This is a genomic window from Viridibacterium curvum (genome assembly GCF_039544165.1).
GTDB classification, from domain to species: domain Bacteria; phylum Pseudomonadota; class Gammaproteobacteria; order Burkholderiales; family Rhodocyclaceae; genus Viridibacterium; species Viridibacterium curvum.
Genome location: NZ_BAABLD010000002.1, coordinates 278663 through 334838 on the forward strand (window position 1 = coordinate 278663; position 56176 = coordinate 334838).

52 protein-coding genes and 3 tRNA genes (2 of these 55 cut by a window edge) are annotated in these 56176 nt (G+C 61.1%); 29 read left to right on the plus strand and 26 right to left on the minus strand.

Annotated elements, in window-relative coordinates; translation table 11 throughout:
* Both ABEA02_RS02500 and ABEA02_RS02505 read right to left on the minus strand, forming a co-directional pair.
* Positions 1–131, minus strand: partial view of a YeaH/YhbH family protein gene (locus tag ABEA02_RS02500; RefSeq protein ID WP_345531243.1) — the 5' end (the start) only. It extends 1138 nt beyond the left edge of the window; only the first 131 of its 1269 coding nucleotides appear in the window; its start codon is at positions 129–131; its stop codon lies beyond the left edge, outside the window.
* Positions 132–201: 70 nt separating this feature from the next.
* On the minus strand, positions 202–2124 hold the full coding sequence (locus tag ABEA02_RS02505) for a PrkA family serine protein kinase (RefSeq protein ID WP_345531244.1): 1923 nt from the start codon (positions 2122–2124) through the stop codon (positions 202–204).
* A 419-nt stretch (positions 2125–2543) separates the two neighbouring features.
* On the opposite strand from ABEA02_RS02505, the gene tig reads away from it, so the two are divergent.
* The 8 genes from tig (at position 2544) to ABEA02_RS02545 (ending at position 11053) form a co-directional block, all read left to right on the plus strand.
* Positions 2544–3854, plus strand: a complete 1311-nt coding sequence (gene tig, locus ABEA02_RS02510) for a trigger factor (RefSeq protein WP_345531245.1) — start codon at positions 2544–2546, stop codon at positions 3852–3854.
* A gap of 77 nt (positions 3855–3931) precedes the next feature.
* Positions 3932–4564: an ATP-dependent Clp endopeptidase proteolytic subunit ClpP gene (clpP, locus tag ABEA02_RS02515; protein WP_345531586.1), complete on the plus strand. Its 633-nt coding sequence runs from the start codon at positions 3932–3934 to the stop codon at positions 4562–4564.
* Positions 4565–4604: 40 nt separating this feature from the next.
* On the plus strand, positions 4605–5873 hold the full coding sequence (clpX, locus tag ABEA02_RS02520) for an ATP-dependent Clp protease ATP-binding subunit ClpX (RefSeq protein WP_345531246.1): 1269 nt from the start codon (positions 4605–4607) through the stop codon (positions 5871–5873).
* Positions 5874–5950: 77 nt separating this feature from the next.
* Positions 5951–8365 (plus strand): endopeptidase La, encoded by a 2415-nt coding sequence (lon, locus tag ABEA02_RS02525; RefSeq protein WP_345531247.1) that lies wholly within the window; start codon positions 5951–5953, stop codon positions 8363–8365.
* 201 nt (positions 8366–8566) lie between these two features.
* A complete protein-coding gene (locus tag ABEA02_RS02530; protein WP_345531248.1) occupies positions 8567–8839 on the plus strand; it encodes an HU family DNA-binding protein in 273 nt (90 codons plus the stop codon).
* Positions 8840–8876: 37 nt separating this feature from the next.
* Positions 8877–8952: transfer RNA gene (locus tag ABEA02_RS02535), tRNA-Val, on the plus strand.
* A 39-nt stretch (positions 8953–8991) separates the two neighbouring features.
* A tRNA-Asp gene (locus ABEA02_RS02540) sits at positions 8992–9068 on the plus strand.
* Positions 9069–9169: 101 nt separating this feature from the next.
* A complete protein-coding gene (locus tag ABEA02_RS02545) occupies positions 9170–11053 on the plus strand; it encodes a peptidyl-prolyl cis-trans isomerase (protein ID WP_345531249.1) in 1884 nt (627 codons plus the stop codon).
* A 69-nt stretch (positions 11054–11122) separates the two neighbouring features.
* Here the strand turns inward: ABEA02_RS02545 and ABEA02_RS02550 are convergent, their stop codons facing one another.
* From ABEA02_RS02550 to ompR, 6 genes are all read right to left on the minus strand, one after another.
* Entirely contained in the window at positions 11123–11914 is a 792-nt protein-coding gene (locus ABEA02_RS02550; RefSeq protein WP_345531250.1) for an enoyl-ACP reductase FabI, read from the minus strand.
* Between the two features lie 125 nt (positions 11915–12039).
* The gene (locus ABEA02_RS02555; protein ID WP_345531251.1) at positions 12040–12864 is read right to left on the minus strand and encodes a peptidylprolyl isomerase; all 825 of its coding nucleotides are present in this window, start codon (positions 12862–12864) and stop codon (positions 12040–12042) included.
* Positions 12865–12910: 46 nt separating this feature from the next.
* A complete protein-coding gene (locus ABEA02_RS02560; RefSeq protein ID WP_345531252.1) occupies positions 12911–13192 on the minus strand; it encodes a BolA family protein in 282 nt (93 codons plus the stop codon).
* Entirely contained in the window at positions 13189–13722 is a 534-nt protein-coding gene (locus ABEA02_RS02565; protein ID WP_345531253.1) for a septation protein A, read from the minus strand. Before ABEA02_RS02565 ends, ABEA02_RS02560 begins: the two co-directional genes overlap by 4 nt.
* 27 nt (positions 13723–13749) lie before the next feature.
* Positions 13750–15138 carry an ATP-binding protein gene (locus tag ABEA02_RS02570; protein WP_345531254.1) on the minus strand — a complete coding sequence of 463 codons (1389 nt, stop codon included), beginning with the start codon at positions 15136–15138 and terminating at the stop codon, positions 13750–13752.
* Positions 15139–15870 carry an osmolarity response regulator transcription factor OmpR gene (gene ompR, locus ABEA02_RS02575; RefSeq protein ID WP_345531255.1) on the minus strand — a complete coding sequence of 244 codons (732 nt, stop codon included), beginning with the start codon at positions 15868–15870 and terminating at the stop codon, positions 15139–15141.
* Positions 15871–16021: 151 nt separating this feature from the next.
* Here ompR and ABEA02_RS02580 point away from each other — a divergent pair, with 151 nt between their 5' ends.
* Genes ABEA02_RS02580 through ABEA02_RS02590 form a run of 3 tightly spaced genes read left to right on the plus strand, consistent with a single transcriptional unit; the run spans position 16022 to position 19190 of the window.
* Positions 16022–16477 carry a hypothetical protein gene (locus ABEA02_RS02580; RefSeq protein ID WP_345531256.1) on the plus strand — a complete coding sequence of 152 codons (456 nt, stop codon included), beginning with the start codon at positions 16022–16024 and terminating at the stop codon, positions 16475–16477.
* Positions 16478–16502: 25 nt separating this feature from the next.
* Entirely contained in the window at positions 16503–18035 is a 1533-nt protein-coding gene (locus ABEA02_RS02585) for a DUF1800 domain-containing protein (protein WP_345531257.1), read from the plus strand.
* Between the two features lie 9 nt (positions 18036–18044).
* Positions 18045–19190 carry a DUF1501 domain-containing protein gene (locus tag ABEA02_RS02590; protein WP_345531258.1) on the plus strand — a complete coding sequence of 382 codons (1146 nt, stop codon included), beginning with the start codon at positions 18045–18047 and terminating at the stop codon, positions 19188–19190.
* A 5-nt stretch (positions 19191–19195) separates the two neighbouring features.
* Here the strand turns inward: ABEA02_RS02590 and pflA are convergent, their stop codons facing one another.
* The 3 genes from pflA to trxA form a co-directional block, all read right to left on the minus strand.
* Positions 19196–20032 (minus strand): pyruvate formate-lyase-activating protein, encoded by an 837-nt coding sequence (gene pflA / locus ABEA02_RS02595; RefSeq protein ID WP_345531259.1) that lies wholly within the window; start codon positions 20030–20032, stop codon positions 19196–19198.
* A gap of 100 nt (positions 20033–20132) precedes the next feature.
* Positions 20133–22394: a formate C-acetyltransferase gene (gene pflB / locus ABEA02_RS02600; RefSeq protein WP_345531260.1), complete on the minus strand. Its 2262-nt coding sequence runs from the start codon at positions 22392–22394 to the stop codon at positions 20133–20135.
* Between the two features lie 314 nt (positions 22395–22708).
* Positions 22709–23086 carry a thioredoxin gene (gene trxA, locus ABEA02_RS02605; RefSeq protein WP_345531262.1) on the minus strand — a complete coding sequence of 126 codons (378 nt, stop codon included), beginning with the start codon at positions 23084–23086 and terminating at the stop codon, positions 22709–22711.
* A 121-nt stretch (positions 23087–23207) separates the two neighbouring features.
* Here trxA and ABEA02_RS02610 point away from each other — a divergent pair, with 121 nt between their 5' ends.
* Positions 23208–23753, plus strand: coding sequence for a DUF924 family protein (locus tag ABEA02_RS02610; RefSeq protein ID WP_345531263.1), 546 nt, complete (start codon positions 23208–23210; stop codon positions 23751–23753).
* 68 nt (positions 23754–23821) lie between these two features.
* Here the strand turns inward: ABEA02_RS02610 and ABEA02_RS02615 are convergent, their stop codons facing one another.
* The 5 genes from ABEA02_RS02615 to uxuA form a co-directional block, all read right to left on the minus strand.
* Positions 23822–25099, minus strand: coding sequence for a type II toxin-antitoxin system HipA family toxin (locus ABEA02_RS02615; RefSeq protein WP_345531264.1), 1278 nt, complete (start codon positions 25097–25099; stop codon positions 23822–23824).
* Entirely contained in the window at positions 25099–25434 is a 336-nt protein-coding gene (locus ABEA02_RS02620) for a helix-turn-helix domain-containing protein (RefSeq protein WP_345531265.1), read from the minus strand. The genes ABEA02_RS02615 and ABEA02_RS02620 overlap by 1 nt, the downstream gene beginning before the upstream one ends.
* Positions 25435–25656: 222 nt before the next feature.
* Complete coding sequence (gene uxaC / locus ABEA02_RS02625; RefSeq protein ID WP_345531266.1) at positions 25657–27060, minus strand: glucuronate isomerase; 1404 nt, start codon at positions 27058–27060, stop codon at positions 25657–25659.
* Between the two features lie 37 nt (positions 27061–27097).
* On the minus strand, positions 27098–27937 hold the full coding sequence (locus ABEA02_RS02630) for an SDR family oxidoreductase (protein WP_345531267.1): 840 nt from the start codon (positions 27935–27937) through the stop codon (positions 27098–27100).
* A complete protein-coding gene (gene uxuA / locus ABEA02_RS02635) occupies positions 27934–28995 on the minus strand; it encodes a mannonate dehydratase (RefSeq protein ID WP_345531268.1) in 1062 nt (353 codons plus the stop codon). Before uxuA ends, ABEA02_RS02630 begins: the two co-directional genes overlap by 4 nt.
* A 76-nt stretch (positions 28996–29071) precedes the next feature.
* Between uxuA and ABEA02_RS02640 the strand changes: the two genes are divergently transcribed.
* Positions 29072–29743 carry a GntR family transcriptional regulator gene (locus tag ABEA02_RS02640; RefSeq protein ID WP_345531269.1) on the plus strand — a complete coding sequence of 224 codons (672 nt, stop codon included), beginning with the start codon at positions 29072–29074 and terminating at the stop codon, positions 29741–29743.
* A gap of 72 nt (positions 29744–29815) precedes the next feature.
* Here the strand turns inward: ABEA02_RS02640 and ABEA02_RS02645 are convergent, their stop codons facing one another.
* Positions 29816–30649, minus strand: a complete 834-nt coding sequence (locus tag ABEA02_RS02645; RefSeq protein ID WP_345531270.1) for a flagellin N-terminal helical domain-containing protein — start codon at positions 30647–30649, stop codon at positions 29816–29818.
* A gap of 82 nt (positions 30650–30731) precedes the next feature.
* Here ABEA02_RS02645 and ABEA02_RS02650 point away from each other — a divergent pair, with 82 nt between their 5' ends.
* A complete protein-coding gene (locus ABEA02_RS02650) occupies positions 30732–31118 on the plus strand; it encodes a hypothetical protein (RefSeq protein ID WP_345531271.1) in 387 nt (128 codons plus the stop codon).
* Between the two features lie 28 nt (positions 31119–31146).
* Here the strand turns inward: ABEA02_RS02650 and ABEA02_RS02655 are convergent, their stop codons facing one another.
* Positions 31147–31974 (minus strand): flagellin N-terminal helical domain-containing protein, encoded by an 828-nt coding sequence (locus tag ABEA02_RS02655; protein WP_345531272.1) that lies wholly within the window; start codon positions 31972–31974, stop codon positions 31147–31149.
* 337 nt (positions 31975–32311) lie between these two features.
* On the opposite strand from ABEA02_RS02655, the gene ABEA02_RS02660 reads away from it, so the two are divergent.
* The 8 genes from ABEA02_RS02660 to pseG are packed head-to-tail and all read left to right on the plus strand — an operon-like array spanning position 32312 to position 41271.
* Positions 32312–34423: a motility associated factor glycosyltransferase family protein gene (locus ABEA02_RS02660; RefSeq protein WP_345531273.1), complete on the plus strand. Its 2112-nt coding sequence runs from the start codon at positions 32312–32314 to the stop codon at positions 34421–34423.
* A complete protein-coding gene (gene pseB / locus ABEA02_RS02665; protein WP_345531274.1) occupies positions 34420–35433 on the plus strand; it encodes a UDP-N-acetylglucosamine 4,6-dehydratase (inverting) in 1014 nt (337 codons plus the stop codon). Before ABEA02_RS02660 ends, pseB begins: the two co-directional genes overlap by 4 nt.
* Positions 35433–36611, plus strand: a complete 1179-nt coding sequence (gene pseC / locus ABEA02_RS02670; protein ID WP_345531275.1) for a UDP-4-amino-4,6-dideoxy-N-acetyl-beta-L-altrosamine transaminase — start codon at positions 35433–35435, stop codon at positions 36609–36611. The genes pseB and pseC overlap by 1 nt, the downstream gene beginning before the upstream one ends.
* Before the next feature lies 1 nt (position 36612).
* Complete coding sequence (locus tag ABEA02_RS02675; protein ID WP_345531276.1) at positions 36613–37515, plus strand: aldo/keto reductase; 903 nt, start codon at positions 36613–36615, stop codon at positions 37513–37515.
* A gap of 1 nt (position 37516) precedes the next feature.
* Positions 37517–38200, plus strand: coding sequence for a class I SAM-dependent methyltransferase (locus ABEA02_RS02680; protein WP_345531277.1), 684 nt, complete (start codon positions 37517–37519; stop codon positions 38198–38200).
* Between the two features lies 1 nt (position 38201).
* Positions 38202–38978, plus strand: a complete 777-nt coding sequence (locus ABEA02_RS02685) for a cytidylyltransferase domain-containing protein (RefSeq protein WP_345531278.1) — start codon at positions 38202–38204, stop codon at positions 38976–38978.
* Positions 38979–38982: 4 nt separating this feature from the next.
* Entirely contained in the window at positions 38983–40272 is a 1290-nt protein-coding gene (locus tag ABEA02_RS02690) for an aminotransferase class III-fold pyridoxal phosphate-dependent enzyme (protein ID WP_345531279.1), read from the plus strand.
* Between the two features lie 12 nt (positions 40273–40284).
* A complete protein-coding gene (gene pseG, locus ABEA02_RS02695; RefSeq protein WP_345531280.1) occupies positions 40285–41271 on the plus strand; it encodes a UDP-2,4-diacetamido-2,4,6-trideoxy-beta-L-altropyranose hydrolase in 987 nt (328 codons plus the stop codon).
* Between the two features lie 798 nt (positions 41272–42069).
* Here the strand turns inward: pseG and ABEA02_RS02700 are convergent.
* From ABEA02_RS02700 to ABEA02_RS02710, 3 genes are all read right to left on the minus strand, one after another.
* Positions 42070–42909: a class I SAM-dependent methyltransferase gene (locus ABEA02_RS02700; protein ID WP_345531281.1), complete on the minus strand. Its 840-nt coding sequence runs from the start codon at positions 42907–42909 to the stop codon at positions 42070–42072.
* 87 nt (positions 42910–42996) lie between these two features.
* Entirely contained in the window at positions 42997–43728 is a 732-nt protein-coding gene (locus ABEA02_RS02705; protein ID WP_345531282.1) for a queuosine precursor transporter, read from the minus strand.
* 267 nt (positions 43729–43995) lie between these two features.
* Positions 43996–44071 (minus strand) — tRNA-Val (locus ABEA02_RS02710).
* Between the two features lie 111 nt (positions 44072–44182).
* Between ABEA02_RS02710 and gltX the strand changes: the two genes are divergently transcribed.
* From gltX to ABEA02_RS02725, 3 genes are all read left to right on the plus strand, one after another.
* Positions 44183–45568, plus strand: coding sequence for a glutamate--tRNA ligase (gltX, locus tag ABEA02_RS02715; protein ID WP_345531283.1), 1386 nt, complete (start codon positions 44183–44185; stop codon positions 45566–45568).
* A gap of 12 nt (positions 45569–45580) precedes the next feature.
* Positions 45581–46033, plus strand: coding sequence for a YaiI/YqxD family protein (locus ABEA02_RS02720; RefSeq protein ID WP_345531284.1), 453 nt, complete (start codon positions 45581–45583; stop codon positions 46031–46033).
* Positions 46034–46143: 110 nt separating this feature from the next.
* A complete protein-coding gene (locus tag ABEA02_RS02725; protein WP_345531285.1) occupies positions 46144–46716 on the plus strand; it encodes a hypothetical protein in 573 nt (190 codons plus the stop codon).
* A 59-nt stretch (positions 46717–46775) separates the two neighbouring features.
* On the opposite strand, the gene ABEA02_RS02730 is transcribed toward ABEA02_RS02725, so the two are convergent.
* Together ABEA02_RS02730 and ABEA02_RS02735 are read right to left on the minus strand one after the other, a co-directional pair.
* Positions 46776–48839, minus strand: a complete 2064-nt coding sequence (locus ABEA02_RS02730; RefSeq protein WP_345531286.1) for a sodium-translocating pyrophosphatase — start codon at positions 48837–48839, stop codon at positions 46776–46778.
* 180 nt (positions 48840–49019) lie between these two features.
* On the minus strand, positions 49020–50174 hold the full coding sequence (locus tag ABEA02_RS02735) for a GNAT family N-acetyltransferase (RefSeq protein WP_345531287.1): 1155 nt from the start codon (positions 50172–50174) through the stop codon (positions 49020–49022).
* A gap of 82 nt (positions 50175–50256) precedes the next feature.
* Between ABEA02_RS02735 and ABEA02_RS02740 the strand changes: the two genes are divergently transcribed.
* Together ABEA02_RS02740 and ABEA02_RS02745 are read left to right on the plus strand one after the other, a co-directional pair.
* Positions 50257–51864, plus strand: coding sequence for an NAD+ synthase (locus tag ABEA02_RS02740; protein WP_345531288.1), 1608 nt, complete (start codon positions 50257–50259; stop codon positions 51862–51864).
* Between the two features lie 52 nt (positions 51865–51916).
* On the plus strand, positions 51917–52255 hold the full coding sequence (locus ABEA02_RS02745; RefSeq protein ID WP_345531289.1) for a P-II family nitrogen regulator: 339 nt from the start codon (positions 51917–51919) through the stop codon (positions 52253–52255).
* Between the two features lie 80 nt (positions 52256–52335).
* Here the strand turns inward: ABEA02_RS02745 and ABEA02_RS02750 are convergent, their stop codons facing one another.
* Positions 52336–53319 (minus strand): glycoside hydrolase family 5 protein, encoded by a 984-nt coding sequence (locus tag ABEA02_RS02750; protein WP_345531290.1) that lies wholly within the window; start codon positions 53317–53319, stop codon positions 52336–52338.
* Position 53320: 1 nt separating this feature from the next.
* On the opposite strand from ABEA02_RS02750, the gene ABEA02_RS02755 reads away from it, so the two are divergent.
* Positions 53321–53734 (plus strand): hypothetical protein, encoded by a 414-nt coding sequence (locus tag ABEA02_RS02755; RefSeq protein WP_345531291.1) that lies wholly within the window; start codon positions 53321–53323, stop codon positions 53732–53734.
* A 41-nt stretch (positions 53735–53775) separates the two neighbouring features.
* Here ABEA02_RS02755 and ABEA02_RS02760 read toward each other — a convergent pair whose 3' ends face one another.
* Together ABEA02_RS02760 and trxB are read right to left on the minus strand one after the other, a co-directional pair.
* Complete coding sequence (locus ABEA02_RS02760; protein ID WP_345531292.1) at positions 53776–54603, minus strand: Smr/MutS family protein; 828 nt, start codon at positions 54601–54603, stop codon at positions 53776–53778.
* Positions 54604–54663: 60 nt separating this feature from the next.
* A complete protein-coding gene (gene trxB / locus ABEA02_RS02765) occupies positions 54664–55623 on the minus strand; it encodes a thioredoxin-disulfide reductase (protein WP_345531293.1) in 960 nt (319 codons plus the stop codon).
* A gap of 239 nt (positions 55624–55862) precedes the next feature.
* Between trxB and ABEA02_RS02770 the strand changes: the two genes are divergently transcribed.
* Positions 55863–56176, plus strand: the 5' portion of a protein-coding gene (locus ABEA02_RS02770) for a Crp/Fnr family transcriptional regulator (RefSeq protein ID WP_345531294.1). It continues 358 nt past the right edge of the window; only the first 314 of its 672 coding nucleotides appear in the window; it begins with the start codon at positions 55863–55865; its stop codon lies off the right edge, out of view.

The window sequence follows — 56176 nt, forward strand, 5'->3', positions numbered from 1 at the left end:
TTGATCGAACGGCCATCAATGGCGTCGGCGACCGCCTTGCGAATCTGCCCCTTGAAACGGCGCATGAAGCGCTGACGGTTTACTGCGCTTTTATTCCTGCTGTCAAAACGTCTGTCGACTATGCGAACCATGTCTATGCACCAGGATTGATTCAAGTGCGGAGCACTGCGCCATGGCGGGGCATGGCGCAGTGCATGAAGCTTACGAAGACTTGCGGACGCGGAGGTACCAATCGCAGAGCAGGCGGACCTGGTTCTCGGTGTAACCCTTGGTGATCATGCGGTTGACGAAATCCTGGTGCTTTTTCTGCTCGTCTGCACTGGCCTTGGGCGAGAAGGAGATAACGGGCAGCAGGTCTTCGGTATTCGAGAACATCTTCTTCTCGATGACCGAGCGCAGCTTTTCGTACGAAGTCCAGCTCGGATTCTTTCCGCTGTGCTTGGCACGGGCGCGCAGCACGAAATTCACCACCTCGTTACGGAAGTCCTTGGGGTTGCTGATGCCAGCAGGCTTCTCGATCTTTTCCAGCTCGTCGTTCAGCGAGGAGCGGTCAAAGATTTCACCCGTGTTCGGGTCGCGGAATTCCTGGTCCTGGATCCAGAAATCAGCGTACGTCACGTAGCGGTCAAAGATGTTTTGCCCGTACTCGGAGTAGGACTCTAGATAGGCGGTCTGGATTTCCTTGCCGATGAATTCGGCATAGCGCGGCGCCAGGTATTCCTTGATGAAGGCCGTGTATTTCTGATCTATCTCGGGCGGGAATTGCTCCTGCTCGATCTGTTGTTCCAGTACGTACATCAGGTGTACTGGATTGGCGGCAACCTCTCGATGGTCGAAGTTAAAGACCCGCGATAGCACCTTGAACGCGAAGCGTGTCGAAAGCCCGGTCATGCCTTCATCGACACCTGCGTAGTCGCGGTACTCCTGATAGCTTTTGGCCTTGGGATCCGTGTCCTTCAGGTTTTCGCCGTCGTAGACGCGCATCTTGCTGAAAATACTGGAGTTTTCTGGCTCCTTCATGCGCGAGAGAACGGCGAACTGAGCCAGCATCTTGAGCGTGTCTGGCGCGCAGGGCGCTTCCGTCAGCGAGCTATGCTGCAGCAACTTTTCGTAAATCTTCACCTCGTCCGACAGGCGCAGGCAGTAAGGCACCTTGACCGTGAAAATGCGGTCAAGGAATGCCTCGTTGTTCTTGTTGTTCTTGAACTGTTGCCACTCGGATTCGTTTGAGTGCGCGAGGATCACACCGTCGAAGGGGATGGCGCCGAATCCTTCCGTGCCCTTGTAGTTCCCCTCCTGCGTAGCGGTAAGCAAGGGGTGCAGCACCTTGATCGGTGCTTTGAACATTTCGACGAATTCCAGCAAACCGCGGTTGGCAAGGCACAGGCCACCCGAATAGGAGTAGGCGTCGGGATCGTCCTGCGAATACTGTTCGAGCTTGCGAATATCGACCTTGCCGACCAGAGACGAGATGTCCTGGTTGTTCTCGTCGCCGGGCTCGGTCTTCGCGACAGAGATTTGCTGCAGCGCAGAGGGGCGCAGTTTCACTACGCGAAACTTGGTGACATCACCGTTGAACTCATGCAGGCGCTTGACCGCCCACGGGGACATGATGGTATTGAGGTAGCGGCGCGGGATGCCATAGTCATTCTCGAAAATTTGACCGTCCTCCAGCGGATCAAACAGGCCCAGCGGCGATTCATGCACCGGCGAGCCCTTGATGGCGTAAAACGGCACCTTCTCGACGAGCTGTTTGAGCTTTTCAGCCAGCGAGCTCTTGCCGCCACCAACAGGGCCCAGCAGATAGAGAATCTGCTTCTTCTCTTCCAGTCCCTGAGCAGCATGGCGGAAGTAGGCAACGATGTTCTCGATGGCTTCTTCCATGCCGTAAAACTCACGGAACGCCGGATAAATCTTGATGACCTTGTTGGAGAAGATGCGTGAGAGGCGCGGATCAAGCCGCGTGTCCAGCATCTCCGGCTCGCCGATCGCCATCAGCATGCGCTCGGCTGCCGTAGCGTAGGCGCTGCGATCTTTCTTGCAGATCTCGAGGTATTCCTGCAAGGAGAGTTCTTCTTCCTTGCTCACCTCGAACCGGGCCTGGTACGCACTGAAAATACTCATGCAACACCTCCTCGAAGAATCACACCGACGGGAACAACTGTCCGCAATCGAACTATCGTCCAACTGCGTCTGGAACTAAAGCCGGAGCGGGCGGCATTTGGCACGTCTATTCCTCTCAGCCATGGACGGATGCAGCACTATCATGGCTTCCGTCATCAAGACCCCCTGAAGGTGATCGAAGTTCCGTTGTCCTTCAGTCCCTTGCAAGCTGCTCGATGCATGGAACGTGCCAATTGCTGTCAAACAAGTCGTACCCGGGACGGGCGGCCGGTCTGCTGTGGTAAAATCGTGCTACCCGTATTTGTGTTTCGCCCGGACTTGCGCGAGCAGCGCGCAGGCAGTCTTGGCGCCTCTTATGAACGCAGGGCTTTGTGTCTTCGCGCTGAAGCCCGACCCCACATCGACCAAGGATTTTCCTGATGCAAACCAATGAAATGACGCTGGGCGCGCTGGAGCGCCGCATTGACATGTCCATCCCGATGGCTGAAATCGAGCGCGGCGTCGAGGAGCGGCTCAAGCGTCTGGCTCGTACCGTCAAGATGTCCGGCTTCCGCCCGGGCAAGGTGCCGATGAAGATCGTCGAGCAGACCTACGGCCCGCAAGTGCGCTCCGAAGTGCTGGAAGCCGCCGTCGAGCGCAATTTTGGCGAAAAAGTGCGCGAGCAGAATCTGCGTGTTGCCGGTTATCCGCGCATCGAAGCCAAGCAGCCTGCCGCTGACGGCCAGGTTGAGTTCAGCGCCGTGTTCGAAGTATTCCCCGAAGTCAGCATTGGTGATCTGGGCTCTCAAAGCGTCGAACGTCCGGTTGTTGAAGTTGGCGAAGCTGAGGTCGACAAGACACTGGAAGTGCTGCGTAAGCAGCGCGCCGTGTTCGAAGCCGCAACCCGTGCATCCGTTGAAGGTGATCGCGTGGTCATCGACTTCACCGGTCGCAAAGATGGTGAAGTCTTTGAAGGCGGTCAGGCGACCGACTTTCCCGTGACGGTGGGTGGGGGGCAGATGCTGCCCGAGTTCGACGCGCAACTGGTAGGCGTGTCTGTTGGTGAGAGCCGTACCTTCGACCTGACCTTTCCTGAGGGCTACCACGCACAGAATCTTGCCGGCCAGACCGTTCAGTTCGAAATCACCATCAAGAGCGTCGAGGCGCCCCGTTTGCCGGAACTCGACGCTGAATTCGCCAAGTCTCTTGGTGTTGTGGATGGCGATATCACCCGGATGCGCGCAGAAATCCGCGGCAACCTGGAGCGCGAAGTGAAGCGCCGCATCCGAAATCTGGTGCGCGGCAATGTTTTCGACGTACTCGATAAAGCCGTGACGCTGGAAGTGCCCAAGGCTTTGATCGAATCCGAGTCCAAGCGCATGGCCGAGCAGGCTCGCCAGGACATGGCGCAACGCGGCATGGATCCGAAGAACATTCCGGTTGAGCCGGCATGGTTCGTTGAACAAGCGGGCAAGCGGGTCAAGATGAGCCTGATTGTGTCCGAAATTGTCAGCAAGAACGGACTGGGTGCCAAGCCCGAGCAGATTCGCAAGATCATCGAAGACCTCGCGCAAAGCTATGAAAAGCCTGAGGAACTGGTGAAGTGGTACTACTCCAGCCCGGAACGTCTGTCGAACATTGAAGACGTGGTGGTGGAAGACAATGTCGTTGAATGGGTTGGCACGCAGTTGAAAATGGCTGACAAGGCCATCACCTTTGACGAACTGATGAATAGTCAGCAAGCGGCCTGATCTTTGCTTTTGTTGTTTTGAACAGCCATTTTGTTGCGTTTGAAGGGATTTCAGGAATGACTCATTTCGGAACAAGCATGCCCCCCCACAACACGGATGGCTGGGACCCACAAGGTCTGGGCCTCGTGCCCATGGTTGTGGAGCAGAGCGGGCGGGGCGAGCGGGCGTTCGATATCTATTCGCGCCTGCTCAAGGAGCGTGTGATCTTCCTGGTTGGGCCGGTGAATGATGTGACGGCCAATCTGATCGTTGCGCAGTTGTTGTTTCTGGAGTCGGAGAATCCTGACAAGGACATCTACTTCTACATCAACTCGCCCGGCGGCTCGGTCAGCGCAGGCATGGCCATCTTCGACACGATGAAGTTCATCAAGCCCGATGTCAGCACGCTGTGCATCGGGCAAGCAGCCAGCATGGGCGCATTCCTGCTGTCTGCCGGTGCCAAGGGAAAGCGTTTCTGCCTGCCTAATTCACGCGTCATGATTCACCAGCCGCTGGGCGGTTTCCAGGGGCAGGCGTCGGATATCGAGATTCACGCCCGCGAAATCCTTTATCTTCGCGGTCGTCTCAACGAGATGTTGGCGGAACATACGGGACAACCGATCGACAAGATCGAACGTGATACCGACCGTGACAATTTCCTTTCAGCAGCCGATGCTCAGGCGTACGGTTTGATCGACAAGGTTTTGACCAGCCGTAGCGAAGTGGCCTGAACGGGTAGAACCTGCCCAACTGGAATCCGGGGACAGAGAGATGACTGACAAGAAAGCCGGTGGAAACGAGAAGCTGCTCTACTGCTCTTTCTGCGGCAAGAGCCAGCACGAAGTACGCAAGTTGATTGCCGGCCCGTCGGTATTCATCTGCGATGAGTGTATCGAGCTATGCAACGACATTATTCGCGACGAAATCGGCGGTGAAGCTGCTGCGCGTCTGGACAAGGGTGAGTTGCCCACGCCCAAGGAAATCGGCGAGATTCTCGATCAGTATGTGATCGGTCAGCCGGGCGCCAAGCGCAGTCTGGCGGTGGCGGTGTACAACCACTACAAACGCTTGCGGCATCTTTCCAAGACGGATGATGTCGAGCTCTCAAAGAGCAACATCCTCATGATCGGGCCGACGGGCTCGGGCAAGACGCTGCTCGCGCAGACGCTGGCGCGCCTGCTTAACGTCCCCTTCGTGATGGCCGATGCGACTACGCTTACCGAAGCAGGTTATGTGGGTGAGGACGTCGAAAACATCATCCAGAAGCTCTTGCAAAAGTGCGATTACGATGTCGAACGTGCGCAGCAAGGCATCGTGTACATCGACGAGATCGACAAGATCTCGCGCAAGTCCGACAACCCTTCAATCACGCGCGATGTGTCCGGTGAGGGCGTGCAGCAGGCGCTGCTGAAGCTTATAGAGGGAACCATTGCTGCTGTCCCGCCGCAAGGCGGCCGCAAGCATCCGAACCAGGATTTCGTCCAGGTCGACACCACAAACATCCTGTTCATCTGCGGCGGCGCATTTGATGGCCTGGACAAAGTGATCCGCAACCGCACCGAGCAGGTCGGTATCGGCTTCGGTGCCGAAGTGAAGAGCCGTGAGCAGGGTAGCGTCGCCGAGGCGCTGCGTCAGGTCGAGCCAGAAGATCTCATCAAGTACGGTTTGATCCCTGAATTCATCGGGCGTCTGCCAGTCGTGGCAACCCTGCACGAGCTGACGGAAGAGGCTCTGATCCAGATCCTGGTCGAGCCGAAAAACGCACTGGTCAAACAGTTCCAGAAACTGTTTGCGATGGAAGGCGTCGAACTCGAAGTTCGCCAGGCCGCATTGCACGCGATTGCTCGCAAGGCGATCAAGCGCAAGACGGGCGCACGCGGACTCCGATCCATTATCGAAGCCGCACTTCTTGATACGATGTACGAACTGCCGGGGTTGGAATCGGTCAGCAAGGTTGTCATCGAAGAGAACGTCATCGAATCGGGCGCCAAGCCTTTGCTGATTTACGAAGACCAGCCGAAGGTCTCCGGCTCGAATTGAGTTTTTCCGCGCGGGCGGCAGCTTGAACATCAGCTGATCGCCCGCATATCTGCAGGGAGCTCTTAAGAGGAACACTCATGTCCAACAAGCCCGAACTCCCGCCTGAGATCATCGAACTTCCGCTGCTTCCGCTGCGCGATGTCGTGGTCTTTCCCCACATGGTCATCCCGTTGTTCGTCGGGCGCCCCAAATCAATACGGGCGCTTGAGGCTTCCATGGAGTCCGGCAAGAGCATCCTGCTGGTCGCCCAGAAGTCGGCAGCCAAGGACGAGCCATCGACGGAAGATCTCTACGACATTGGCTGCGTGGCCAACATCCTGCAGATGCTCAAGTTGCCTGACGGTACGGTCAAGGTGCTCGTCGAAGGGACCCAGCGCGCGCGTATCGAAGATGTGGAAGATCTGAGTGATGTTTTCATGGCACGTGTTCGTCCGATGCCAAGCGGTGAGACGACGAACCACGAGATCGAGGCGATGCGTCGCGCGATCATCAGCCAGTTCGATCAGTACGTGAAGCTTAACAAGAAGATTCCGCCCGAGATCCTCACCTCGCTGGCTGGTATCGACGAAGCTGGCCGCCTGGCGGATACCATTGCCGCACACCTTCCGCTCAAGCTGGAACAGAAGCAGATGGTGCTTGAGCTGCTGGATATTGCTCAGCGCCTCGAGCGTTTGTTGTCCCAGCTTGAAACCGAACTCGACATCCTGCAGGTCGAAAAGCGGATCCGTGGCCGTGTCAAGCGCCAGATGGAGAAGAGCCAGCGCGAGTACTACCTCAACGAGCAGGTCAAGGCCATCCAGAAGGAACTGGGCGAAGGCGAAGAGGGTGCGGATCTCGAAGAATTCGAGAAGAAGATCAAGAGCGCCGGCATGTCAAAGGAGGCTTTGGCAAAGGCGCAGGCTGAGCTCAAGAAGCTCAAGTTGATGTCGCCGATGTCAGCCGAAGCTACGGTTGTGCGCAACTTCATCGAAACGCTGACTGGTCTGCCCTGGAAGAAAAAGTCCCGCATCAGCAAGGATCTTGGCGAAGCGCAGAAGATCCTCGACAAGGATCACTACGGTCTCGAGAAGGTCAAGGAACGCATCCTTGAGTACCTTGCAGTCCAGCAACGTGTGGACAAACTGAAGGCGCCGATTCTCTGCCTCGTCGGCCCCCCTGGGGTCGGCAAGACCTCCCTTGGTCAGTCGATTGCCAAGTCGACCAATCGGAAGTTCGTGCGTATGTCGCTGGGCGGCGTACGTGACGAGGCCGAGATTCGTGGTCACCGTCGTACCTACATCGGGTCGATGCCGGGCAAGATCCTGCAGAACATGACCAAGGTGGCCGTGCGCAATCCGCTCTTCCTGCTCGACGAAGTCGACAAGATGGGGCAGGACTTCCGCGGTGACCCCAGCTCGGCTCTGCTCGAAGTGCTTGATCCAGAGCAGAACTCAACTTTTGTCGATCACTACATCGAGGTTGAATACGACCTTTCTGAAGTGATGTTCGTGGCGACGGCCAATTCGCTGAACATTCCTGGCCCGCTGCTTGACCGTATGGAAGTCATCCGCTTGTCCGGTTACACGGAAGAGGAAAAGGTCAGCATCGCCCAGCGTTATTTGCTGCCCAAGCAATTGAAGAACAATGGCGTCAAGAAGGAAGAGCTGACGGTTACCGAAGACGCGTTGCGCGACATGATCCGCTACTACACTCGCGAGGCCGGCGTTCGTAGCCTGGAGCGCGAAGTGTCGAAGGTCTGCCGCAAGGTCATCAAGTCGCTGGTGATGAAGAAGCGCAACAGCAAGATCATCGTCAACGCCAAGAACCTCGACAAGTTCCTCGGTGTGCGTCGTTACAGCTTCGGTGTAGCCGAGAAGGAAAATCAGGTTGGACAAGTGACAGGTTTGGCGTGGACCGAGGTTGGAGGCGAACTGCTGACCATTGAAGCGGTTGCGCTGCCGGGCAAGGGCAAGATCGTTACGACCGGCAAGCTCGGCGAGGTTATGCAGGAGTCCATCCAGGCTGCCTTGTCGGTAGTGCGCAAACGCTCGCGTAATCTCGGTATAGAAGAGAGCTTCTACGAGAAGAGCGACCTGCACATCCACTTGCCTGAAGGCGCAACGCCCAAGGACGGGCCGTCCGCTGGCATTGCCATCTGCACGGCCCTTGTGTCGGTTCTGTCGGGGATTCCAGTCTGCGCGGACATTGCCATGACGGGGGAAATCACCCTGCGTGGCGAGGTTTTGCCCATTGGCGGCCTCAAGGAAAAGCTTCTTGCCGCCGTCCGTGGCGGTATCAAGCGGGCGTTGATTCCTGAAGAAAACGTCAAGGATCTCAGTGACATGCCGCCGGATCTCAAGGATCGCATCGAGATCATTCCGGTACGCTGGATTGATCAGGTGCTGGAGCTGGCGCTGGAACGCCAACCGACACCGCTCGCTGAGCCCGTGCCTGCCGCAGAGCTTCCTGCAGGCAGCGAAGTCGCAACTGCCGCAGGCGTTATCACCCACTGATCTCACAGGCGTCCGGCATGCGCCGGACGCCCGTCTGCGAAACCCGCGAATCGCTGCAAAGCCGCTTGACACAAGGATTTGCGGCTTGTTATAAGAATTGCCGCTGGCTGACGAATGTTCGATGCATGAACACCTGTGTGTCGATCAATTGATAGCGTGGCTTCGTCCGATGATGTCTTGACAACACTGAGGGGGTTTTAAGTGAACAAATCTGAACTGATCGACGTGATCGCCCAAGAGTCCGAAATCTCCAAGGCTGCAGCGGGCCGGGCACTCGACGCCGCCATCGCCGCCATCAAGCAATCGCTGAAGAAGGGTAACGACGTTACTCTCGTTGGCTTCGGCACGTTCTCGGTTGGCAAGCGCGCTGCGCGTTCGGGCCGTAACCCGCGCACCGGCGCCACCATCAAGATCAAGGCAGCCAAGGTGCCGAAGTTCCGCCCTGGCAAGGCGCTTAAGGATGCTGTAAACTAATGCGCCCTGTGGCTGGTGATTCACCGGTCACCACGGCGGGTGCTTAGCTCAGTTGGTAGAGCGTCGCCCTTACAAGGCGAATGTCGGGGGTTCGAGCCCCTCAGCACCCACCAAGCAAAAGCCGCGTGCGGCTTTTGTGTTTTTCCAGGCTGGGAGTGGTAGTTCAGTCGGTTAGAATACCGGCCTGTCACGCCGGGGGTCGCGGGTTCGAGTCCCGTCCACTCCGCCAATCGAACAAAGGCGAACGCAGGTTCGCCTTTTTCGTATCTGCCAGGTCTGCATGCGTTGTGCAGGCCTTCTGATCAAGCAGTTCATTTTTTCGAGCACGCAATGTTAGAAGCCATCCGTAACAATCGCAGAATTGTCCAGATCGTTCTTGCCATCATCATTTTGCCGTTCGCGCTGTTTGGGGTGCTCGGCGACAAGACGGGTTCCGTCAGCGGCTCGGATACGCTGGGCAAGATCGGCGGTGAAAAGATCACGGTGGATGAATTCACAAACCGGGTGCGTGAACTGGCTGCAATGAATGCAGATCCTGCTGCTGCAGATACGCCGGCTTTTCGTGATCGTGTGCTTGAAGACATGCTCAATGAGCGCGCCGTGACACGTACGGCAGCAAATGTGGGCATTGTGGTCCCGGAAAGTCTGATCCGCGATGCGTACACCCGGCGGCCAGAGTTTCAGGAGAATGGCAAATTTTCGCCTGAACGAGCCAAGGCAATGCTGATGCAGAGCGGTCGTAGCTCCACGTTCTACGACAAGATCCTGCGTGACGAACTGACTCAGTATCTGTTGCTGGAACCGATCTTCAGAGGAGCTCCCTTTTCACGTGTTGCACTGGCGCGCTATGCCACTCGTGTCGAAGAGCAGCGTGCTTTCTCCGAAGTGAAGATAGACGCGATCTCCAAGCTGCCTTCTATCAAGATTGACGCAGCGGCAGTGAGTGCTTACTACGAAAGCAACAAGACGTCTTTCGAAACTCCTGAGCGTGCCAAGGTTGAATATGTTCTGTTGAATGCTGAAGCCATGGCGGCCAAAGAGACCGTTCCTGAAGCGGACCTGCGCAAGTGGTATGACGAGCACAAAAAGAACTACGAAGGCAGTGAGGAGCGTCGTGCCAGCCACATCCTGGTGGATGTGCCGGAAGGCGCCAAGGCAGACGTGAAGGCTGCTGCGCGCAAGCGTGCTGAGGAGTTGCTGGCCAAGGTCAAGGCGAATCCTGCCAGCTTTGCCAAGCTTGCCAAGGAGAGCTCGGACGACAAGGCGAACTCAGAGCAGGGCGGCGACCTTGGTTTCTTCGCGCGCGACTGGATGGATCCCGCTTTTGAAAAGGCGGCGTTTGCCCTGAAACCTCGTGAGATCAGCGACATCGTGGAATCGAAGTTCGGTTTCCACATCATCCAGCTGACCGATGTGCGTGGCGGCAAGACCCGTTCGTTTGAATCGGTGCGTGACGAGATCAAGACTGAGTTGCAGAAGCAGGCTGCTGGCAAGCGCTACATGGAAGCGAACGTGCAGTTCGGTGATCTGGTCTACAACGAGCCGGACAGCTTCAAGTCGGTTACAGACAAATTTGGTTTGTCGGCAGTGCGTAGTGACTGGGTCGAGAAGGGGCAGGTTGGTTCGGATCCCGTCATTTCCGATGCCAAGGTTCAGGCCGTCATCTATTCCGAGAAGTCGATCAAGGAACGCCACAATTCGGATGTGATCGATCTTGGCAAAGCTGGTTTCGTTTCGGTCAGATTGTTGGATTACCAGCCGCGGCAGGTGCGTCCTCTGGAAACCGTGCGCGCGCAGATCGAGTCGCAACTGAAACTGCAGGAAGCGCAGAAGCTGGCGAAAGCTGAGGGGGAGGCGTTGCTTGCAAAGCTGAAGGCGGGCGAAGCCGTCAAGGTGACGTGGGCTGCTACACGTACGTTGAAATTCCTCGAGTCTCCTAGCCAGGAATTCCGTCAGGCTCTGTTTTCTCCCGTGGAGGAAAGCAAGCTTCCCCTGTTCGCTGGCGTGACGACGCCGGAGGGTTATTCCTTGTTGCGCATCGAGAAGAAAATTTCAATCGCAGTGACTAAGGATGATCCACGTGTCGTTAGTGGAGGACAGTTTGCGCAAGCATACGCAACGGCAGATATCCGCAGCATGCAACTGGGGCTGCGCAACAAACTGGGTACGGTGATTAATCGCGACAAGCTGCCCAAGCAGGCTAGCAGCGAGTAATCGCAGATTGCACAAACAAAAAACGCTGCCCTCGGGCAGCGTTTTTTGTTGGATGCGAGGATCGTGTGATCAGAGGCCGTCCGTGGTGCCAACTGCCACGGTATTGAAGCCTGCATCCACGTACATCACTTCACCCGTGACACCTGACGCCAGATCGGAGCAAAGGAAGGCCGCAGCGTTTCCGACTTCGTCAATGGTTACGTTACGGCGCAACGGGGCGTTGCGTTCGTTGTAGTTGAGCAGCTTGCCGAAGCTGCCGATGCCGGATGCGGCCAGCGTACGGATCGGGCCGGCCGAAATGGCATTGACGCGAGTACCTTCGGGGCCGACGGCGCCAGCCATGTAGCGCACATTTGCTTCGAGGCTGGCTTTGGCCAGGCCCATGACGTTGTAACTGGGCAGCGTGCGTTCAGCACCAAGGTACGACAGAGTCAACAGGGAGCCGTTGCGATCTTTCATCAGCGGGCGGGCGCCCTTAGCCAGCGCGGCAAAGCTATAGCTGCTGACGTCGTGTGCAATACGGAAGGCTTCGCGGCTGATGCCGTCGAGGAAGTCACCCTGCAGGGCTTCGCCCGGTGCGAAAGCGATCGAGTGAACCAGGCTGTCGAGGTACCCCCAGTCGCGGCCGATGGCTTCGAACAAGGCCGCGATTTGCGCATCTTCAGCAACGTCGCAGGCATAGACCTTGTCGCTGCCGAATTCTGCAGCCATGTTGGTGACGCGTTCCTGGAAGCGGTCGTTCTGATACGTGAACGCCAGTTGGGCGCCCTCGCGGTGCATGGCTTTGGCAATGCCGTAGGCGATCGAGCGGTTGCTGAGCAGCCCGCAGATCAGGATGCGTTTGCCAGACAGGAAGGCCATGTAATTCTCCAGGACGAAAAACCGCGATTATAACCGACCCGCCCGGGCATGCTGCCCTGTCACGTTGCCCCGGAAAGCAAAGGGCCCGCCTTGGCGAGCCCCGGTTGACGCAAGCCAGAATGCGTTTACTCGACCTTGGCGCTCTTGCGCAGTTCGTCGACGTGACGTTGGATCATCTGCTGGATCAGGTTGTCACGGACGCGGTCCTTGACCGAGTCAAAGTCCGGCGCTTCGGGTTTGCGCTCGTCTTCCAGCAGGATGACGTGATAGCCCCATTCGGTCTTTACCGGTGTCTTGGTGTAGTTGCCCTTGCGAAGCTGGGCTACCGCAGCGGCAAATGCGGGGTTGGGATTCATCCAGCCCAGGTCACCGCCATTGTCACGGCTGCCGATGTCCTTGGATTCCTTCACGACATCGTCGAAACGTGCTCCGCCATCAAGGCGCTTGATGAGTGCCTGGGCGTCAGCTTCGGTTTCGGTCTGGATGTGGCGCAGCTTGTATTCCTTGTCGCCACGCATCTGGATCAGTCGGTTGTATTCGGTCTTGATGGCCTCTTCGCTGATCGGGTGCGCTGCGACGTAGGACTCCAGATATGCACCCATCAGCAGCGTCTGGCGCGCGAGCTCGAGGCGGCCGTTGAACTCGTCCTTCTTGTCGACGCCGGCCTTGCGGGCTTGCTGTGCCAGCAGTTCGCGCTTGATGAGCTCTTCACGGATTTCCTGGTTCAGCACTTCGGGAGGCGTGCGCTCCACGTCCGGGTTTTGCGTCGCGATCTGCATAAGCAGCGACTGCGCCATGGCCTTGCTCAGTGGCGTGCCGTTCACGGTGGCAACAGCGTTCGCTGCAGGCTTGGCACCGGCGGCAGGCTTCTTGGCGGCCTGGGCGTGAGCAGATTGCAGTGCGCCGAGGCTGATCAGGCTGACAGCAAGGATCGAAAGCTTGAAGTTCATTGGGATTCCTGGATCAGGGTGAGAGGTACGTAAGGGAGAGAAGAGATCAGGTGCTACGGGTTGCGGCTTCTTCAGGCGTCATCGCGTTGATCTGCAAGGCATGCACGGCTCCTTGCATGAGATCACCCAATTGCGCGTAGATGAGTCGATGTCGGGTCAGCGCACCAAGTTCTACAAAGCGCGGGGAAACGATGGTCAGGCTGAAATGGCCGCCACCACTGCGCGCGCCAGCGTGGCCTGCATGCAGGTGGCTGTCATCACCGACTTCCAGCCGCTCGGGTTCCAAAACTGCGAGCCGTTCCCGGATCAGATCGGCCGTTGTGCTCACGAAGGATCTTTCGGCAGGTATCGGGCGATGGACATCATCTGCGCCACGCAGAACACCAAGGTGATGCCGATGCTGCCAACCTTGAAATTGACCCAGGTGGCTTCGGAATAGCTGTACGCCACGAGGATGTTGACCACACCCATGATGGCGAGGAACGCAATCCACGCGAAGTTGAGACGCGACCAGATCGGATCCGGCAACTGGATGTGCTCCTGCATTGCGGCGCGGATCAGGTTGCGTTTGAAAGCAAGCTGGCTGACCAGCAGGGCGATGGCCATGATCCAGTAGATTACGGTGGGCTTCCACTTGATGAAGTCAGGGTTGTGGAAGATCAGCGTCAGTGAGCCGAGGCCGAAAATGATGCCGGCTGACACCTTGAGCATGTTGTCGACACGCTTCGTGATCAGCCAGGTGAGGATCAGTTGCACAAGGGTGGCGCCCATCGTTGTCAGGGTGGCGACGTAGATGTCGCCGAATTTGTAGGCGACAAAGAACAGCACGATGGGGAAAAAATCGAAGAGCAGCTTCATGGTGGGCGGGATTATAGACGAGAGGGGTCAAGCGGATGTGACGGGGCCGGGTACGCCCTGGGCGCTGCCGCCAGACGGTGGCGTCGCAGGCAGCACGATGCGGGCGGAGAGCCCGCCGCCTTCGCGATTGGCGAGCTCGAACTGCCCCCCGTGCTGGCGCGTGATGCGATCGACGATGGCCAGCCCGAGGCCCGACCCGTCTGTATTGCTGCGTGCCTGTTCCAGCCGGGTGAAGGGGCGTTTGAGGCGTTCGAACTGAGACTCGGGAATGCCCGGCCCCTGATCGGCAACCTCGATGATCAACTGCGTTTTGTCGCGGCGCAGCGAAACGTCGATGGTTTGCTCTTTGCCGCCATAGCGCAAGGCGTTGTCGATCAGGTTGGCGATGGCGCGGCGCAGTGCATCGGCACGAAGCTTCAAGGGGGGGAGTGCTTCTGCTTCGAGCACGATGTTGGCGCCACGCTTGCGATAGCGCTCGGCGAGTTCGCCAAGCATGCCGGCGAGGTCGGTTTCCAGTAGTTCCACTGCTTGCGTGTCACGGGCGAAATCGAGGAACTGGCCGATGATGCGATCCATGTCGTCGATATCGGTGCTCATGGCTTCCAGCTCGGTATCTGGCACCCCGGACAGCTCCAGGCCCAGCCGTAGCCGCGCCAGGGGGGTGCGCAAGTCATGCGAGACACCGGCGAGGATCAGTGCACGGTCTGACTCCAATTGTGCGAGGTCGTGCGACATCTGGTTGAAAGCTTCCGCCACTGCCCGTAATTCGCGCGGTCCGCGTTCCGGCAAGGCTGGTGGGAGTTCGCCCTGGCCAACCATGCGCGCCGCATGCTCCAATGACTTGAGCGGGCGGCTGACGCTGAACATGAGTAGCCACGCGCCAAGCAGAGACAGCAGCAGCACGATCAGCGCCCAGCCGATCCAGCCGGCGAGGGTGCCTGCGCGGATGCGCTCTGCGGGAAGCATCAGCCAGTACTCGTCTTCAGGCACCGCATCGTCGAGCACGAAGCTGACGAAAAAGCCTTCTTCGCCTTCGACTGAACTGGCGATGCGCGTCGAGGGCCCGATACGCCGCTGCAGCGCTTCGTGCAGATCCTGCATGAAGCCTGTGTCTTCCGCCTCGACAACGAGGTCCGTGGGTTCAGCCGGGTAGACGCGCAGACCCTCCTGGCTCATGAGCTGCACCAGCAGCAGTCCGCGTCGCGTCGCGTCCGCAGCCAGCAGCGCAGAGCGCGTCAGGTTCACGGCGCTGGCCAGCATTTGTGCCGTTTGCTCGGTACGCGAGCGGATCGAGATCTGCTTGTAGATCTGGAACCAGGCGAGCAGGGACAGGCCCATCAGCATCGCGATGAGCAGAAAGCTGCGCCACAGCAGGGTGCGTGGCCAGGGTTTGGGCAGAGTCAGTGGAAGGCGCAATCAGCCTTCCTTGTGCTTGCTGCCATCGGGCACAAAGACATAACCGAAGCCCCACACGGTCTGCAGGTAGCGTGGTTTGGCAGGGTCTTCTTCGATCAGTTTGCGCAATCGAGACATCTGCACGTCAATAGAGCGGTCGAACGCGTCATATTCACGGCCGCGTGCCATTTCCATCAGCTTGTCGCGTGACAGGGGTTGCCGTGGGTGCTGAAGCAAAACCTTGAGCAGCGCAAACTCACCCGTAGTGAGCGGTACGTCTTCGCCATCGCGACTCATGCTGCGCGCGGCCAGATCCACGCTGACCTTGCCGAAACTGACGATCTCGTCCTCGTCTGCCGGGGCGCCCGGCAAGCTCTTGGGGCGGCGGCGCAATACGGCATGGATGCGGGCGACCAGTTCGCGCGGGTTGAACGGTTTGGGCAGGTAGTCGTCTGCGCCGATTTCCAGCCCCACGATGCGATCCACTTCGTCGCCACGGGCGGTGAGCATAACGATGGGGACGGCGTTCTCGACGGAGCGCAGGCGGCGGCAGATCGACAAACCGTCTTCACCGGGCAACATCAGGTCCAGTACGATCAGGTCGAAATGCTCACGATTGAGTGCGCGATCCATCTGAGCAGCATCGGCCACACCCTTGACGGCAAAGCCCTGTTCGTCAAGATAGCGGTCAAGCAGACCACGCAGGCGAGCGTCGTCATCGACGACGAGAATGCGGTAGCGTTCTTTTTCCATGGCGGCATGCTATGCCGCTGGCCCGTTTCTGTCAGCAGGACTTGAAAGCATCTGTGTCCAGGTGTTGCCGCGGGCGCCATTGTTTACATTTGCTTACAAGGCACTGCAATTGGTGCACACAGTTTTCCTGCCGACAGGCCACGATAGCAGCATGGCAGCCGAAGTGGCGGCCTTGAAAGAACGCCGAATGATGATGTCCCGCCGGATCGCCTTGCATGGTGGTCTTTTCCTGCTGATGTGTGTGTTGCAAGCCGCTATGCCGGCTATTGCCGCGGAAGATCGCGGTCATCCCCCGCAGCTGCAGGAAGAGCGCCGCGAGCGGCTGCGCGCCTTGCGTGACGAGATGCGACGGGAGCATCAGAAGCGTTTGCGTGAACAGTCATTGCAGCCGGCGGAAGAAGAACGCCGCGAGATGCTGCGTGCCTGGCGTGAGGATCAGGAGCGCCGCGAAGCCTGGCGCGAACGTCGCGAGCGGGAAGGCGCATCCCGTCCCGTGGGGCCGCCGCCGTCGCGCGAGGCGGGAGGGCGGGTGGATTGGCAACGTTTAAGCCCGGAAGAGCGTCGGGCTTTGCGGCGGGAACTGCGAGACGCTTACCGAGAGCGCTGAGTCCCGTCTGCTGAGAGGAGGAGGCATGAGGCATTTCAGTACGATTGGCCTGTTGGCAGTGCTTTGCGCTGTACTGACGGCGCCCGCGATGGCCGCGGGTATGGGCGTTGCCGACGCGCGCCATCTGCTTGTGCGTACCGGCTTTGGCGCCACACCGGAGGAGATCCAGCGCTTCTCGGCCCTGTCACGCGAGGCCGCTGTGGACCAACTCCTTCAGCCGGCTGCGGGACTACCCGTCACGCCCTTGCCGGACAACCTGCAAGGCGCGGCGGGTCGCCCCACGACGCGTCTGAACGAGCAGGAGCGGCGTGAGTACGTCTTCGATCAGCGTCTGCGCAATGCTGATCTGCGCGCCTGGTGGTTGACCGAGATGCTGCACACGCCGGCACCGCTCGTCGAACGCATGACCTTGTTCTGGCACAACCACTTTGTGTCGAGCGAGCGCAAGGTGCGACAGGTAAGCCTGATGCGCGACCAGAACCAGCTATTCCGGCAGTACGCGCTGGGCAACTTCGGCACGCTGCTGCATGCAGCATCAAAAGACCCGGCGATGCTGCTGTATCTCGACGCCGCCACCAACCGCGCTGGCGCCCCCAATGAAAACTTCGCGCGTGAGGTGATGGAGCTCTTCACCCTCGGTGAAGGGCATTACACCGAGGCGGATATCAAGGAGGCGGCGCGCGCCTTCACTGGCTGGAGTATCGACCGGCGACTGGGCACGATGGAGTTCCGCAAGGCCTGGCATGACGGGGGTGAGAAGCGCATCTTCGGCAAGACTGGCACTTTCGATGGTGACGACGTGCTTGACCTGCTGCTCGCACGACCAGAGACCTCGCGCTTCGTCATCGGCAAGCTGTGGCGGGAATTTGTCTCACCCACGCCCGATGCGGCTGAAGTCGAACGCGTTGCGCGTGTCTTCCGCGAGCAACGCTACGAATTGAAGCCAGCCTTGCGTGCTCTGTTGCTGAGCAAGGATTTCTGGAGCGACGCCAATCGCGGCGCCCTCATCAAATCGCCGGTCGAAATGGTCGTTGGCACGCTGCGCACGCTGCAGATCGATGTGCCTGACGCGTTGCCCTTCCTGCGAACCCTGCGTGAACAGGGGCAGGAGTTGCTCGCGCCGCCCAACGTCAAGGGCTGGCCCGGTCATGATGCGTGGATCAACGCCTCGACCTTGCTGGAGCGCAAGCAGTTCCTTGAGCGCCTTGCGCGCGCTGAAGAGCTTGGCAGCATGCTGCCCCCCGCTGCGATAGAGCGACGCGAGCAGCGCGTGGCATCCGCAGCGCAGGCGCCGGACGAGGCCATGGATGCCCCGGCGCGCCAACAACTGCGTCAGCAACGCCAGGCGCAATTGCAGCAGCGCGTTCTGTCCGCTGTGCAGGCAATCCGCATTCCTTCCGGTGCTTGGCAGCAGACGCTGAGCCGAACGGGCTTGCAGGCTGAGGACGTCGTGTGGGCCTCAGGGCACGAGGCCCCGACACCAATGATGGCCGCAGCCAACAGCGTGCCAAGGGATCTGCGCAGCCTGCTGCTCGATCCTGTCTATCAGATCAAGTGAGGGGTGATCATGGATCGTCGTGATTTTCTCGCTGCATTTGGCGCCGGTGCCTGGGTGGCCTTGAGCCCCGGCGTGGCGCTGGCGCAAGCGGATCGCAAGCAGGACTGGGATCGTCTGCTCGTTCTCGTCGAGCTCAAGGGTGGCAATGACGGTCTCAATACAATCGTGCCGCACGCGGATGACCAGTACTACGTGCTGCGTCCCAAGCTGGCGCTCAGTCGCGAACAAACCTTGCCCTTGAGCGAGGCGCTGGGTCTCAACAAGGCCATGGCTGCCGTGATGCCGCTGTGGGAGCATGGGCAGCTCGCGGTGGTTCAGGGCCTCGGATATCCGCAGCCCAACCTGTCGCATTTCCGCTCCATCGAGATCTGGGACACCGCGTCGCGTAGCGACGAGTATCTGTCATCCGGCTGGATCGCGCGCGCGCTCAGCCGCAAGCCAGCGCCGAAGGAGTTCACGGCTGACGCGCTTGTTGTTGGTGCCAGCGACCTCGGTCCGGTAGCCGGCTCACGTGCCATCACGCTGGCAGGCAACTTCGAACGCAATGCGCGCCTCGCGAACATGGGGATGGGCAAGGCGGATGGCGCGCTATCGCACATCCTCAAGGTGGAAGCCGACGTGGCGCACGCTGCGCGTTCGCTCGGTACGACGACAAGCCTCAAGACCGAGTTTCCGACGCACGAGTTCGGCCGCACCTGTCGCACGGCCTGTGAGACGCTGGCCCGATCAACCGGCGTCGCGGCCATGCGTCTGAGCATCGGCAGCTTCGATACCCACGACAACCAGACGAATCGCCATGCGCTTCTGCTGACGCAGCTGGCAGAGGGCCTGGCTGCCTTGCGCAGCGCGCTGGTTGAGATGGGGCGCTGGGATGAATCTCTTGTGATGACCTATGCCGAGTTCGGGCGTCGACCGAAAGAGAACCTCAGTGGCGGCACCGATCACGGCACGGTGGCACCGCACTTCGTGATGGGTGGCAAGGTGCGCGGCGGCCTGTTCGGCAGTACGCCGTCGCTGAACAAACTGGATGAGAGCGGCAACCTGCCCTGGCAGGTCGACTTCCGTCAGCTCTACGCCACTGTGCTCGAAAACTGGTGGGGCGTGCCGTCTGCCGAGTTGCTCGGTGGACGCTTCAACAAGCTGCCCATCGTCTGATCGGCTCAGCCTGGGCAGTTCAGTCCGGCTTGGCGGAAGTGATTGCGTGCTTGCTCCACCAGGGTGGCGTCCGGCGTTGGCGTGTCAGCCAGCTCGTACTTCATGCCCATCTGTTCCCACTTGAATTTGCCTAGCTGATGAAACGGCAGGACTTCGGCGCGCTCGACGTTGCCGAGGCTTGCTGCGAACTGCGCGACGCCTGCGATGTTGGCCGGATCGTCGGTCTGACCCGGCACGAGTACAAAGCGGATCCACATCGGGCGCTTGCGCGCGGCGAGGCGGCGTGCGAAGGCCAGCACTGGCTCAACGGGCTGACCGGTGACGCGTTGGTGCGTGGCCGGATCCCAGCTCTTGATGTCGAGCAGGAAAAGGTCGATTTCGTCGAGCTCGGCGTCACTGAGTCGGTCGCCAAGAAAGCCGTTGGTATCCAGCGCGGTGTGCAGCTGCATGGCGTTGGCGCCACGGATGATGTTCATGACGAAGCGGTCCTGCACCAGTGGCTCGCCGCCCGAGATGGTGACGCCGCCACCAGCGATGCGCAGGAAGTCGCCGTACTTGCGCAGCTCGTCGAGTACGTCGTCGACGCAGGTGAGCTGGCCGTTCTTCATCTTCCAGGTGTCGGGGTTGTGACAGTAAGTGCAGCGGAATTCGCAGCCGGTGGTCCAGAACACGACGCGCATGCCGGGGCCGTCTACGGCAGAGCCCGCCTCTTCGGAGTGGATGAAGCCCCAGCGACCTTCGCGAGAGAGGCGGTAGACGTCGTCATCGTCGAGCTTGGGATGATCGACCTGGCGCAGTTCGAAGCGACTGCCTTTGAGACCTGGTGGCGTAGGGGTGTTCATGGTGTCGGGGTGACGCGCTTTATTGTGGGACTGCGGAAGCGCCGGGGCCTGTTCGCCCACGGCGCTCTGGCGGTGGCGGGGTGTGCCCCCCGCCTGCCGCTCACACCTCGCCGTGGAAGGTGCGGTTGATGACGTCGAGTTGCTGCTCCCTGGTGAGCTTGATGAAGTTCACCGCGTAGCCCGAGACCCGGATGGTGAGCTGCGGATACTTCTCCGGGTTCTGCATGGCGTCCATCAGCATGTCGCGGTTGAGCACGTTGATATTGACGTGGAAGCCGGTGATGCCGAAGAAGCCGTCGAGCGAACGGGCCAGGTTGCTGACCTGATCGTCACGCGTGGCACCGAGGCCACTGGGTACGATGCTCGAGGTCATCGAGATGCCATCCTGGCAGTGCTCGTACGGGATCTTGGCAACCGACATCGCGCTGGCCACAAAGCCGAGCTTGTCGCGGCCGTGCATGGGGTTGGCGCCGGGTGCGAAGGGTTCACCGAGGCGGCGGCCGTCCGGTGTGTTGCCGGTGCTCTTGCCGTACACCACGTTGGAGGTGATGGTCAGCACGGACTGCGTGTGCAGGGCATCGCGATAGGTCTTGTGCGTACGCAGCTTGTTCATGAAGGTTTCGGCAAGCCAGGTGGCGAACTGGTCGACGCGGTCGTCGTTGTTGCCGAACTTGGGGAAGTCACCTTCCGTAATGTAGTCGGTGACGAGGCCGGTTTCGTCACGCACGACCTTCACCTTGCCGTACTTGATGGCCGACAAGGAATCAGCGACCACCGACAGGCCTGCGATGCCGAATGCCATGGTGCGCAGCGGGTTGTAGTCGTGCAGGGCCATCTCGATACGCTCGTAGGCGTACTTGTCGTGCATGTAGTGGATGACGTTCATGGCATTCACATACGTGCGGGCCAGCCAGTCCATGGCGACGTCGTAGTTCTTCAACACGGCATCGAGCTCAAGCACGTCACCTTGCACGGGCTCGAAGGCGGGCATGATCTGGTCGCCGGTGATTTCATCGCGCCCCCCGTTGATGGCGTAGAGCATGCACTTGGCCAGATTGACGCGCGCACCGAAGAGCTGCATCTGCTTGCCGACCCGCATGGCCGACACACAGCAGGCAATCGCCGTGTCGTCGCCCCAGGCCGGACGCATCAGTTCGTCAGATTCGTACTGGATCGAGCTGGTGTCGATGGAGACCTTGGCGCAGAACTTCTTGAAACCCTCGGGCAGCTTGGGCGTCCAGAAGACCGTCATGTTGGGCTCCGGTGCCGGGCCGAGGTTGTAGAGCGTCTGCAGGTAGCGGAAGCTGGTCTTGGTGACCAGCGCGCGGCCGTCTTCCGACACGCCACCGAGCGACTCGGTGACCCAGGTCGGGTCGCCGGAGAACAGGGCGTCGTATTCCGGCGTGCGCAGGAAGCGCACGATGCGCAGCTTGATGACGAAGTCGTCGATGATTTCCTGCGCTTGCGTTTCGGTGATCGTGCCTTCGGCAAGGTCACGCTCGAAGTAGGCGTCGAGGAAGGTCGAGGTGCGGCCCAGCGACATGGCGGCGCCGTTCTGCTCCTTCACTGCTGCGAGATAGCCGAAGTAGAGCCACTGCACGGCTTCCTTGGCGGTGGTGGCGGGCTTGGCGATGTCGAAGCCGTACTTGGCAGCCATCTCCTTGAGTTCGTTCAGGGCCTTCAGTTGCTCCGAGAGTTCTTCGCGGTCGCGGATGATCTCGTCGGTCGAGTGAGCGCCGTCAATGCTGGCTTTTTCTGCTTTCTTGGCGGCGATGAGCTGGTCGACACCGTAGAGGGCCACGCGGCGGTAGTCGCCGATGATGCGGCCGCGGCCATAGGCATCAGGCAGGCCGGTGACAATGTGCGAGCGGCGGGCCTTGAGCACGTCGGCGGTGTAGGCATCGAACACGCCTTCGTTATGCGTCTTGCGGTACTTGGTGAAGACGTCACGTACCTTTTCGTCGACCGGGAAACCGAAGGCCTTCAGGCCACCTTCAACCATGCGCCAGCCGCCGTTCGGGAAGATCGCGCGCTTCAGCGGGGCTTCGGTCTGCAGGCCGACGATGACTTCGTTGTCGCGGTCGATGTAGCCAGCGTCATGCGCAGTGATGGAGGAGGGGATCTGCGAGACGTCAAGCACGCCCTTTTCGCGTTCCTTCGCAAACAGTTCGCTGAGTTTGGCCCACAGTGCGGTGGTGCGCGGTGTGGCCGTAGCGAGGAAGGTGTCGTCGCCGAGGTACGAAGTGACGTTCGTCTGGATGAAGTCACGTACGTCAATGGCCTGTTGCCATTGGCCAGCGGTGAAACCGCGCCATGCGTGGGCCAGCGCTTGATCAAGTCGGGGGGTGTCGCGTTCTGCCATGATTGTCTCCGTCTGATGCTTGAACAGGATGCGCCCGGGTTGGGCGCGGAGGCGGTTCGCTCTTTTGGAATGAAGCACCTCGCTTGGTTTCAAGTATGGACATGGCAGCTTTTGTGGCCTTGATCTGGCTCAAGTGGCGCCTGTTTGTTCTTTAGAAATCAATGCATTAGCTTGTGTGATTGCGGCATAAGTTTGGCTGTTGGTGCGGGGCAGCAGAGGCTTGGTCGCCTGGGGTGTAATCGTGCCGGGAAGCGCGCCGGTCGGGCCTCCCGGGCAGAAAGTCGCACCCATCGATGGTGCTTGCCGGTGCGAGTTCAGGGCTCGTTGCCGGCGGCTTCTGCAGCCTTGATCTGTGCGCGCACTTCGTCCATGTCCAGTCCTTTGATCTGCGTGATCAGCTGTTCAAGCGCGCCAGCAGGTAGGGCGCCGGATTCGCGGAATACCATGATTCCGTCGCGTATCACCATCAGGGTGGGAATGGAGCGGATGTCAAACGCGCCAGCGAGGTCGCGTTGTGCTTCGGTGTCGATCTTGCCGAATACGACGTCCGTGTGCTTGTCGGAAGCGGCTTCGAACACCGGTGCAAAGCCACGGCAAGGGCCACACCACTCGGCCCAGAAATCCAGGATCACGATGGGGTTGGTTTCAACCGTTGTGTTGAAGTTCTCTTCGGTGATTTCGATGGTGGCCATAATGGTCTCGGTGCTTTGTTGGGGGAGACCCATTGTCCCTGCTGCGGTGCAGGGCGTCCATGGGGCAGGCCTGATCAGGCGCGGAGTATGATCCGCGCAGCTTTGCCACACTGAGGTCTGCATGCTGCCCAGCTACACCGATGTTCTGCGGTTCTGGTTCAACGAGATTACGCCCGCGCAATGGTGGCGAGTCGATTCCGCCTTCGATGCGCTGATTGCCGATCGTTTCAGCAGCCTCCACTGCGCCGCGCTGCAGGCCGAGCTGTTTTCCTGGCGAAGTGAAGCAAGGGGAAGGCTTGCCGAGATCATTGTGCTGGATCAGTTCTCGCGCAACATGCATCGCGGTACGCCAGCGGCGTTTGCGGCAGACCCGCTGGCGCTGGTGCTGGCACAGGAAGCTGTGGCTGCATGTGCTGATCTTGAATTGCCCGAAGATGAGCGCTTCTTCCTCTATATGCCGTATATGCACAGCGAGTCGCAACGCATCCACGCCGTTGCAGAACGCTTGTTTGGCGAGCGTGCGCCAGCGGGCAACTACGAATTCGAGCTGAAGCACAAAGCCATCATTGATCGCTTTGGGCGCTACCCGCATCGCAATGCGATTCTGGGAAGGGAGAGTACGGCGGATGAATTGGAGTTTCTGAAGCAGCCGGGCTCTTCTTTCTAGGCTTCAATGCGCGCAATGACAAACGCCAGCCCGCTTGAGGCTGGCGTTTCTGTTTTCTGCGTCATGAATCAGAGTTCCCTGATGTCAGCCCCGACCCGGGCCTGCTCCGCCGGGCTGATGGCGGCTTTGCTGGCGTATGCAAGCCAACCAGCCGTGACGTCATTGATCTGCTCGATGATGCGCTTTGCGCCGGGAATCTTGAAACGGTCCGCCACCAGCAGAAGATCACTGCGCTCGATGTCGCGGAACTTGCCGTTCACCGACATGAGGTGCTGGTGCGTCCATTCGCTGGTGGGGCTGTGGGCGTGGGTGATGTCGTAGGCGGGGGCGAGTTGCCAGGGGCCGCCTTCGCGCAGGAGGAAGCCGAAGTTCTTGGTGTGGTCGTCGTTGTTGGCGGTGGCGACGTTGAAGACCATGCGGCGGTAGGCTTCCTGCATCGCCGTGCTGTCGAGCTGCAGGGCCTGGCAGGTGAGGAAGAGCTGGTTGTAGTCGTGCGTGGCGCGCTGGTTGTAGTCGAGGTGACTCATGGCGCAGAGCGATTGCAGGTGGTGCTTGCGCTGGCCGTCGCGGTCGAAGCGGCGGGTCATGAAGTGAGCGCGGCCGTTCTCTTCGAGCAGGCGGCATTCGGTCATGGCGATGCCGGCGTCGACGGCCATGAGGTGGTAGGCGTATTCGATGCGGCCGTAGTCCTGCCCACTGCCGAGGTGCAGGTCGTGGCCGACGCCGTCGAGCTTGAGCAGCCAGTACTCGAAGCCCTCGTCGGCGGGGAGCTGGCCGGAGCGGATTTCCTGCGTGGCGGGATTCCAGGCGATGACGGCCTTGGCGCGCGCGCCGCCGGCAGAGATGCCGACCTGGATGAGGTTGTGGATGGCGGCCGCTGCCTCGTGGTCGCTGGAGAGGCGGCCGGCGAGGGCGGCGCGGGCGCCGGTGACGAGGTCGGCGAGTTCGATGGCGGTGGGCTTGCGCGTGCGCGGGCCGCGGGCGGGTTTGAATTCGAGTGCGCCCATGCCGCGCGGTCCGACATAGGCGAGGCGGTCGAGCGGGGTGATGGCGCTTTGCGCGACGCCCTCGCGGGCCAGGGCGGCGTCGATGAGGGCGTTGCCGAAGGTGTCGGGCAGGGCGTCGGCGAGCATGGCGGGCAGGCGCTTGTACGTGAGTGCCGGCAGCTGCGGGAAGACGTGCAGGCGACGGGCGAGCGGCATGTGGATGGGGGCGAGCTCGATGCCACGCTGTTGCCAGCGGCTGTCGTATTCGAAGACGTAGGCACCCGATGCAGGGTCGGCTGCGACGGCACCAACGAGCTGGCCCCAGATGTGGACCTGGACGACATTGACGGGTTGGTACATCAGGGCGCCTTGACTGTCTTGAGGGAGGCGGGCTTGCGTACGCGGCGGGGCACGCCCTCGCGGGCGCTGGCCTTGAGCATGGCGAGCGGGCTGACCTGCACCGGGGGGGCCAGGGCCGCAAGCCAGGACTCCTGCCCCAGCGCGCGTGCGACGGCGATGACGGTATGCAGGCTTGAGCCACTGCCGTTCTCCAGCCCCTTGATGGCGCCCAGGCTCAACTGGGCGGCGCTGGCGAGTTCGTCTTGCGTGAGGCGTGCATCAACGCGCAGGCGGCGGAACATCTCACCCAGGGCAGTGATCCACTCTTCCGTAGATCTTGATTCCAAGATAGTCATAAAAGAGTTTTTTATGTACCAATATCGATGTAATGGATTGAACTATAGTCTTTATATTTATGTGTATCAAGGTTCTCAAAAATGGCTTTTATTGGCTTGAATTCAGTTAAAAGACATAACTACTATTTTTAGGAATTCCAGTGCTCTGTACTCAGAGACGGCCGGCACGGGCATGAAAAACGCCAGCCCGAGGGCTGGCGTTGCGGTCCGAGCTGGAGCGGGTCAGAGCCCGAAGTAGCGATCCGCGTTGTTGTAGCAGATGTCTTCGACGATCTTCTTGAGCAGCGCGTAGTCCTGCGGGTACTCGCCGTTCTCAACCCAGCCACCGAGCAGGTTGCACAGGATGCGGCGGAAATACTCGTGACGCGTGTAGGACAGGAAGCTGCGCGAATCCGTGAGCATGCCGACGAAGGCGCCGAGGTTGCCGAGCTGTGAGAGCGCGGTGAGCTGGCGCGTCATGCCGTCCTTCTGGTCGAGGAACCACCAGCCGGAGCCGAACTGCATCTTGCCGACGACCTTGCCGTCCTGGAAATTGCCCAGCATCGTGGCCAGCACTTCGTTGTGCATGGGGTTGAGGTTGTAGAGCACGGTCTTGGGCAGCAGATCGTCGCTGTCGAGCGCGTTCAGGAAGGCCGAGATCTTGGCCGAGATGAGGTCGTCGCTGATCGAGTCCCAGCCAGTGTCCGGACCGAGCTTGTTGAACATGCGTGTGTTGTTGTTGCGCTGCGCACCGATGTGCAGCTGCATGGCCCAGCCACGCGTGGCGTACTGGCGGCCAAGGAACAGCATGACGGCGGTCTTGAACTTGTCGGCATCGTCCTTGCTGATGGCCTGGTTGTCCATGGCGCGCGCGAGGATGGTCGACAGTTCGGCGTCGGAAGCTGGCGAAAAGAAGGCGATGTCGATGGCGTGGTCGGAGAGCTTGCAGCCGTGGGCGGCAAAGTAGTCCAGGCGAGCATTGAGTGCCTTGGTCAGGTCACCGAAGTTGTTGATCGCGACACCGGAGACTGTGGCCAGCTTGCGGATGTAGTCCTGAAAGCCTGCGCGGTCGATGTTGAAGGATTTGTCGGGGCGGAAGGTCGGCAGCATCTTCGACTTGAAGGTTGTGTCCGCTGCGGTGGCTTTGTGGTGCGCGAGGTCATCGACGGGGTCGTCGGTGGTACAGACGACACGCACGTTGCTGCGGGTCATGAGGCCTCGTGCAGACAGTTCCGGCTTGCTGATTTGCGCATTGCAGACTTCCCACAGCTCATCGGCCGTGGCGGCGCTGACCAGGGTCCTGGTGCCGAAGTAGCGTTGCAGCTCCAGGTGGCTCCAGTGGTAGAGCGGATTGCCGATGCCCATCGGGAGCACAGCGCAGAACTTCCGGAATTTCTCGATATCGGGTGCGTCGCCGGTGACGAAGTTCTCGGCCACGCCCGATGAGCGCATGAAGCGCCACTTGTAGTGGTCGCCACCCAGCCAGATCTCGGTGATGTTGCGGAACTGCTTGTTCTCGGCCACTTCCTGCGGCGGCAGGTGGCAGTGGTAGTCGATGATGGGCTGGGGCGCTGCGAACTCGTGATAGAGCTTTTGTGCGGTAGGGGTTTCGAGCAGGAAGTGCTCGTCCATGAATGCCTTGGCCATGAGTGCTCCGTGTGCGCTGCGGGTTTATGGAATGAGTTTAGACCCCGGCGTAAGCCGAGAAGCCGCCATCGACGGCGATGATCGAACCGGTGACGAAACCAGATGCCTTGGGTTCGCACAGCCACAGCAGCGCACCGATAAGCTCGGATGCTTCGCCGAAGCGGCGCATGGGCGTCTGGGCGATGACTTTCTGGGCGCGCGGCGTGTAGCTGCCATCTTCCTTGAGCATGAGCTTGTGGTTCTGCTCGGTGATGAAGAAACCTGGCGCCAGTGCGTTGACGCGAATGCCGGACTGTGCGAGATGCACCGCAAGCCATTGCGTGAAGTTGCTCACCGCGGCCTTGGCGCCGCTATAGGCTGCAACCTTGGTGAGCGGCTTGAGCGCGCTCATCGACGAGATGTTGATGATGCTGCAGCCCGTGCGGCCAAGCATCTGCTTCGCAAAGACCTGGCTGGGCAGCAGGGTGCCCATGAGGTTGAGATCGAAGACGAACTTGAAGCCTTCCATGTCAAGGTCGAAGAAGTTCGAGCCTTCGCCGGCTGCGTCGAGATATTCCTGATCGGTCACGCCCTTGGGATGGTTGCCCCCGGCACCGTTGATGAGGATGTCGCAGGGGCCCAGCGTGCTGGCGATGTGGGCTGCTGCAGTTTCAAGCGCAGCACGGTCGAGCACGTTGCAGGACATGCCCTGGGCGAAGCCGCCCGTCGCGTTGATGGATTCCGCCAGTGCCTCGGCCTTTGCCAGATCACGACCAATGATGACGATTTTGGCGCCACATTCGGCCAGCGCGCGACACATTGCGGCACCCAGCACACCGGCACCACCGGTCACCACAACTACCTTGTTCTTCAGATCAATATCAAACGGCAGACTCATGCAGTGGCTTTCTGTTCCGGAACGAACTTGGTGATGGCTTCCCACAAACCATTCAGGTAGACGGCGCCCAGCGCGCGATCGTAGAGGCCGTAACCGGGTTTGCCGGTTTCTCCCCAGATCATGCGCCCGTGGTCAGGGCGGACATAGCCGTCGAAATGTACATCATGATATGCGCGCAGGATGCGCGCCATATCAAGAGAACCCTCGCATGAAAGGTGGGCAGATTCGTAGAAGGTGCCGTCTTCTTCGACCGCCACATTACGCAGGTGACCGAAGGGAATGCGGCCCATGCCGCCGAACTCGTGCACCAGCGACTCGATGTTGTTGCAGAGGTCGGCGCCGAGGGAGCCTGAACAAAGCGTGATGCCGTTGGCGGGTGAGTCGACCATCTTCACGAGGCGCATGAGGTCGTCGCGATTCTTCACGATACGCGGCAGGCCGAAGATGGGACGCGGCGGATCATCCGGATGCATGCCCATGCGCACACCGGCTTCTTCAGCGACGGGAATGATGGCGTGCAGGAAGTATTCGAGATGGGCCCACAGCTGCTCTTCGCCAATGGCCTGGTACTCGTCGAGCACCTTCTTGAGCTCATCGGGCTTGTAGCTGGCGTCCCAGCCAGGCAGGGAGATGCCTTGCTCGGGGTCGATGGCGGCAACCTGTTCGGCGTCGAACGCCAGCGTGTAGGAGCCGTCGGGCAATTCACGTGCCATTTCGGTACGCGTCCAGTCGAACACGGGCATGAAGTTGTAGCAGACGACTTTGACGCCCACTGCGGCGCAGTTGCGGATGTTCTGCTGGAAGTTGGCGATCAGGCGATCACGCGTTGGTTTGCCGAGCTTGATGTCCTCATGCACCGGGATGCTTTCGACGACCTCGAACTTGAGGCCTGCGCCTTCGATACGGTCACGCAGCGCCTGCAGCTTATCCAGCGGCCAGACTTCGCCGACCGGCACGTCGTAGATCGCCGAAACGATGTGTTGGACACCAGGAATCTGGCGGATGTATTCGAGCTTGACGGGATCGCTTTCGCCGTACCAGCGGAAACTCATCTTCATGGGTGTCTCCTGAGTGTGGTCTAACTTGTATGGTAGTATAGCAATCAAGTCGTCCAAGGCAATAGGCGCTTCCCCCATGGGTTCAATCGAAACCGGCAAATCGATAGGCGTGCAACTGCATAACCTGCTGCGCGAGGCTATCGTGCGTGGCGAGTTGCGGCCGGGCGAAGCATTGTCCGAAACGGACATTGCGGCGCGTTACAGCGTCAGCCGTCAGCCAGTGCGCGAGGCCTTCATTCGTTTGGCACAGGAACGTCTTGTTGCGGTACTCCCGCAGCGCGGCACCTTCGTCGTCAAAATCTCGATTCGCGACGTTCAGGACGTGCGTTTTGTACGCGAGGCCATCGAGATTGCGGTGGTGCGTGAGGCGGCGGAGCAGCGTGACCCGGCATTGGTGAAGTCGCTGCGCAGCATCCTGGCTCAGCAGAGGAAGGTGAAGGGGGGCGACAACGCGGCGTTCCTCGCCCTGGACGAACAGTTTCACCAGACCATCGCTTTGGCGACGGGGCGCGAGCATGCCTGGCGTGTGATCGATCAGATCAAGGCGCAGATGGATCGCGTGCGCTACCTCAGTTACGACGCGGCGACGCCGTTGTCACGCCTGGTCGAGCAGCATACGGCCATCGTGGATGCCATCGAGGCCGGTGATCCGATCGCCGCAGAAAAGGCGATGCATCACCATCAGCAGGAAATCCTGCAATCGCTGTCGGCGCTGGCGCAGCGTTTCCCTGACGCGTTTGAGCTTTAGGGCGTGCCCAATGTGAAAACGCCGGAGCAGTGCGAGACTGCCCCGGCGCCGACAGTAGATGGAGCTACCGTCTTAACCTTGCAGCAGTTGCAGCACTTGCTGCGGCAGAGCATTGGCCTGGGCGAGCATGGCCGTGCCTGCCTGCTGAAGGATCTGGGAGCGCGACAGGTTCGCGGTTTCCATCGCAAAGTCGGCATCGACGATGCGCCCGCGCGCAGCAGACTGGTTCTCGGACGCGATCTGCAAAGCGGAGATCACGGCCTGGGTACGGTTCATCGCGGCACCATACCCGGCGCGAGCCGTCGTGATGGTGTTGATGGCCGAGTCGAGATTGGTGATGGCATCGAGCGCTTGCGAAGCTGTCGAGATGAAGATCGACGTCGTATCGACTGCGAGCGTTGAGGAGCGGAGGTCAACCGTGCTGACCGTGATCTGATCGTTCGTCGTGGTGCCTGCACCGACCTGGAAGGTGAAGGTGGCCGCTGCGCTGTTGAGCAGATTCACGTTGTTGAAGCGTGTTGATTGCGCCAGACGACCGACTTCACTCGATAGCGCACGGAACTCCACCGCCAGATTGTCGCGGTCACCGGAGTTCATGGTGCCGTTGGCGGCTTGCACAGCCAGCTCGCGCATGCGCTGCAGATTGTCCGAGATCTGCGAAGCGCCACCATCTGCCACCTGCATCAGCGAGATCGAGTCGTTCGCGTTGCGCATGGCCACGTTGAAGCCGCGAATCTGGGAGTTGATACGCTCCGAGATGGCGAGACCGGCGGCATCATCCTTTGCAGTGTTGATACGCAGGCCGGATGAAAGACGCTGCAGCGAAGTGGAAAGAGAGTCCTTGGTAGTGGTGAGGTTGCGCTGCGCATTGAGCGACGGCACATTGGTGTTGATTGTCATTGCCATTTTTACATTCCTCCATGAATGCAATTAACGAAATGCCGACGGCGAGGTCCTGTTGTCAGACGAATGCCAACGGCATTCACCATTGGATCTGACTGAGGTCAGGATTGCCGTTAGGCAGATCCGTGGTCGGCGCACTACCCATTCAGCAAAGAGCGGGCCAGTTTTTGAATGGAGGAAAAATGCCGCGCTTTTTCCCGTGTTTCCACGGTTTCAGGCGGATATGACGTGCGTGACTGGCAAAAAAATTGGCGAAGCGGCAAGTGAGCTCGCCGCTGCGGCAGTTTTTGCCGGCACCTGGGCGTGCTTGCAGTTGGCAAGGGATTGCGTTGAAGAAGATGGCTGGAGGGCGGGGCTGACAACGCGGCCCTGTGGTCGTGTGCTTGCGAGCGCAATCCCTCGCCTGCTGTATGTACACAAGCACTTAAAAGCAAATGCCACAGGGCTTGTGGCCCTGTGGCATTTGTTGTGAGAGCTGTCTTGCGACAGCCTTGAAACTATCAGCGCAGCAGACTGAGCACTTGCTGCGGCAGGCTGTTGGCCTGTGCAAGCATGGCGGTACCCGCCTGTTGCAGGATCTGCGCTCGCGAGAGCGACGCGGTTTCCGTCGCGAAGTCGGCATCGACCACGCGACCACGGGCAGCCGACTGGTTCTCGACGGCGATCTGCAAGGACGAAATGACGGCCTCGGTGCGATTCAGTGCGGCACCGAAGCGCGCACGGGTCGTGGTGATCGTGTTGATCGAGCAATCGAGGTTGGTGATGGCAGCCAGAGCCTGCGAGGCGGTCGAGATGAAGATGGAGCCGGAGTCGATGGCCAGAGTCGAAGAGCGAATATCGACCGTGCTGACGGTGATCTGGTCGTTGGTCGTCGTACCGGCGCCAACCTGGAAGGTCAGGGTCGAGCCGCTATTGAGCAGGTTGACGTTGTTGTATTTGGTCGCTTCACCCAGACGCGAGACTTCAGCGGACAGGGCGCGGAATTCCACGGAGAGATTGTCACGGTCGCCGGAGTTCAGCGTGCCGTTGGCTGCTTGCACAGCCAGTTCGCGCATGCGCTGGATGTTGTCCGAGATCTGGGCTGCGCCACCGTCGGCCACCTGCATCAGCGAAATGGAGTCGCTGGCATTGCGGATGGCCACGTTGAAACCCTTGACCTGAGCCTGGATGCGTTCGGAGATCGCCAGACCCGCAGCGTCATCCTTGGCTGTGTTGATGCGCAGGCCCGAAGACAGGCGTTGCAGGGAGGTGGCCAGTGCGCCTTGCGAACCATTGAGGTTGCGCTGGGCGTTCAACGAAGCCACATTGGTGTTGATCGTCATTGCCATGATATGGCTCCTTTATATATGTGCGTTCCTCACTCCAGACTATCCGGGGTGGGTGAGTGAAGATCACTCATGGGAGCTCTATCGGAAGGCTTTCCGGAAAACTTGAATCTGGAGTGATTTTTCCCTTGTTATTCCGGCTTTCGCTTTGGCCAGAGGGCTGCTATGAAACCGGGAAAATCCAGCGCTGGAGCGACTTTGCGCGGTCTTGCAGCGAACTGTTTCCGGGCTCTGGCAATCGGAAATGGCGCCATTTTCATCAGCATCTAGGGCGATGTTGGCGGGGTTGGGCTCATTAACATCGGCTGACACCGATAGCCTGAGCAAAGAAGGTTCGCTGATGAGTGCCGAGCAGAACACCGAAGAATGGACGCCGCTCCAGGAAGCGTACATCCAGAAACTGATGGCGACCTATAAGGCCAACCTGCATTTCCTGCAGGTTCGGTTCGACCACATCTTCGAAGAGTTGATGGCGACGGATCTTCAGGCGCCGTTCCGCGTCGACGCCGATGGCAAGCTGACTATCTACTACCGGCACTTCGAGGGTGGCCCGCGCGAATTTACCGATTTCGGCCGCGCGCTCTACAAGATCTTCGAAAACACCGAGACGCGGCCGCGCATCGACGTGGACCGTGGCTTCGTCGAGAACCCCGAGCAGGCATTCCCTCATCTCACCAACCCGGACTTCTACCAGCCCATCGAGCCGCGCTTTCGCGGTGAGCTGATCGAGGGCTTCCGGCGCATCACCAAGGACACGGGTTATCTTGCCCGCCCGGATTTTGGCGACCATGCCATGCCTCTGGTCATCGTATTCGGTAGCGGTTACGGCTGGCACCTTGAGCGTCTGGTCGACGACTGGGAGATGCGCCACCTCGTGCTCGTTGACACGGATCTCGCGCGCCTCAACCTGTCGATGTACTTCGTCGACTATGTGTCGCTGTACCAGCGGTTTGCGGCCAAGGGCTTTCACTTCTCGATTGCCTACGACAAGGATCCGGACACGCTCGCGGAGCATCTGCGGGCAATGTTCTACAACCTGTGGCCGCCATACTTCCTGCAAGGTATGGGCTTGTTCTTCAACGACTATGACTCGCAGAAGGTCAAGACCCTGTGGGACAAGCTGCGTGGCGATCTGTGGACGCTTTATCGCGGCTGGGGCTTTCTCGACGACGAGATCCTCGGGCTCAAGCACGCCATGGAAAACGCCATCGAGGGCTATCCGCTCATTACGCGCAAGCCTGACCTGCCGCCGGATGCTGAAGTGTTCATCGTCGGCTCGGGCCCCTCACTGGACGGTTTGCTACCCACGCTGCGCGCCAATGCAGACAAGGCCATCATCATCAGTTGTGGCACAGCCATTACTGCGCTGGCGCGAGCAGGCATCAAGCCCGATCTTCACGTCGAGATCGAGCGTACCTACATGACCTATGTCGTGCTCGACGAGCCGGTGACGCGCGATTTCGTCAAGGACGTGCCCATCGTCGCGTTGTCGATCATGCATCCTGCCGTCTTCACCGTCACCAGCAAACCGCTGATGTTCAACAAGGAGATGGACCTCGGCGCGCCCTTGCTGGACTTCGACAAGAAAACCAAGTGGTTCCGTAGCGGACCGACCTGCACCAACGGGGGCGTGGCTCTGGCCTTGCACATGGGCTTCTCCAGGATTCATCTGGTGGGCATCGACTTCGGCTTCAAAGACCCCGGGCAACACCATGCCAAGGCCTCTGTCTATTTTGATGAGGGCGACAAGGAAGCCATCCTCGACAAGATCGTTCAGGACACCCACACGGCGCACAAGACAGGCAAGCCGACCCCCGGCAATTTCTGCGACCAGGTGTTGTCGACCGAGATCTTCATGCATTCACGTGACGCGATGGCCATCACCATCGACGACTACCCGGATGCCCAGGTTTTCAATCTCAACGAAGGGGCGAAGATCCGCAATGCGGCACCACTGCATGCCGAAGATCTGGTCGTAAAAGCGGATCCCGCACGCCGCGCAGAGACGGTGCAGGCGATGTTGTCGGCATTCACTGAAGAGTATGACGTCAACCCGTTTGCCAACCTGGGCCTGCTCTGCGAGCAACTGCAGGCGGTGCGGCGGGATCTGCGCGGCATTCTGTCCGGCGAGATCACCAGCAAGATGCAGATCGCCGACAAGCTCTATGCCATGCATCACTACCTGTTCGACGAGAAGCACCAGGCAACACACATCTTCCCGCTGGTCAGAGGTTCGATGCTGCACATGGGGCGCTTTTTCTTCGACTGCATGTCGCTGGCCAAATCGGAAACCGAGGCCGTGGAGTTCGCCCACTTCGGTTTTGACCTCATTGATCGCTTCCTCGCCGCGGCGCTGGACAACATGCTGTCCATTCTCGAGGTCGGCAAGCAGAAGCTGCAGACCAAACTGGCCGCGGTGTCGGCCCAGACCGCACATGGAGAAGCTGCATGATCGACGGAAAGTCCATTTTCATCACGGGCGGCACCGGCTCATTCGGTCGCGCCTTCGTGCGCAAATTGCTGGAAACCGGCAACCCGCGCCGCATCGTCGTCTACTCACGGGACGAGCTGAAACAGTACGAAATGCAGCAGGAGTTCCGCGATGAGCGCATGCGTTTCTTCCTCGGTGATGTACGCGACGCTGAGCGCACCCGCCAGGCCATGCGCGACATCGATATCGTGGTACACGCTGCGGCGCTCAAGCAGGTTCCGGCAGCCGAATACAACCCGATGGAGTGCATCAAGACCAACATCATCGGGGCGCAGAATGTCATCAATGCCTGCCTCGACAACGAAGTCGAGCGGGTCATTGCCCTGTCGACCGACAAGGCCGCCAACCCGATCAATCTTTATGGTGCGACAAAGCTGGCGTCGGACAAGCTGTTCGTGTCGGCCAACAATATCGTCGGGGGGCGCCGCACACGCTTTGCTGTTGTGCGCTACGGCAACGTGGTCGGCTCGCGCGGCTCGGTCGTGCCTTTCTTCCAGAAGCTCATTCGCGATGGTGTCAAGGAACTGCCGATCACCGACGAGCGCATGACCCGCTTCTGGATCACGCTGCAGCAAGGGGTCGATTTCGTGATCCGCAACCTCGCGCGCATGCACGGTGGCGAGGTCTTCGTGCCAAAGATTCCGTCTTCCCGCATCACCGATCTGGCCACGGCCATTGCACCCGAGCTGCCAATGAAGATGGTCGGCATCCGGCCCGGTGAGAAGTTGCACGAGATCATGGTGCCGGCAGACGACTCGCACCACACTATCGAATTCAAGGATCACTACGTCATCACCCCCAGCATCCTGTTCTTCGCCCAGCCCAATTATCTGCACGACGGTACGGGGGAGGAGGGCAAGCGGATCGAGGAGGGCTGGGAGTACAACTCGGGTACCAATCCCTGGTTCCTGAGCATCGAAGAGATCCGCAGACTGATTGACTCCACCACGGTTGAACGACGCGCCATCTGATGAGTGAAACTGCGTACATGGCATCCATTCCCTACAGCCGCCAATGCATCGAAGACGACGATGTCGCCGCCGTCGCCGCAGCCCTGCGCGGTGACTGGCTGACGCAGGGGCCCACCATCGGCCAGTTCGAGCAGGCGGTGGCGCGCTGGTGTGGCGCTGCGCATGCGACGGCGGTCAGCAATGCGACCGCCGGTTTGCACATCGCCTGCATGGCTTTGGGGCTGGAGCGCGGCAAGCGACTGTGGACGTCACCGATCACTTTCGTGGCTTCGGCGAACTGCGGTCGCTACTGTGGGGCCTCGGTCGACTTCGTGGACATCGATCCGCGCACCTACTGCATCTCGATGGAAGCCCTTGCGGCCAAGCTGGAGCAAGCCGAGGCAATGGGCAAGCTGCCGGACGTGCTGGTGGCCGTCGATTTTGCGGGCCAGCCTTGCGACTGGAAGCGACTGGGCGAACTGAAGCAGCGTTATGGCTTCCGCCTGATCCATGATGCGGCCCACAGCTTCGGCGCCGAGTATTTCGGCAAGCGCGTCGGTGGTCTGGGTATTGCTGATTGCACGGTGTTCAGCTTCCACCCCGTCAAGATTCTCACGACGGGTGAGGGCGGCATGGTGTTGACTGATGACCCGGCCTTGCATGAGGCGTTTGGCTTGCTGCGCAGTCATGGCATCACGCGTCAGCCCGAAGCCCTGCAGCGACAGGACGAGGGAGGCTGGTACTACGAGCAACAGACGCTGGGCTTCAACTACCGCATGACGGATCTTGCCGCTGCGCTCGGCATTTCCCAGCTGGGCAAGGTCGAGCGCTTCATCGCCAGGCGTCGGGAGCTTGCCGCACGTTACGACGACCTCCTCGCCGACGTGCTGGTGGAGCGCCCCTTTCAGTCCCCCAACGGCAAGTCGGCCTATCACCTCTATCCGGTCCTGCTTGCCGACAGCGAGACTCGCCATCGCACCTTCGATGCCCTGCGCGAACAGGGTATCCACGTCCAGGTGCATTACATCCCGGTGCATCTGCAACCGGACTACATGCGCAGCGGCTTCAGGCGCGGGGATTTTCCGATTGCCGAGGCGTACTACGAGCGCACACTGTCCATTCCCTTGTTCCCGACCATGACGCTGGCCGAGCAGGACGTCGTCGTGGCTTCACTCCGGCGTATTCTCCAGGAGCAGTGACATGGCGACACTGGCGCTGGGCACCGCGCAGTTCGGCCTTGACTACGGTCTCACCAACTATGTCGGCAAGCTGTCGACGGGTGAGGTCGAGCGCATTCTGCAACATGCCAAGGATCACGGTATCGGCTGGCTCGATACCGCAGCGGCCTATGGCGATGCCGAGTTCCGGTTGGGGAGTCTGCTCGGCGGCGATGCCAGCTTCCTCATCTGCAGCAAGCTGCTGCCGACGCCGGTTGGCGGTGACGCACTCGACTCGGCGCAGCGCAGTTTCGAGCGAAGCCTCGACGCCTTGCGGCGAGACTATCTCGATGCCTTGCTGGTGCACGCGCCGGCAGATCTGCTGGGTGAGCGCGGAGATGCTGTCTGGCATTGGCTGACCAGACTGCGAGAGCAGGGGCTGGCACGCAGCATAGGCATGTCGGTGTACGAAGAGTCCGAGATCAATGCGCTGACGGCACGCTTCAAGCCGGACTGGATACAGTTGCCGGCGAGCATCCTCGATCAGCGGCTCGTCACCAGCGGCTGCCTTGCGCGGCTGAGCGAGCAGGGCATCCACATCCAGGCGCGCTCGCTGTTGCTGCAAGGCGTGGCAACCCTGCAGGTGGGGGCCTTGCCCGGCGCGCTCGCCGGACTGGCGCGCGCACTGCAGCGGCTGCATGTCGCAGCGGAAGAATTCGGTGTGCAAACCCTTGATCTGGCCCTGGCCTGGGCCGCAGCGAACAAATCCATTCAGCTGGGTGTCGTCGGTGTCAGTGGCGTTGACGAACTGACGCAGTGCGTGGATGCCTTTGCGCTGGGCTTCGACATGGACTGGTCGCAGTTCGCCAGCGATGAGACGACTTTGCTGGACCCGCGCAAATGGCCAACGGGTTTGCGTATCGAACACCAGAGCGGGAGTGTCTGACATGTTGACGACGCAGGACGATGTTTTCGGCAAGAGCGAAGGTGATGCGTGGTTTCAGCGCAATGTCGCCTGCCTCAGCGATGTAGACCACCCGGATCGCATGCTCGACATCCTCTCGCGGCTTGACGAGCGTGAGGGCATCAACAGTGTTTGCGAAGTAGGTTGCGCGCACGGCTGGCGCCTGGCGCGTTTGCCCGAGGCCCTGCCCAATGTGCAGCGCCGTGCGGGCTTCGATCTCTCTGCTGCGGCGATCGAAGATGGCATGCGACGCTGCCCCGAGCTCGAACTGCGGGTCGGTGGGGCGAGCGCTCCGCCGTTCCATGAACAGTTCGATCTGGTCATCGTGAACTTCGTGCTGCACTGGGTTGACCGCAGCCTGTTGCTGAAGACGCTGGCCGCAGTGGACGACCTGGTGGCGCCGGGTGGCTGGCTGGCGGTGGGCGACTTCCTGCCGGATTCACCTTGCCGGCGCCGCTACCATCACAGACCCGACGTCGAGCTCTACACCTACAAGCAGGACTACTCGGCAGCCTTCACGGCAACCGGCCTGTATCGCGAGGTTTCACGCAGCGTGCATCACCATGCCGACACGGGGCATGGCTTGCAGGCTGCAGACGCTGGTGACCGCGCAGTCTGCGTGTTGCTCCACAAGCCTGTGCAGGCCTATGCCGAGCAGCGTGGCTGAAATGCAATTGGTCAGGGTACTCGCCATCCTGCAGGCACGCGTCAGTTCGACGCGCCTGCCGCGCAAGGTGCTGTTGCCGTTGCTGGGCGAGCCGATGCTGGCGCGCCAGATCGAGCGTATCCGGCGTGCCCAGCGTATCGACAAGCTGATCGTCGCGACATCGAGCGATCCCAGCGACGATCCGCTGGAGGCGCTGTGTTCGCAGATCGGGGTCGAGTGCTACCGTGGATCGCTCAACGATGTGCTGGACCGCTTCGCACAGGCGGCCATGCTCGACCGGCCAGATCATGTCGTACGCCTGACCGGTGATTGCCCGCTGACCGATCCGCAGCTCATCGACCGTGTCATCGTGCGCCACCTCTCCAGTGGCGCGGACTACACGAGTAACGTCGCGCCGCCGAGTTTTCCGGACGGGCTCGATGTCGAGGTGATGCGCTTGACGGCACTCGAAGCCGCTCACCAGGAAGCCGCGCTGCAGTCGGAGCGGGAGCATGTCACGCAGTATCTTGTGAAACACCCCGACTTCTTCATGCACGCCTCCGTGTGCAGCGAGGTCGACCTGTCACACCTGCGCTGGACGGTCGACGAACCCGATGACCTGCAGCTTGTCGAGCGCGTTTACGCGGCGCTCTATCCCGCCAACCCCGCGTTCGGCATGCAGGATGTGTTGCGGCTTCTGGACGAGCAGCCCGAGCTGATCACGTTCAACACAGCCCATCAACGCAATGAAGGGCTGGCGATTTCGATTGCCCGTGACGAAGCGCCGCTGAGGGAGTAGTCAAATGTCTGATCGCTACCACCAATCCGAAGTCTTGCTGGAGCGCGCTCTACGTACCATCCCGCTGGGCTCGCAGACGTTCAGCAAAAGCCGCACGCAGTATCCGCATGGCGTGTCGCCCTACTTCATCGAGCAGGGGCTGGGTTGCAAGGTCACTGACGTCGACGGTAATCAGTACACCGATTTCGTGATGAGCCTCGCCGCCGTCACCCTGGGCTACAGCGACCCCGACGTGACAGCCGCCGTGGCGGCGCAGTTGAAGAGCGGCGTGATCTACACGCTGCCGCACCGCCTGGAGATGGAAGTCGCCGAGAAGCTGGCCGAGGTCGTGCCCTGCGCCGAGATGACGCGCTTCGGCAAGAACGGCTCGGACGCTACCGCTGGTGCCGTGCGCGTGGCGCGTGCCCACACCGGGCGCGAGCGCGTCGCGGTGTGTGGCTACCACGGCTGGCAAGACTGGTACATCGGCTCCACGGCCCGTCATCGTGGCGTGCCGCAGGGCGTGCGCGCGCTCACGCACAACTTCGCCTACAACGATGCCGAGGCGCTGGACAGGCTGCTCGCCAGCCACCAGGGCGAATTCGCCGCCGTGATGCTGGAGCCCATGAACGTGGCCGAGCCCTTGCCCGGTTATCTCGCCGCCGTGCGCGACATCGCCCATGCGCATGGTGCCCTGCTGGTGTTCGATGAAACGATCACGGGCTTTCGCTACGAGATCGGCGGGGCGCAACAGCGCTTCGGCGTGACCCCTGACCTGGCCTGCTTTGGCAAGGGGCTGGCAAATGGTTACCCGGTGTCGGCGGTTTGCGGCAAGGCCGAATACATGAAGGTGATGGAAGAGATCTTTTTCTCCTTCACTTTCGGCGGGGAGCTGTTATCCCTCGCGGCAGCCAAGGCCACCATCAGCACACTGCAGCGTGAGCCGGTGATCGCCGGACTCAAAGCGAAGGGCGAGCGCATCAAGGCTGGGCTCGCAGAGCGCATCACCCGGCACGCAGCGGGCGAGTTCGCAGCCGTAGCGGGCGATGCAACTTGGTCGTTCTTCATTCTCAAGGACACGCCGCGCTACACCCTGTGGCAGCTGAAGACCCTGTTCCTGCAGGAGATGTTTGCGCGCGGCTTCCTGACCCTGGGTACGCATAACGTCTGTCATGCGCATTCCGACGCAGACATTGAGGCATTGCTTGCCGCCTATGACCAGGTTCTGCCTATACTCGTGTCAGCGGTACAAAACGAAGACCTCGAAAAACAATTGCGCTGCGCTCCGCTGGAGCCGCTGTTCAAACTTCGATAAACACACGGCACGATGAAGATTGCTGTCCGCGCCGATGCCTCAAGGGAGATGGGGCACGGCCACGTGATGCGTTGCCTTGCCCTTGCCATGGCCTTGCGTGATCGCGGCGCCGAGGTGAGCTTTCATTGCCGCTCGCTTGAAGGGCACGCGTTTCCCGTCATCGGACAAGCGGGGTTCGCCTGTTTCCCCATTGCGCCTGAAGAAGATGTGCCGGCCTGCGACTGGCTGATCGTGGACCACTACGATCTGGACGCGACATGGGAAGGAGCGCAACGGCGACGCGCCGGGCGCATCATGGTCATCGACGACCTCGCCAACCGGCATCACGACTGCGACCTGCTGCTCGACCAGAACCTCAACCCCGCTGGCCCCGAACGTTACGCCCCCTTGCTTCCGCTGGATTGCCCGCAGATCCTCGGCCCGCATTTCGCACTGCTGCGCCCGGAATTTGCGTTCGAGCGCGGCCGCGTCGCGCCACGCAGCGGCCATGTGGCCCGCCTGCTGGTGTGTTTCGGCGGCGGAGATCTGGATGACGTGACGGGCTGGGTGGTCGACATGCTCGCCGAGGCGTTCCCGCAGATCAGCGTCGACGTCGTGGTGGGCGCGGCCAACCCCAATGTGCCCAGCCTGCGCCGCCGCTGTGAGCACCATCCGCACGCCACGCTGTCTGTCGCCGTCGAAGACATGGCCCGGCGCATGCGTCGCGCCGATCTCTTCATCGGCGGCGGCGGGTCCATCACCTGGGAACGTGCCGCGCTCGGGCTGCCGGGCATCACCCTGTCCATCGCGGCCAACCAGCTGCCTGTCGCGGCCGCCATTGCCGCACGCGGCGCAGGCGTCGATATGGGGCGTGCCGAAGACACCTTGCCCCTGGCCTTGCAGGCACGCCTTGGCGACCTGCTGTCGCGCCCGCAATTCGTGCAGGACATGTCCTTGCGCCTGTCGGCACTGTGCGACGGCGGCGGCGCGCGACGCGTCGCCACGAAGATGCTCAATTAGCCTGCGCCCGCAGGCGCAAACGCCTTCATTCGCAATGGCGAACGCTCGCCCAGAGCATTTGCAACCCAATCAGACAGTGCGTCGAACCCGAAGCCAATCGCTTCACAGGTGCGGTTTCAAGCGCACAACCCCGCGCCGCAAACCATCCAGCCACGCTGCGTGAGCTTGTTGGCGGGTTGCAACCCGTCCTACCGATAGCACCTGACCCACTCTGGCGACACGAACCGTCTTGCGGTGCCTCCGGCTTTTGCCGGGATAAACAGCGCACGAAGGCGCGAAGCCAGGAGCGTCCGGAAAGTCACTGGATTCCCACTCTTGCCCTCTCCCCCAACCCCTCCCCCGCAAGCGGGGGAGGGGAGCGATTAGCCTGCGCCCGCAGGCGCAAACGCCTTCATTCGCAATAGCGAACGCTCGCCCAGAGCCTTTGCAAGCCAATCAGACAACGCGTCGAACCCGAAGCCAATTGCTTCGTAGGTGCGGTTTCAACCGCACAACCCCGCGCCGCAAACCATCCAGCCACGCTGCGTGAGCCTGTTGGCGGGTTGAAACCCGCCCTGCAGGTAGCGCCTGACCTACCTTGGCGTCACGCAACGTCAAGTCGCGACGCCCAGCACGCCTCGCCAGGCCGGGCGTAACGAACCGTCTTGCGCTGCCTCCGGCTTTTTCCCGCATAAGCGCGCGCGAAGGCGGGAAAACCGGGGCGTTCAGAAAGTCACTGGATTCCCGCCTTCGCGGGAATGACGAGCATGACCCGAGGCGCATTCGCGATTTACAGGAGCCAGTTACTTGCCTTGCAATCTAAGCCAAGTTTGCAGGCACAAAAAACCGTTCCGCCATCTCTTCCAGCCCCACGTTCTCCAGCACTTCCGCAAGCCGCTCCGCTGGCTTGCGGCGCGGCAGGTTCTTGTAGCTGGCGATGATCAGTTCGTTCTTCATCGAGTGCTCCCAGCCCACCAGCTCGGTGACGCTGACCTGGTAGCCGTGTGCTTCGAGCTGCAGGCAGCGCAATACGTTGGTGATCTGGCTGCCGAACTCGCGTGTGTGCAGCGGGTGGCGCCAGAGTTCGGTGAGGGCGGATTTGCCGAGCGCCTTGCCCTTGTTCTTGCGCAGCACGGCGGCGACTTCGGCCTGGCAGCAGGGCACCAGCACGATGTGTTGCGCGCGCTTGGCCAGCGCAAAGCGGATGGCGTCGTCGGTGGCGGTGTTGCAGGCGTGCAGGGCGGTGACGACGTCGATCTGTTCAGGCAGGGCGCTTGAGGTGATGGAGTCGGCGACCGACAGATTCTCGAAGCGCATGCCGCCAAAGCCGAGTCGTTGCGCGAGTTCGCGCGACTTTGCAACCAGCTCGTCGCGCGTCTCGATGCCCCAGATCTGCCCTTGCGCGGCGTGCTCCTTGAAGAACAGGTCGTAGAGGATGAAACCGAGGTAGCTCTTGCCGGCGCCGTGGTCTACGAGCTGCAGGCCGGGCTTGTTCGCGAGCACGTCCTTGAGCAGTGGCTCGATGAACTGGAACAGGTGATAGACCTGCTTGAGCTTGCGCCGGCTGTCCTGGTTCATCTTGCCGTCGCGCGTGAGGATGTGCAGTTCCTTGAGCAGCTCGATGGACTGGCCGGGGCGGATGTCGTGGGTCTTGCTCATGGCGGGGCTTGTGCAGCGCGGGGTGTTATGGAGAGGGCGTGCCGCCGCCAGCCCGGTGCGCGGGCCGGTGGCGGCGGGGTTGGGTCATCAGACGCGCCAGCTGAAGGGGTTGAAGCTGGTGTTGCGGTCGTACCAGTCTTCCTCTTCGCGCTTCTTGAGGAAGGCGACGACGCGGTAGGTGACGGGGGTCATGAGGATTTCCCAGCCGGTCTTGAGCAGGTATTGGGCGATGACGACCTTGATGACCTGGTCGGTCGACCAGATGCCGTAGAACGCGATGAAGTAGAACAGGCCGGAATCAACCGCTTCGCCGACGACGGTGGAGCCGATGGTGCGCGTCCACAGCCACTTGCCGCCGGTCGCCAGCTTCATCTTGGCCAGCACGTAGCTGTTGACGAAGCTGCCGCACCAGAAGGCGATCATCGAGCCGACCACAATGCGCCAGGTGTTGCCGAACACCATTTGCAGACTCTCCTGGTATTTCTGGTTGAAGTCGCCCTGCGCAGCGGGCAGGCTCAGCACGGCCCAGGACATGAAGGCCGCAAACACCAGTCCGCCGAAGCCGGCCCACACCACGCGGCGGTCGCGGCCGTAGCCATAGACTTCGGTGAGGATGTCGCCAAAGATGTAGGAGATCGGGAAGAACAGCACGCCACCGCTGAAGATGAACGTGCCGATGATGGGCAGGGTGACTTCGGCCGTCTTGGCGGCGCCGATGAGGTTGGAACACAGCAGCACGCAGACGAATGCGGCCATGACGAAGTCGTAGTAGCGATAGACGCGCCCAGTGGGCGCGCCGGGCAATGGTTCGGTTTGCATGGTGACTCTCCCTGTATTGGGTGTTGCGGTCATGCCGTTCAGTCAAGCATTCGACAGCCTGCAGATCGTCATTCCCGCTTTCGCGGGAATGACGGCTGTGCGGTTTCAACTGAACTGCATTAGGGGGTTATGGGGTTTTGTTGTCGGGGGCGTGAAGCTGCCGCGGTAATTCTGACACGCGATAGCGGGACCGACGAGCGTGACGCCAAGGGCCGGGCAGGGGCAGAAAAACAAAAACCCGGCCGAAGCCGGGTTTTTTTTGGAATCTGGTAGGCGGTATTGGACTCGAACCAACGACCCCGTCCGTGTGAAGGACGTGCTCTACCAACTGAGCTAACCGCCTGCATGGCCACGCAGCGTCGCTGCGAGATCACGAGAGAGGCGAGATTATAGGGAGCAGTTTCGGGTTCGTCAAAGGTAAAATGCGCGATTCCGTTTTCCTGCTGTCCTTCCCATGACGACCGTCCGCACGCGCTTTGCCCCCAGTCCCACCGGCTTCCTCCACATCGGTGGCGCCCGTACAGCCTTGTTCTCGTGGGCGTTCGCCCGCCACCATGGCGGCCAGTTCGTGTTGCGCATCGAAGACACGGACGTGGCGCGCTCTACGCCCGAGGCCGTGCAGGCGATTCTCGACGGCATGAACTGGCTGGAGCTCGGGCACGACGAAGGCCCTTTCTACCAGATGCAGCGCATGGATCGTTACAAGGCTGTCATCGCCGAAATGCTGGCGGCGGGCACGGCGTATTACTGCTACACCCAGCCGGACGAGCTCGAAGCCATCCGCGAAGCGCAGCGCGCGCGTGGCGAGAAGCCGCGCTACGACGGCCGCTGGCGGCCCGAAGCGGGCAAGACCCTGCCGGCAGTGCCGGCCGGGGTGCAACCCGTCATCCGTTTCAAGAATCCGCTGGATGGTGTGGTGGCCTGGGATGACCTCGTCAAAGGCCGCATAGAGATCGCCAACGCCGAGATGGACGACCTCATCATCGCGCGCGCCGACGGCACGCCGACCTACAACTTCTGCGTGGTGGTCGACGACTGGGACATGCGCATCAGCCACGTCATCCGTGGTGACGATCACGTCAACAATACGCCGCGCCAGATCAACATCCTCAAGGCGTTGGGGGCGGTGGTACCTCAGTACGCGCACCTGTCGATGATACTGGGTGACGACGGCACCAAGCTCTCGAAGCGCCACGGTGCAGTGAGCGTGATGCAGTATCACGAAGAGGGTTACCTCAAGGAAGCCGTCATCAACTACCTCGCGCGCCTGGGCTGGAGCCACGGCGACGACGAAGTGTTCTCGCGCGAACAGTTCGTCGAATGGTTCGATCTTGATCACATCACGCCCTCGGCCGCGCAGTTCAATACCGAGAAGCTCAAGTGGCTGAACGCGCACTACATCAAGCAGACCGCGCCTGAAGTGCTGGCGGCTGACATCGCGCAGCGTCTCGCACAGCGTGGCGTGAGCGTTGCTGGCGGCCCGGATCTGGCGGCCGTGATTGCGCTCTACCGTGATCGCGCTTCGACGCTGGTCGAGATCGCCGATGCGGCGGCGCCTTACTACGCTGCCCTGCAGATCAGCGACGAGCTGGCGGCCCAGCACCTCACCGATGTAGCACGCGACGCGCTGGCTGCTTTGGCCGGGCGCCTGCAGTCGGCAAGCTGGGACAAGGCGGCGCTGAGCGCTGCGATCAAGGAGACCTGTACCGAGAAGGGTCTGAAAATGCCGCAACTGGCGATCCCGCTGCGCGTGAAGCTGCTGGGCGTTACCCAGACGCCGTCGATTGACGCCGTGCTTGAAGTGTTCGGTCGCGAGGCCGTGTTGCAGCGCCTCGGCTGAGCCTGAGACGTCATGCGCATATGGGTCGATGCCGACGCCTGCCCGGGCGTGATCAAGGAGATCATTTTCCGGGCGGCGGAGCGCAAGCAATTGCAGACCACCCTGGTCGCCAACCAGATGCTGCGCGTGCCGCCATCGCGCTTCATCCGGGCGGTGCAGGTGCCGAGCGGCTTTGATGTGGCGGACAACTACATCGTCGAGCGGGTGGAGGCGGGCGATCTGGTTGTGACGGCGGACATTCCGCTTGCTGCGGGCGTCATCGACAAGGGCGCGCTGGCGCTCAATCCGCGTGGCGAGCTGTACTCGGCCGCGAACATCCGCGAGAGCCTGTCGATGCGTGACTTCATGGAAGGTTTGCGCAGCAGTGGCGTACAGACCGGCGGCCCGGCAGCCTTCAGTCAGGCTGACCGCCAGCAGTTCGCCAACCAGCTCGATCGCCTGCTGGCCGGGGTGAGCGGGGCCTGAGCGGGGATTGAGCAGGGAGTGGGGTGGGGGAAACTACCCATCCTGCCCCCTAAAGATTCTGGCTCCCCAGCCCGTTGTCCTGTCCACAACAGCGTTCAGGATGATTTTTCATGACGAGCAGCCCTCCGGCCGACTATCGCGGCACCCGTGCGCACCGGCCTGATCTGGACTGGAGCCAGATCAAGGAATCTGTACTGATGCTGGAGCTGATGGCGGGCCTGGTGCGAGCCGCCATGCGCGACAGCGAGAACTCCGTAACTGAGTTGGCGACAAGCTTCTCGGCCATTGCGGACCACACCTTTGCGCTCAGCGAAGTGATTGAAAAGCTGCCTGATACGCCTGAGGTGAGCGAGCACAAGGCAACATTGGGTGGCTCGATGAGCGAAATGCGCAACATGCTCAATCGGGCCATTGTGGCTTTTCAGTTCTATGACCGCCTGGTTCAGCGCCTTTCGCACGTTGTGGACGGTCAGGCAGATTTTGCGGAGATCGTTGGCGACCCTCGTAAGCTCTACAACCCTGAGGCTTGGCTGAGTCTGCACGAACGAATCCGCAAATCCTTTTCGATGCAGGAAGAGCACACCTTGCTGGAGGCCGTGCTCAAGGGTGTCGCGGTCGAACAAGCCATCAGCGATTATCTGAAGCTCTTGCACGAGCAGAACAACGAGATCGAGTTGTTCTGACCGCCCATCAAAGCAAAGCGGCCCGCCAGTGCGGGCCGTTTGCATTTTTCGTGTAGCACTCAGATCAGGGGCACGATCAGCAGCGCCACCAGGTTGATGATCTTGATCAGTGGATTCACTGCAGGGCCTGCCGTGTCCTTGTAGGGGTCACCCACGGTGTCGCCCGTCACCGAGGCCTTGTGGGCGTCGGAGCCCTTGCCGCCGTGCGCGCCTTCCTCGATGTGCTTCTTGGCGTTGTCCCAGGCGCCGCCGCCGGTTGTCATCGAGATGGCGAGGAACAGCCCCGTGATGATGGTGCCCATCAACACCCCACCGAGGGCTTGCGGACCCAGCAGCAGACCAACGAGTATCGGCACGAGAATGGGTAGCAGCGACGGGATGATCATTTCCTTGATCGCTGCCAGTGTCAGCATGTCGACCGCGCGAGAGTAATCCGGCTTGGCTGTGCCGGCCATGATCCCCGGGATCTCCTTGAACTGACGCCGTACCTCGACCACTACGGACGCCGCAGCCCGACCGACCGCCTCCATCGCGAAGGCGCTGAACAGGTAAGGCACGAGGCCGCCGATGAAGAGGCCGATGATGACGAGGTGGTTCGACAGGTCGAAGGTCATGGCCCCTGCGCCATGGGCATTCCTGACATCCAGCGCATGGGTGTAGTCGGCAAACAGCACCAGCGCCGCCAACGCTGCGGAGCCGATGGCGTAGCCCTTGGTGACGGCCTTGGTGGTGTTACCGACGGCATCCAGTGGATCTGTGATGGCGCGTACTTCGGGTGGCAACTCTGCCATCTCGGCGATGCCGCCGGCGTTGTCGGTGATAGGGCCGTAGGCGTCGAGCGCGACGATGATCCCGGTCATCGACAGCATCGAGGTGGCTGCAATGGCCACACCGTAGAGTCCGCCCAGTTTGAACGCGGCGAGGATCGCAATGCACACGCCAATCACCGGCCAGGCTGTCGCCTTCATCGACACACCGAGGCCAGCGATGATGTTGGTGGCGTGACCGGTCTGCGAAGCGGCAGCAACATCCTGCACCGGCTTGTATTCGGTGCTGGTGTAGTACTCGGTAACGAAGACGATGAAGCCTGTCAGCACCAGACCCACTGCCGATGCGGCGAAGAGGCGCAGCGGCGCCGCGTTCACGATGCCGAGGCTGGCTTTCAGCAGGTCATCCGGCACCATGCTCCAGGTGACCACGGCAAAGCCCAGCAGGGCGACGCCGCCGGCGAACATCAGCCCTTCGTAAAGGGCTCCCATGATGCGCCGCCCGGGGCGCGACTTGACGATCAGTGCGCCGAGGATGGAGGCGACGATGGCCACCGAGCCCAGGGCCAGCGGGTACAGCGCGCCGATCAGCGCCTGGTCGGTGATGAGCAGCGCACCCAGCAGCATGGTGGCGATCAGCGTAACGGCATAGGTCTCGAACAGGTCGGCAGCCATGCCGGCGCAGTCGCCCACGTTGTCGCCCACGTTGTCGGCGATCACGGCGGGGTTGCGCGGGTCATCTTCCGGTATGCCGGCTTCGACCTTGCCAACGAGGTCGGCGCCGACGTCGGCGCCCTTGGTGAAGATGCCGCCACCGAGGCGCGCGAAGATCGAAATCAGCGACGCGCCGAAGGCCAGGCCAACCAAAGGCTTCATGCGGCTGGCGAGCGTTGCGGTATCAGGCGTGGCCTGCATGAGGATCAGGTAGTAGATCGCGACCCCGAACAGCGCGAGACCCGCGACCAGCATGCCGGTGACGGCGCCACCGCGAAAGGCCACCGCCAGCGCTTCGGCAAGCCCGGTGCGCGCCGCTTCAGCTGTGCGCACGTTGGCGCGCACCGAGACATTCATGCCGATGTAGCCGGCTGCGCCGGAGAGAATCGCGCCAAGCAGGAAGCCACCTGCGGTCAGCCAGTCGAGCAAGATGCCGATGGCGATGAAGAGGATGACACCGACGACCGTGATGCTGGTGTACTGCCGGTTGAGGTAGGCCGCAGCGCCGAGCTGCACGGCCTGGGCAATCTCCTGCATGCGCGCATTGCCGGCAGGGCGTGAAAGGATCCAGCGTGTGGTGAATACGCCGTAGAGCACGGCGAGCAGGGCACTGCCAAGGGCAAACCACAGGACTTCCGACATCTCGACTCCTCCACGGTAGCGTTGGCGGAAGGGGTGGGGCGGTACTTTGTGACCTTCCCTCGAATCGCGGGCCCGTCCGCTGCGCCAACGCTACCATCCGCGCCCGGGGCGCGCCGCTCAGGAGTTTCCCTAGGCGCTCTTGCGCCTTCCTCACGCTGAGGTCGTGTCGCAGTGCCGCAATCAGGGCAGCTGTGGCTGGCCTTGCGCGTGACGGTAGGCCGTGTGTTCGCCCAGTTCGTCGACGTAGCGCGCCATGCCATCCGCCTCGCGCTGCAGGAAGCGGCCGATCGCGTCGCGGAAATCGGCATCGGCAATCCAGTGCAGCGAATGCGTGTCGACGGGATCGAGTCCGCGTGCAAGCTTGTGCTCACCCTGTGCGCCGCCCTCAAAGCTATGCAGACCCTGCGTAATCGCGTACTCGATGGGGGTGTAGTAGCAGGCCTCGAAGTGCAGACAGGATATGCGCTCCATTGCGCCCCAGTAGCGGCCGTAAAGCACGTTGGTGTCGCGCAGCAGCAGGCTGCTGGCAACAGGCTGACCGTCGCGCGAAGCGATGATCATTACGCAGCACTCAGGCAGGCTGTCCGCCAGCGCCCTGAAGAAGGCGCGCGTCAGGTAGGGACGGCCGCCGTGCAGGGCGTAGGTCATCGTGTGGCAGCGGTAGAAGAAGTCCCAGTCCTCGTCGCTGATGTGACGGCCTTCGCGCGTTGCCATCACGACACCGGCTTCGGTCACCTTGCGGCGTTCCTGACGTATCTTTTTGCGTTTGTCATACGCAAGGCTGGCGAGGAAGTGCTCGAAATCACCGTAGCCGCGGTTTTGCCAATGGAACTGCACGTTGTGACGGAGCATCAAGCCGGCCGCTCTGGCGGCTTCACGGCTGGCTGCGTCGCAGAACAGCAGGTGCAGGGAAGAGCGCTCGTCGTCGATCGCCTGGTCCAGCATGGCCGCCAGCAACTGCCGCCGCGCCGTCTCGTCGCGGGCCAGCAAACGGGCGCCCGGCACTGGCGAGAAGGGGATGGCACACAGCCACTTGGGGTAGTAGGGCAGACCATGCCGTTCATAGGCCTCGGCCCAGGCCCAGTCAAAGACATACTCGCCCCATGAGTGCGTCTTGAGGTAGGCCGGTGCGGCGGCGATCAGCGTGTCGCCGTCCCACAGGGTGGCATGAGCCGGTGTCCAGCCCGTTTGTGCACCGACGCTGCCCGAGGCCTCCAGCGCAGCCAGGAAGGCGTGGCGAACGAAGCACTGGCCGTCGTGCAAGGCGTCCCACTGCATGGGTGGAATCTCGCGGATATGCGGGACGAGGCGGAAACCGGGTGTAGCGGTGGACATCGGTGGGCTGCGGCGTGCGGAACGAAGAACCACGACACGGTATAGTTTCACCCTTGTTCAATGCAACAGACAGGCTTTTCCCATGCTTCGCATCGCAGTCGCCCAGATCAACAGTGTCGTAGGAGATCTTGCCGGCAATGCGGCCAGACTCAAGGCTGCCGCACTGGAAGCGCGTGAGGCCGGGGCCGACATCCTGTTGTCGCCCGAGTTGGGACTCTGCGGCTATCCTCCTGAAGACCTTCTGACGCGACCGGATTTTTACGCGGACTGCGCTGTCGAGCTGAAGGCTCTGGCTGCTTCAACTGTGGGCATCGACCTGGTCGTGGGCTTCCCCTTGCGCGAAGGCGAGTACTGCTACAACGCCGCTGCATTGTTGCGTGACGGCCAGATCGCAGAGGTGTATCGCAAGCAGCGTCTGCCCAACTACGAAGTCTTCGACGAAGTCCGTTACTTCGAGCCGGGCGACGAGAGCCTGCTGTTCGATTGCAAGGGTGTGCGTGTCGCCGTCAACATCTGTGCGGATGTGTGGGGCAATGGTCCGGCCGAATCAGCAGCGCGTGCGGGGGCCGAGCTCCTGCTGGTGCTCAATGCGTCGCCTTATCACATGGAAAAGCAGCTCGAGCGCTACGACGTGCTGCGCGAGCGCATGGCGGGCTCCAGCATGGCGGTGCTCTACTGCAACCTCGTCGGCGGGCAGGACGAGCTGGTGTTCGACGGCGCTTCCTTTGCGCTCGATAGCGGTGGCCAGCTCTCCTATCAGGCTCCGTCTTTCGAGTCGCGCGTCGACGTCGTGAGTTTCGAGAACGGCCGGTTCCGCAGCAATGTGCAGGTCAAGCCACGCAGCATCGAGGCGGAAGTTTACGAAGCGCTGAAATTGGGCGTGCGGGACTATGTCGGCAAGAATGGCTTCCCCGGTGCGCTCATCGGCCTTTCTGGCGGCATCGATTCTGCACTGACGCTATGTGTGGCGGTGGATGCGCTGGGTGCCGACAAGGTGCGCGCCGTGATGATGCCTTCGCCCTACACCGCGCAGATGAGTCTCGACGACTCGCGTGCCATTGTTGCAGCGCTCGGTGTGCGTTACGACGAGCTTTCCATTGTGCCTGCCATGGAGGTGTTCGGCTCTGCGCTGCAGCCGCTTTTCGAAGGTCGTGCGCCGGACACGACCGAAGAGAACATCCAGGCCCGCATCCGTGGCGTGAACCTGATGGCGCTGTCGAACAAGTTCGGCAGCATCGTGCTGACCACGGGCAACAAGAGCGAAATGGCTGTCGGCTACGCGACCCTGTATGGCGATATGGCTGGCGGATTCGCAGTCATCAAGGACATCCTCAAGACCTTCGTCTATCGCCTGTCGCGCTATCGCAACACCCTCTCACCGGTGATTCCCGAGAACATCATCGACCGCCCGCCCTCAGCCGAGTTGCGGCCGGACCAGAAGGACCAGGATTCGCTACCCCCGTACGAAGTGCTGGATGCCATCATCGAGGCCTACATGGAGCGCGATGAGAGCCCCCGCGAGATCATCGCGCGCGGTTACAGCGAGCACGATGTGCGGCGCGTCATCGGCATGATCCGGCGCAATGAGTACAAACGTCGTCAGGCACCGGTGGGCATTCGCGTGACCCGACGCGGCTTCGGCAAGGACTGGCGCTACCCGATCACCAATCGCTATTCGGGCGCTTATTGAAGTAATATCCCGACGCAACACATCGGGACACGCATTTACCGGAGGCAACACCGTGAAGAAGATCGAAGCCGTCATCAAGCCGTTCAAACTCGACGAAGTGCGTGAAGCTCTGTCCGAAGTTGGCATCACTGGCCTGACCGTGACGGAAGTGAAAGGTTTTGGCCGCCAGAAGGGCCACACCGAGCTGTACCGCGGCGCCGAGTACGTTGTCGACTTTCTGCCCAAGATCAAGGTGGAAGTCATCATTCAGGACGGTATCGTCGAACAAGCCATCGAAGCCATCATCAAATCGGCCCGCACCGGCAAGATCGGCGACGGCAAGATCTTTGTCACCAGCGTCGAGCAGGTGATCCGCATCCGTACCGGTGAGACCGGCGAAGACGCGATCTGATTGTTCCGGTCCCTGAATGGGGCCTGTCGCTGAGATGAAAAAGCCGCCCTCGGGCGGCTTTTTGTTTTGGCTCGACTGCGTCAGGGCAGATAGGGCGCCAGCCAGCTCATCTGGGGTGCATCGGTGCTGCCGGATGGTTCCAGCGTGAACATGTAGCTGCCCCACCAAGGGCCGGCTGCCCACCAGGTCCAGCCGATCCAGACGTCCTTGTTCGATTCCAGGTGCGAGAGCATGTTGCCGATCGCGGCCTGGCATGTGGCGTTGTTGCCGCCTGCGAATTCGCCAAGGAAGCCCTTGCGGTTGTTGGTCTTGAGCCAGCTGGTGAAGTTGGCAAGACGTTCCGACCCGATGGTAGTGCTGTTGCAGCTGGCCGAAGTGCCGGAGCTGTCACCGTCGAGGTACTGGTGCACTTCATAGGCGTAGTTGTTGCCGCTGTCGACCACGCCCAGCATCACGCTTGCGTTGGCTGTGCCGTACCAGTTCTGACTCCAGCTGTGTGCGCCCGTCCAGGCATTGCCCGGCACGAGGATGAGATTGCTCGCACCGGCCGCACGGATCGCGGCAATGGCTGCGTTCGCAGCACTCAGCCAGGTTTCGGTACTCATGTCGTGTGGCTCGTTCATGAGCGCGAAGATCACGCGTGGATTGCTCTTGTAGCGCGCGGCGAGACGACTCCAGAAGTCGGCGAAGGCGCTGTTGGGCAAGCCGCTGCTGCCCACCAGGTTGCCGTACCAGCGCGCGTAGTTGTGCGGGTCGAGCACGACGTTCATGCCCTTGGCGGTGGCAGCTACCACGAAGGTATCCAGGCGGCCCAGTTCGGTGCTGTCGAATGCCGTGTTGAGGTTGGGCTGCAGTCGTTCCCAGCGGAAGGGCAGGCGAGCGACGTTCATCTTCTTGCCAAGGAAGTAGTCGACTTCGCCCTGATTCGGATAAACATAATGCGTGTTGTAGGTGCCGGGCAGCGAGCCTTCGCCGAACTCCGCACCAGCCAGGCTGACGCCACGATAAAGCAGGCCGCTGTTCGCGCTGCTGGCCTGACTTGATGACGAGCTGGACGACGACACGGTGCTTGATGCGGAGCTGGAAGTCTTCGAGGCGCTGGATGAGCTCGATGCGACTGAGGACGACACACTGCTGCTTGAAGAGGCGCTGGAGCTGCTGACGGCGCTGCTGCTGGCCAGTGACGAGGCGAGGCTGGACGAAGCAAGGCTGGACGAAGCAAGGCTGGAAGAGGCAAGGCTGGAAGAGCTGGACGACTTCGAGGAGGCGCTGCCCGAAGCTGTCGAGGTACTGCTGCTTGATGTGCTTGCGCCGGTACCGCCAGTACCACCGCCACCACCGCCCGAGCCTCCGCCGCCGCAGGCGCAAAGACTGACTAGTCCCGCAATGACGAGCGGGGTCCGCAAGGAAAACTGCATGGCATCGACCTCAGGGTATTTTTGCTATGGAGGCGATTTTCCGGCGCCTGCGGCGCGTTAAGCGCTGTGGTACGACGGGCCGCGCCCTGTCGCGACAACCGGTCAGCGGCGGCTGGAACGCATCAGCACCAGCAGCGCGCCAGCGCCACCGTCATGCACGCGCGCCTGGGCATAGGCCAGCACGTCGGCGTAGTTGGTCAGCCAGCCTGCAACGAGCTTCTTGAGGACGGGCTCCTTGCCCGGCGAGCCGAGGCCCTTGCCGTGGATGATTCGCACGCAGCGGATATCCTGCTTGCGCCACTGTGCGAAGGCCGCTGCGAGGATGTCGCGTGCCTGATCGCGGTTGGCGCCGTGCAGGTCAAGTTCGGCTTCCACCACCCAACGGCCGCGCCGCAGGTCACGCAGCATGCTGCGCGGCATGCCTTCCTTGAGGTAATGCAACTCATCGCCGCCTTCCAGCACGAGGTCGAGCGGCGTTGGCGCGTAGATCGATTCGGCCAGCGCGGCTTGCTCGTCGCGTTCGTGCTGGATGGGGAGCGGGCGCGGTTTGGGCGTTTCCTTGACGACGCGATCCGTCTGGATGGGCTTGACGCCCTGCAGTGCGCGCGCAAGTGCCTGATCCTCACTGCTGCCAAGGGGAACGGTCGTGTTGTCGAACCAGGTGTCGGGCAGGGCCAGCGGGTTGTCCGCACGCGGTGCCTTGGGGGGCTCGGGCGCTTCTTCAGGGATTCGCGGGCGGGGTACGGGCTTGGGCGCCGGACCACGACGCAACTCCACGCGGTCGGATCGGGCAATCTCGGTCGTGCCGGCCGTGGCCTGGCGGAACAGGGCTGCGTCGTCGGCAACCGGTGCGGCAACAGGTGCAGACGGCTGTTTGAGCCGACGTCGGACTTCTGCGAGGGAAGGGAGCTTGTTGCGGGACATTTCCATGTGCCCCTCAGGTGGGGTTGGCGTCAGTGGGTCAACCGACCGACGCCAACGGTTCCTGACTTACTTCAGGTTGTCGAGATAGCGCTCGGCATCAAGTGCTGCCATGCAGCCCGTACCAGCGCTGGTGACGGCCTGACGATAGACGTGGTCTTGCACGTCGCCGGCAGCGAAAACCCCGGGAATGCTGGTCTGCGTTGCGTTGCCATTGCGACCCATCTGGGTGACGAGGTAGCCGGTTTCGTCCATCTCCAGCTGCCCCTTGAAGATCTCGGTATTCGGCGCGTGGCCGATGGCGATGAACACGCCGTTGAGTGTTACGTCCACCGTCTCACCGGTCTTCACGCGCTTGATGCGCATGCCAGTCACGCCGCTGTTGTCGCCCAGCACTTCGTCCAGCGTCGAATCGAGTTCGAGCTTGATACGGCCCTCCTTCACGCGCTCCATCAGCTTGTCGACCATGATGGCTTCGGCCTTGAACTTGTCGCGACGGTGCACCAGGGTCACCTTGCTGGCGATGTTCGCGAGGTACAGGGCTTCTTCGACAGCGGTGTTGCCGCCGCCGACCACGGCGACTTCCTGGTTGCGGTAGAAGAAGCCGTCACAGGTCGCACAGGCCGACACACCGCGGCCGGCGAACTTCTCTTCCGAGGGCAGGCCGAGGTACTTGGCGGTAGCGCCGGTGGCGATTATCAATGCGTCGCAGGTGTAGGTGCCGCTGTCACCCACGAGTGTGAAAGGTCGCTCGGTGAGTTTCGTGGTGTGGATGTGGTCGTAGATCAGTTCGGTGTTGAAGCGGGTAGCGTGCTTTTCGAAGCGCGCCATCAGGTCCGGCCCCTGCACGCCATCGGCATCGGCGGGCCAGTTGTCGACCTCAGTCGTCGTCATGAGCTGACCACCCGGGGCAAGGCCAGTGATGAGGACCGGCTTCAGGTTGGCACGCGCTGCGTAGACCGCTGCGGAGTAACCGGCGGGCCCGGCGCCGAGGATGATCAGGGAGTGGTGCTGGCTTGCGGTACTCATGGCGGATTCCTGCAGGACTTTGGAGTTTGGGGGTGTTTTGTGAATCCGATTATATCTGCCGTCGACTGGTCAACTGGCCATCGTGGCTATAGCGAGAGGTAATCCTGATATCCGGGGCGCAGGTGGATTCGCCTTGAAAGCTCAAGATCCCTGCGGATGCGACCGTTCATCTATACTGCGGCCAAAGCAGGACGCGGGTTGGCCGAGGTCAAGGAAGCAGTTCTCAGGAGAATGAAGAAATGTTGCACTCGAATAACGTTTCGGTAACAGCTTTGCGAACCCTCCCGATGTTCCAGGGCATCGCCCCGGAACGTCTGGAAACGGTCTCCCGCTGCGCCACCCTGCGCCGGGTCACCCGCGGCACCGCCGTCGTACTGGCCGGGGACAATACCGACAACGTGTATTTCGTGCTGAACGGCAACCTCAAGGTCGTGGTGAGCGACGAGGACGGCCGCGAAGTCATCCTGACCATGATCGGGCAGGGCGACATCTTTGGCGAAATGGGCGTGGTTGATGAAGAGCCGCGCTCGGCCACGGTGACCGCTGTCTCGGC

Excerpts from the sequence above, each read along its gene's own strand:
- ABEA02_RS02505 (WP_345531244.1), bottom strand. The coding sequence starts at position 2,124 with ATGAGTATTTTCAGTGCGTACCAGGCCCGGTTCGAGGTGAGCAAGGAA.
- tig (WP_345531245.1), top strand. The coding sequence starts at position 2,544 with ATGCAAACCAATGAAATGACGCTGGGCGCGCTGGAGCGCCGCATTGAC.
- clpP (WP_345531586.1), top strand. The coding sequence starts at position 3,932 with ATGCCCCCCCACAACACGGATGGCTGGGACCCACAAGGTCTGGGCCTC.
- clpX (WP_345531246.1), top strand. The coding sequence starts at position 4,605 with ATGACTGACAAGAAAGCCGGTGGAAACGAGAAGCTGCTCTACTGCTCT.
- lon (WP_345531247.1), top strand. The coding sequence starts at position 5,951 with ATGTCCAACAAGCCCGAACTCCCGCCTGAGATCATCGAACTTCCGCTG.
- ABEA02_RS02545 (WP_345531249.1), top strand. The coding sequence starts at position 9,170 with ATGTTAGAAGCCATCCGTAACAATCGCAGAATTGTCCAGATCGTTCTT.
- ABEA02_RS02550 (WP_345531250.1), bottom strand. The coding sequence starts at position 11,914 with ATGGCCTTCCTGTCTGGCAAACGCATCCTGATCTGCGGGCTGCTCAGC.
- ABEA02_RS02555 (WP_345531251.1), bottom strand. The coding sequence starts at position 12,864 with ATGAACTTCAAGCTTTCGATCCTTGCTGTCAGCCTGATCAGCCTCGGC.
- ABEA02_RS02565 (WP_345531253.1), bottom strand. The coding sequence starts at position 13,722 with ATGAAGCTGCTCTTCGATTTTTTCCCCATCGTGCTGTTCTTTGTCGCC.
- ompR (WP_345531255.1), bottom strand. The coding sequence starts at position 15,870 with ATGGAAAAAGAACGCTACCGCATTCTCGTCGTCGATGACGACGCTCGC.
- ABEA02_RS02580 (WP_345531256.1), top strand. The coding sequence starts at position 16,022 with ATGGCAGCCGAAGTGGCGGCCTTGAAAGAACGCCGAATGATGATGTCC.
- ABEA02_RS02585 (WP_345531257.1), top strand. The coding sequence starts at position 16,503 with ATGAGGCATTTCAGTACGATTGGCCTGTTGGCAGTGCTTTGCGCTGTA.
- ABEA02_RS02590 (WP_345531258.1), top strand. The coding sequence starts at position 18,045 with ATGGATCGTCGTGATTTTCTCGCTGCATTTGGCGCCGGTGCCTGGGTG.
- pflA (WP_345531259.1), bottom strand. The coding sequence starts at position 20,032 with ATGAACACCCCTACGCCACCAGGTCTCAAAGGCAGTCGCTTCGAACTG.
- pflB (WP_345531260.1), bottom strand. The coding sequence starts at position 22,394 with ATGGCAGAACGCGACACCCCCCGACTTGATCAAGCGCTGGCCCACGCA.
- trxA (WP_345531262.1), bottom strand. The coding sequence starts at position 23,086 with ATGGCCACCATCGAAATCACCGAAGAGAACTTCAACACAACGGTTGAA.
- ABEA02_RS02610 (WP_345531263.1), top strand. The coding sequence starts at position 23,208 with ATGCTGCCCAGCTACACCGATGTTCTGCGGTTCTGGTTCAACGAGATT.
- ABEA02_RS02615 (WP_345531264.1), bottom strand. The coding sequence starts at position 25,099 with ATGTACCAACCCGTCAATGTCGTCCAGGTCCACATCTGGGGCCAGCTC.
- ABEA02_RS02620 (WP_345531265.1), bottom strand. The coding sequence starts at position 25,434 with ATGACTATCTTGGAATCAAGATCTACGGAAGAGTGGATCACTGCCCTG.
- uxaC (WP_345531266.1), bottom strand. The coding sequence starts at position 27,060 with ATGGCCAAGGCATTCATGGACGAGCACTTCCTGCTCGAAACCCCTACC.
- ABEA02_RS02630 (WP_345531267.1), bottom strand. The coding sequence starts at position 27,937 with ATGAGTCTGCCGTTTGATATTGATCTGAAGAACAAGGTAGTTGTGGTG.
- uxuA (WP_345531268.1), bottom strand. The coding sequence starts at position 28,995 with ATGAAGATGAGTTTCCGCTGGTACGGCGAAAGCGATCCCGTCAAGCTC.
- ABEA02_RS02640 (WP_345531269.1), top strand. The coding sequence starts at position 29,072 with ATGGGTTCAATCGAAACCGGCAAATCGATAGGCGTGCAACTGCATAAC.
- ABEA02_RS02645 (WP_345531270.1), bottom strand. The coding sequence starts at position 30,649 with ATGGCAATGACAATCAACACCAATGTGCCGTCGCTCAATGCGCAGCGC.
- ABEA02_RS02655 (WP_345531272.1), bottom strand. The coding sequence starts at position 31,974 with ATGGCAATGACGATCAACACCAATGTGGCTTCGTTGAACGCCCAGCGC.
- ABEA02_RS02660 (WP_345531273.1), top strand. The coding sequence starts at position 32,312 with ATGAGTGCCGAGCAGAACACCGAAGAATGGACGCCGCTCCAGGAAGCG.
- pseB (WP_345531274.1), top strand. The coding sequence starts at position 34,420 with ATGATCGACGGAAAGTCCATTTTCATCACGGGCGGCACCGGCTCATTC.
- pseC (WP_345531275.1), top strand. The coding sequence starts at position 35,433 with ATGAGTGAAACTGCGTACATGGCATCCATTCCCTACAGCCGCCAATGC.
- ABEA02_RS02675 (WP_345531276.1), top strand. The coding sequence starts at position 36,613 with ATGGCGACACTGGCGCTGGGCACCGCGCAGTTCGGCCTTGACTACGGT.
- ABEA02_RS02680 (WP_345531277.1), top strand. The coding sequence starts at position 37,517 with ATGTTGACGACGCAGGACGATGTTTTCGGCAAGAGCGAAGGTGATGCG.
- ABEA02_RS02685 (WP_345531278.1), top strand. The coding sequence starts at position 38,202 with ATGCAATTGGTCAGGGTACTCGCCATCCTGCAGGCACGCGTCAGTTCG.
- ABEA02_RS02690 (WP_345531279.1), top strand. The coding sequence starts at position 38,983 with ATGTCTGATCGCTACCACCAATCCGAAGTCTTGCTGGAGCGCGCTCTA.
- pseG (WP_345531280.1), top strand. The coding sequence starts at position 40,285 with ATGAAGATTGCTGTCCGCGCCGATGCCTCAAGGGAGATGGGGCACGGC.
- ABEA02_RS02700 (WP_345531281.1), bottom strand. The coding sequence starts at position 42,909 with ATGAGCAAGACCCACGACATCCGCCCCGGCCAGTCCATCGAGCTGCTC.
- ABEA02_RS02705 (WP_345531282.1), bottom strand. The coding sequence starts at position 43,728 with ATGCAAACCGAACCATTGCCCGGCGCGCCCACTGGGCGCGTCTATCGC.
- gltX (WP_345531283.1), top strand. The coding sequence starts at position 44,183 with ATGACGACCGTCCGCACGCGCTTTGCCCCCAGTCCCACCGGCTTCCTC.
- ABEA02_RS02720 (WP_345531284.1), top strand. The coding sequence starts at position 45,581 with ATGCGCATATGGGTCGATGCCGACGCCTGCCCGGGCGTGATCAAGGAG.
- ABEA02_RS02725 (WP_345531285.1), top strand. The coding sequence starts at position 46,144 with ATGACGAGCAGCCCTCCGGCCGACTATCGCGGCACCCGTGCGCACCGG.
- ABEA02_RS02730 (WP_345531286.1), bottom strand. The coding sequence starts at position 48,839 with ATGTCGGAAGTCCTGTGGTTTGCCCTTGGCAGTGCCCTGCTCGCCGTG.
- ABEA02_RS02735 (WP_345531287.1), bottom strand. The coding sequence starts at position 50,174 with ATGTCCACCGCTACACCCGGTTTCCGCCTCGTCCCGCATATCCGCGAG.
- ABEA02_RS02740 (WP_345531288.1), top strand. The coding sequence starts at position 50,257 with ATGCTTCGCATCGCAGTCGCCCAGATCAACAGTGTCGTAGGAGATCTT.
- ABEA02_RS02760 (WP_345531292.1), bottom strand. The coding sequence starts at position 54,603 with ATGGAAATGTCCCGCAACAAGCTCCCTTCCCTCGCAGAAGTCCGACGT.
- trxB (WP_345531293.1), bottom strand. The coding sequence starts at position 55,623 with ATGAGTACCGCAAGCCAGCACCACTCCCTGATCATCCTCGGCGCCGGG.